Origin of the sequence: Comamonas sp. GCA5 (genome assembly GCF_036541385.1) — a bacterium.
In the GTDB taxonomy this organism is placed as follows: domain Bacteria; phylum Pseudomonadota; class Gammaproteobacteria; order Burkholderiales; family Burkholderiaceae_C; genus Comamonas; species Comamonas aquatica.
In genome coordinates this window covers 1-53,539 of sequence record NZ_JAZHFR010000018.1, presented here as the reverse complement: position 1 = coordinate 53,539, position 53,539 = coordinate 1, and the positions used below count along the sequence as shown (strand labels likewise).

The 53,539-nt window shown below is 63.3% G+C and carries 50 protein-coding genes, 3 pseudogenes and 1 other annotated feature; of the genes and pseudogenes, 22 read left to right on the top strand and 31 right to left on the bottom strand.

What is annotated here, in order from left to right; translation table 11 throughout:
* Positions 1-20 precede the first annotated feature (20 nt).
* The 11 genes and pseudogenes from SJH88_RS06750 to grpE all read right to left on the bottom strand — a co-directional run bounded on the left by SJH88_RS06750 (position 21) and on the right by grpE (position 13,440).
* Positions 21-467 (bottom strand): type IV pilus assembly protein FimV, encoded by a 447-nt coding sequence (locus SJH88_RS06750; protein ID WP_274753974.1) that lies wholly within the window; start codon positions 465-467, stop codon positions 21-23.
* 400 nt (positions 468-867) lie between these two features.
* Positions 868-1,980 (bottom strand): aspartate-semialdehyde dehydrogenase, encoded by a 1,113-nt coding sequence (gene asd / locus SJH88_RS06745; RefSeq protein WP_274753973.1) that lies wholly within the window; start codon positions 1,978-1,980, stop codon positions 868-870.
* Between the two features lie 380 nt (positions 1,981-2,360).
* Complete coding sequence (gene leuB, locus SJH88_RS06740) at positions 2,361-3,437, bottom strand: 3-isopropylmalate dehydrogenase (RefSeq protein ID WP_042411254.1); 1,077 nt, start codon at positions 3,435-3,437, stop codon at positions 2,361-2,363.
* Positions 3,438-3,561: 124 nt separating this feature from the next.
* Positions 3,562-4,218, bottom strand: coding sequence for a 3-isopropylmalate dehydratase small subunit (gene leuD / locus SJH88_RS06735; protein WP_274753972.1), 657 nt, complete (start codon positions 4,216-4,218; stop codon positions 3,562-3,564).
* 22 nt (positions 4,219-4,240) lie between these two features.
* Positions 4,241-4,366 carry an entericidin A/B family lipoprotein gene (locus SJH88_RS06730; RefSeq protein ID WP_066537020.1) on the bottom strand — a complete coding sequence of 42 codons (126 nt, stop codon included), beginning with the start codon at positions 4,364-4,366 and terminating at the stop codon, positions 4,241-4,243.
* Positions 4,367-4,391: 25 nt separating this feature from the next.
* A complete protein-coding gene (gene leuC, locus SJH88_RS06725) occupies positions 4,392-5,813 on the bottom strand; it encodes a 3-isopropylmalate dehydratase large subunit (RefSeq protein WP_183301082.1) in 1,422 nt (473 codons plus the stop codon).
* A gap of 42 nt (positions 5,814-5,855) precedes the next feature.
* Positions 5,856-6,797 (bottom strand): LysR family transcriptional regulator, encoded by a 942-nt coding sequence (locus SJH88_RS06720; protein ID WP_154163759.1) that lies wholly within the window; start codon positions 6,795-6,797, stop codon positions 5,856-5,858.
* A gap of 291 nt (positions 6,798-7,088) precedes the next feature.
* Positions 7,089-9,215: a TonB-dependent receptor gene (locus SJH88_RS06715; protein WP_274753971.1), complete on the bottom strand. Its 2,127-nt coding sequence runs from the start codon at positions 9,213-9,215 to the stop codon at positions 7,089-7,091.
* A 395-nt stretch (positions 9,216-9,610) separates the two neighbouring features.
* A pseudogene (gene dnaJ, locus SJH88_RS06710) lies at positions 9,611-10,749 on the bottom strand (molecular chaperone DnaJ).
* Positions 10,750-10,844: 95 nt separating this feature from the next.
* Positions 10,845-12,794, bottom strand: a complete 1,950-nt coding sequence (gene dnaK / locus SJH88_RS06705; protein ID WP_042411235.1) for a molecular chaperone DnaK — start codon at positions 12,792-12,794, stop codon at positions 10,845-10,847.
* Between the two features lie 91 nt (positions 12,795-12,885).
* A complete protein-coding gene (grpE, locus tag SJH88_RS06700) occupies positions 12,886-13,440 on the bottom strand; it encodes a nucleotide exchange factor GrpE (RefSeq protein WP_043379129.1) in 555 nt (184 codons plus the stop codon).
* Between the two features lie 194 nt (positions 13,441-13,634).
* Here grpE and rpsF point away from each other — a divergent pair, with 194 nt between their 5' ends.
* From rpsF to dnaB, 5 genes are all read left to right on the top strand, one after another.
* Positions 13,635-13,997: a 30S ribosomal protein S6 gene (rpsF, locus tag SJH88_RS06695; RefSeq protein WP_042411228.1), complete on the top strand. Its 363-nt coding sequence runs from the start codon at positions 13,635-13,637 to the stop codon at positions 13,995-13,997.
* Positions 13,998-14,018: 21 nt separating this feature from the next.
* Complete coding sequence (gene priB, locus SJH88_RS06690; RefSeq protein ID WP_274753970.1) at positions 14,019-14,309, top strand: primosomal replication protein N; 291 nt, start codon at positions 14,019-14,021, stop codon at positions 14,307-14,309.
* An 18-nt stretch (positions 14,310-14,327) separates the two neighbouring features.
* Positions 14,328-14,609, top strand: coding sequence for a 30S ribosomal protein S18 (rpsR, locus tag SJH88_RS06685; protein ID WP_042411225.1), 282 nt, complete (start codon positions 14,328-14,330; stop codon positions 14,607-14,609).
* Between the two features lie 12 nt (positions 14,610-14,621).
* A complete protein-coding gene (gene rplI / locus SJH88_RS06680) occupies positions 14,622-15,074 on the top strand; it encodes a 50S ribosomal protein L9 (RefSeq protein WP_042411223.1) in 453 nt (150 codons plus the stop codon).
* A gap of 236 nt (positions 15,075-15,310) precedes the next feature.
* Positions 15,311-16,738 (top strand): replicative DNA helicase, encoded by a 1,428-nt coding sequence (gene dnaB, locus SJH88_RS06675; protein ID WP_043379136.1) that lies wholly within the window; start codon positions 15,311-15,313, stop codon positions 16,736-16,738.
* Between the two features lie 165 nt (positions 16,739-16,903).
* Here the strand turns inward: dnaB and SJH88_RS06670 are convergent, their stop codons facing one another.
* The 4 genes from SJH88_RS06670 to SJH88_RS06655 all read right to left on the bottom strand — a co-directional run bounded on the left by SJH88_RS06670 (position 16,904) and on the right by SJH88_RS06655 (position 20,291).
* Entirely contained in the window at positions 16,904-17,311 is a 408-nt protein-coding gene (locus SJH88_RS06670) for a hypothetical protein (protein ID WP_274753969.1), read from the bottom strand.
* The gene (locus tag SJH88_RS06665) at positions 17,312-19,126 is read right to left on the bottom strand and encodes a PhoH family protein (RefSeq protein WP_274753968.1); all 1,815 of its coding nucleotides are present in this window, start codon (positions 19,124-19,126) and stop codon (positions 17,312-17,314) included. It abuts the gene before it with no gap.
* A gap of 169 nt (positions 19,127-19,295) precedes the next feature.
* Complete coding sequence (locus SJH88_RS06660; protein ID WP_042411211.1) at positions 19,296-19,784, bottom strand: peroxiredoxin; 489 nt, start codon at positions 19,782-19,784, stop codon at positions 19,296-19,298.
* A 138-nt stretch (positions 19,785-19,922) separates the two neighbouring features.
* Positions 19,923-20,291: an Mth938-like domain-containing protein gene (locus SJH88_RS06655; RefSeq protein WP_274753967.1), complete on the bottom strand. Its 369-nt coding sequence runs from the start codon at positions 20,289-20,291 to the stop codon at positions 19,923-19,925.
* Positions 20,292-20,462: 171 nt separating this feature from the next.
* On the opposite strand from SJH88_RS06655, the gene SJH88_RS06650 reads away from it, so the two are divergent.
* The 7 genes from SJH88_RS06650 to SJH88_RS06620 all read left to right on the top strand — a co-directional run bounded on the left by SJH88_RS06650 (position 20,463) and on the right by SJH88_RS06620 (position 27,236).
* Entirely contained in the window at positions 20,463-21,746 is a 1,284-nt protein-coding gene (locus SJH88_RS06650; RefSeq protein WP_274753966.1) for a pyridoxal phosphate-dependent aminotransferase, read from the top strand.
* Positions 21,747-21,819: 73 nt separating this feature from the next.
* A complete protein-coding gene (locus SJH88_RS06645) occupies positions 21,820-23,154 on the top strand; it encodes a homoserine dehydrogenase (RefSeq protein WP_043379155.1) in 1,335 nt (444 codons plus the stop codon).
* A gap of 162 nt (positions 23,155-23,316) precedes the next feature.
* The gene (gene thrC, locus SJH88_RS06640) at positions 23,317-24,741 is read left to right on the top strand and encodes a threonine synthase (RefSeq protein ID WP_270151793.1); all 1,425 of its coding nucleotides are present in this window, start codon (positions 23,317-23,319) and stop codon (positions 24,739-24,741) included.
* 79 nt (positions 24,742-24,820) lie between these two features.
* Positions 24,821-25,384, top strand: a complete 564-nt coding sequence (mobB, locus tag SJH88_RS06635) for a molybdopterin-guanine dinucleotide biosynthesis protein B (RefSeq protein WP_043379163.1) — start codon at positions 24,821-24,823, stop codon at positions 25,382-25,384.
* A complete protein-coding gene (locus SJH88_RS06630; protein ID WP_274753965.1) occupies positions 25,381-26,625 on the top strand; it encodes a molybdopterin molybdotransferase MoeA in 1,245 nt (414 codons plus the stop codon). Before mobB ends, SJH88_RS06630 begins: the two co-directional genes overlap by 4 nt.
* Before the next feature lie 20 nt (positions 26,626-26,645).
* Positions 26,646-26,897: a molybdopterin converting factor subunit 1 gene (gene moaD, locus SJH88_RS06625; protein ID WP_042411193.1), complete on the top strand. Its 252-nt coding sequence runs from the start codon at positions 26,646-26,648 to the stop codon at positions 26,895-26,897.
* 3 nt (positions 26,898-26,900) lie between these two features.
* Positions 26,901-27,236: a recombinase family protein gene (locus SJH88_RS06620; protein ID WP_154163749.1), complete on the top strand. Its 336-nt coding sequence runs from the start codon at positions 26,901-26,903 to the stop codon at positions 27,234-27,236.
* A gap of 138 nt (positions 27,237-27,374) precedes the next feature.
* On the opposite strand, the gene SJH88_RS06615 is transcribed toward SJH88_RS06620, so the two are convergent.
* A complete protein-coding gene (locus SJH88_RS06615; RefSeq protein ID WP_045267290.1) occupies positions 27,375-28,373 on the bottom strand; it encodes a Bug family tripartite tricarboxylate transporter substrate binding protein in 999 nt (332 codons plus the stop codon).
* A 31-nt stretch (positions 28,374-28,404) separates the two neighbouring features.
* A complete protein-coding gene (locus tag SJH88_RS06610) occupies positions 28,405-29,619 on the bottom strand; it encodes a CaiB/BaiF CoA transferase family protein (RefSeq protein WP_274753964.1) in 1,215 nt (404 codons plus the stop codon).
* A gap of 132 nt (positions 29,620-29,751) precedes the next feature.
* Between SJH88_RS06610 and SJH88_RS06605 the strand changes: the two genes are divergently transcribed.
* Positions 29,752-30,639, top strand: coding sequence for a LysR family transcriptional regulator (locus SJH88_RS06605; RefSeq protein ID WP_043379191.1), 888 nt, complete (start codon positions 29,752-29,754; stop codon positions 30,637-30,639).
* Positions 30,640-30,729: 90 nt separating this feature from the next.
* Here the strand turns inward: SJH88_RS06605 and SJH88_RS06600 are convergent, their stop codons facing one another.
* Entirely contained in the window at positions 30,730-31,056 is a 327-nt protein-coding gene (locus tag SJH88_RS06600; RefSeq protein ID WP_274753963.1) for a hypothetical protein, read from the bottom strand.
* Between the two features lie 9 nt (positions 31,057-31,065).
* The gene (locus SJH88_RS06595; protein ID WP_042411181.1) at positions 31,066-31,320 is read right to left on the bottom strand and encodes a hypothetical protein; all 255 of its coding nucleotides are present in this window, start codon (positions 31,318-31,320) and stop codon (positions 31,066-31,068) included.
* A gap of 116 nt (positions 31,321-31,436) precedes the next feature.
* Here SJH88_RS06595 and moaE point away from each other — a divergent pair, with 116 nt between their 5' ends.
* Together moaE and SJH88_RS06585 are read left to right on the top strand one after the other, a co-directional pair.
* Entirely contained in the window at positions 31,437-31,910 is a 474-nt protein-coding gene (gene moaE, locus SJH88_RS06590) for a molybdopterin synthase catalytic subunit MoaE (RefSeq protein ID WP_154163746.1), read from the top strand.
* A 200-nt stretch (positions 31,911-32,110) separates the two neighbouring features.
* The gene (locus tag SJH88_RS06585) at positions 32,111-32,644 is read left to right on the top strand and encodes a type 1 glutamine amidotransferase domain-containing protein (protein ID WP_274753962.1); all 534 of its coding nucleotides are present in this window, start codon (positions 32,111-32,113) and stop codon (positions 32,642-32,644) included.
* A gap of 112 nt (positions 32,645-32,756) precedes the next feature.
* Here SJH88_RS06585 and SJH88_RS06580 read toward each other — a convergent pair whose 3' ends face one another.
* The 3 genes from SJH88_RS06580 to SJH88_RS06570 all read right to left on the bottom strand — a co-directional run bounded on the left by SJH88_RS06580 (position 32,757) and on the right by SJH88_RS06570 (position 34,647).
* Positions 32,757-33,329 (bottom strand): YceI family protein, encoded by a 573-nt coding sequence (locus SJH88_RS06580; protein WP_042411173.1) that lies wholly within the window; start codon positions 33,327-33,329, stop codon positions 32,757-32,759.
* Positions 33,330-33,470: 141 nt separating this feature from the next.
* Positions 33,471-34,043, bottom strand: a complete 573-nt coding sequence (locus SJH88_RS06575; protein WP_274753961.1) for a YceI family protein — start codon at positions 34,041-34,043, stop codon at positions 33,471-33,473.
* 43 nt (positions 34,044-34,086) lie between these two features.
* A complete protein-coding gene (locus SJH88_RS06570; protein WP_274753960.1) occupies positions 34,087-34,647 on the bottom strand; it encodes a cytochrome b in 561 nt (186 codons plus the stop codon).
* Positions 34,648-34,885: 238 nt separating this feature from the next.
* On the opposite strand from SJH88_RS06570, the gene clpB reads away from it, so the two are divergent.
* From clpB to SJH88_RS06545, 5 genes are all read left to right on the top strand, one after another.
* Positions 34,886-37,495 (top strand): ATP-dependent chaperone ClpB, encoded by a 2,610-nt coding sequence (gene clpB / locus SJH88_RS06565; protein ID WP_043379218.1) that lies wholly within the window; start codon positions 34,886-34,888, stop codon positions 37,493-37,495.
* A 52-nt stretch (positions 37,496-37,547) separates the two neighbouring features.
* Complete coding sequence (locus tag SJH88_RS06560) at positions 37,548-37,919, top strand: hypothetical protein (protein ID WP_274753959.1); 372 nt, start codon at positions 37,548-37,550, stop codon at positions 37,917-37,919.
* 56 nt (positions 37,920-37,975) lie between these two features.
* Positions 37,976-39,421, top strand: coding sequence for a coniferyl aldehyde dehydrogenase (locus SJH88_RS06555; protein WP_210930367.1), 1,446 nt, complete (start codon positions 37,976-37,978; stop codon positions 39,419-39,421).
* A gap of 206 nt (positions 39,422-39,627) precedes the next feature.
* A complete protein-coding gene (locus tag SJH88_RS06550) occupies positions 39,628-40,149 on the top strand; it encodes a GNAT family N-acetyltransferase (protein WP_042411160.1) in 522 nt (173 codons plus the stop codon).
* A 60-nt stretch (positions 40,150-40,209) separates the two neighbouring features.
* Positions 40,210-41,382, top strand: coding sequence for a class I SAM-dependent methyltransferase (locus tag SJH88_RS06545; protein ID WP_274753958.1), 1,173 nt, complete (start codon positions 40,210-40,212; stop codon positions 41,380-41,382).
* A gap of 18 nt (positions 41,383-41,400) precedes the next feature.
* Here the strand turns inward: SJH88_RS06545 and SJH88_RS06540 are convergent, their stop codons facing one another.
* Positions 41,401-41,889: a hypothetical protein gene (locus SJH88_RS06540; RefSeq protein ID WP_274753957.1), complete on the bottom strand. Its 489-nt coding sequence runs from the start codon at positions 41,887-41,889 to the stop codon at positions 41,401-41,403.
* 185 nt (positions 41,890-42,074) lie between these two features.
* Here SJH88_RS06540 and SJH88_RS06535 point away from each other — a divergent pair.
* A pseudogene (locus SJH88_RS06535) lies at positions 42,075-43,138 on the top strand (tRNA dihydrouridine synthase).
* 30 nt (positions 43,139-43,168) lie between these two features.
* Here SJH88_RS06535 and SJH88_RS06530 read toward each other — a convergent pair.
* From SJH88_RS06530 to SJH88_RS06495, 8 genes are all read right to left on the bottom strand, one after another.
* On the bottom strand, positions 43,169-44,959 hold the full coding sequence (locus tag SJH88_RS06530; protein WP_274753956.1) for a phospholipase D family protein: 1,791 nt from the start codon (positions 44,957-44,959) through the stop codon (positions 43,169-43,171).
* A gap of 72 nt (positions 44,960-45,031) precedes the next feature.
* A complete protein-coding gene (ribD, locus tag SJH88_RS06525; RefSeq protein WP_274753955.1) occupies positions 45,032-46,144 on the bottom strand; it encodes a bifunctional diaminohydroxyphosphoribosylaminopyrimidine deaminase/5-amino-6-(5-phosphoribosylamino)uracil reductase RibD in 1,113 nt (370 codons plus the stop codon).
* Positions 46,145-46,177: 33 nt separating this feature from the next.
* Positions 46,178-46,621 carry a type IV pilin protein gene (locus tag SJH88_RS06520; protein WP_420921723.1) on the bottom strand — a complete coding sequence of 148 codons (444 nt, stop codon included), beginning with the start codon at positions 46,619-46,621 and terminating at the stop codon, positions 46,178-46,180.
* A gap of 11 nt (positions 46,622-46,632) precedes the next feature.
* Complete coding sequence (locus SJH88_RS06515) at positions 46,633-49,995, bottom strand: pilus assembly protein (RefSeq protein ID WP_274753975.1); 3,363 nt, start codon at positions 49,993-49,995, stop codon at positions 46,633-46,635.
* A gap of 1 nt (position 49,996) precedes the next feature.
* On the bottom strand, positions 49,997-50,740 hold the full coding sequence (locus SJH88_RS06510; protein ID WP_274753954.1) for a pilus assembly PilX family protein: 744 nt from the start codon (positions 50,738-50,740) through the stop codon (positions 49,997-49,999).
* 2 nt (positions 50,741-50,742) lie between these two features.
* Positions 50,743-51,597 (bottom strand): PilW family protein, encoded by an 855-nt coding sequence (locus tag SJH88_RS06505; RefSeq protein WP_274753953.1) that lies wholly within the window; start codon positions 51,595-51,597, stop codon positions 50,743-50,745.
* A gap of 14 nt (positions 51,598-51,611) precedes the next feature.
* Positions 51,612-52,220 (bottom strand): type IV pilus modification protein PilV, encoded by a 609-nt coding sequence (gene pilV, locus SJH88_RS06500; protein ID WP_274753952.1) that lies wholly within the window; start codon positions 52,218-52,220, stop codon positions 51,612-51,614.
* The gene (locus SJH88_RS06495) at positions 52,211-52,771 is read right to left on the bottom strand and encodes a GspH/FimT family pseudopilin (protein WP_274753951.1); all 561 of its coding nucleotides are present in this window, start codon (positions 52,769-52,771) and stop codon (positions 52,211-52,213) included. The genes pilV and SJH88_RS06495 overlap by 10 nt, the downstream gene beginning before the upstream one ends.
* Before the next feature lie 168 nt (positions 52,772-52,939).
* Here SJH88_RS06495 and SJH88_RS06490 point away from each other — a divergent pair.
* Positions 52,940-53,539 (top strand): annotated as a pseudogene (locus tag SJH88_RS06490) (IS3 family transposase); the annotation flags it as partial.
* Positions 53,218-53,334 (top strand) — a sequence feature (AL1L pseudoknot). Its footprint overlaps the pseudogene before it by 117 nt.

Here is a 53,539-nt window from a genome sequence, read left to right as displayed (position 1 = left end):
CAGCGGCCACGGGGGGGGCGTCACCTGGGCGGGCATGGGCGCAGGGGCGCGCGGCGCTGGCTGGCTGGGGGATCCAGCAGCAGGGTATAGGTGCGCACCAAATTGCCGGTGCTCCACTGCGAGTCGATCACCAAGTCGACAAACGGCTCATTGATCGGGGTGTTGCTGCTCAGGCGCAGGCTGGCCGTGCCGTCGGGGTTGCGCTGCAGGCTGACCTGCACACTGCGGGCGGCGCTGCTGTAGTCCATGCCCTGGGCACGGAAGACCTCGGGGGCGGCGATCTGCACGCTCAGGCTGTTCATTTCCGCTGCGGTGATCTGCGGGATCGCGATCTCCGCGCGCAGGTTTTCACCCAACGCCGATTGGATGCGGATGGGACCCAGGGCCAGGGCTGCGGCATCGGTGGGGGCAAGGGCCACAGAAACAAAGGCCGCGGCGGCCAGGGCTGAAAGTTTCCAACGATGCATGTTTGCAGTCACGTTCAAAAGGTGTTGTGCCGCTGCGGTGGCAGCAAGTATGGGGAGGGGCGCGCCCGGGCGTAGGCACTTGCGAACGACCTTAGCAGTATTGCCAGGGGCAGACAAGCGCGCACAAAGCACGGGAATCCAAGCCTTTTCCAGGGTTCACTGAGGCTGGACGCCATTATGGCAAGCCCTTGCCCCGGATGGCCGGCCCCCGCGCGCGATTGTCCGGCTGCCTGGGATTTTCGGCGGGCGCCCGCGCGCCCGTGGATTGGCGCAGTGAATTGTTAAGCAATGTTGTCGCGGCGACACAGCCACACCCGGGTCTGCCGTGGTCGGCACAGGCGCTGCGGCCACAAAAAAGGGAAGCCGTGCGGCTTCCCTGGGTGCTGGGCCGGCGCCGTGCTTAATGTGCCAGCAGGATGCGCAGCATGCGGCGCAGCGGTTCGGCCGCGCCCCACAGCAGCTGGTCACCGATCACGAAGGCCGACACGTACTCGGGGCCCATGTTCAGCTTGCGCACGCGGCCTACGGCCACTTCCAGGCCGCCGGTGGTGGCGGCGGGGGTCAGCTGCTGCACGGTCTCGGAGCGGTCGTTGGCCACGAACTTGACCCAGGGGTTGCCGCCCTTGATCAGCGCTTCGATCTCTGCCAGGGGCAGGTCCTTCTTCAGCTTCAGGGTCAAAGCCAGCGAGTGGCAGCGCATCGCGCCGATGCGCACGCACAGGCCATCCACGGGGATGGTGGCGGCGGTGCCCAGGATCTTGTTGACCTCGGCCTGGCCCTTCCATTCTTCCTTGGACTGGCCGTTGGGCAGCTGCACGTCGATCCAGGGGATCAGGCCACCTGCCAGGGGCGCACCGAAGAATTCGGTGGGCACGTCTTCGCGGATGGTGGTGGCCACCTTGCGGTCGATGTCCAGGATGGCGGACGCGGGCGTGGCCAGCTCGTCGGCCACGGCTGCGTGCACCACGCCCATGCCCTTGAGCAGCTCGCGCATGTGGTTGGCACCGCCGCCCGAAGCCGCCTGGTAGGTCATGGAGGAGACCCACTCCACCAGACCGGCCTTGAACAGACCGCCCAGGCCCATCAGCAGGATGGAGTTGGTGCAGTTGCCGCCGATCCAGTTCTTGCCGCCGGCGGCCAGCTTGGCCTGGATCAGGTCGTCGTTGACGGGGTCCAGCACGATGACGGCGTCGTCTTCCATGCGCAGCGAGGAGGCTGCGTCGATCCAGTGGCCGTTCCAGCCGGCCGCGCGGATCTTGGGGAAGACTTCCTTGGTGTAGTCACCGCCCTGGCAGGTGATGATGATGTCGCACTTGGCCAGCTCGGCGATGTCGTTGGCATCCTTGAGCTGGGTGTGCACCGTGGCCATGGCCGGGGCCTTGCCGCCGGCGTTGGAGGTGGAGAAGAACACGGGATCGATCAGATCGAAGTCACCTTCGGCCTGCATGCGGTCCATCAGCACCGAGCCGACCATGCCGCGCCAGCCCACCAAACCTACCAATTGCTTGCTCATTTGAAACGCCCTTCCGAGTTGCGAAAACAGATGTGAATGTGCTCAATCCTGCTTTCCGGGCCCGGCTCGTCTGGCCGGGAGAGGGCGCGCGACGAACCGGGCTGGGTCAGCCTTTGATCGTCGTAATGGTTGTCGCGCGCACGGCCACACCTGCCAGCAAGGCAGCGTTGTGAGAGGCAGTGGGGGAGTGGGCGGCAAACATAAGATGTGGATTGTAGCTGAACTAATGCGGGTTTAGAGAAACTAATCTCTACCCTCCGCAGGGTTTTGGGTTTCGCATTGTGGCGCTGAAACCCGGTGCACCGGCCATGAAATTTTCTGCAGGTGCATGAGTTTGCCTGAACCGCCGCACCCCGGGCGCGGCGGTTCAGGGCGTGGACTCAGACCGCGGCCAGGGCAGCGACCACGGCATCGCCCATTTCGCGGGTGGAGACCTTGGTGGTGCCTTCGCTGTAGATGTCGGCGGTGCGCAGGCCATCGGCCAGCACCTTTTGCACGGCGGCCTCGATCTTCTGCGCGGCGGCTTCCTGACCCAGGCTGAAGCGCAGCATCATGGCGGCCGACAGGATGGTGGCCAGGGGGTTGGCGATGCCCTTGCCGGCGATGTCGGGCGCCGAGCCGTGGCTGGGCTCGTACAGGCCTTGCTTCTTGTCGTTCAGACTGGCGCTGGGCAGCATGCCGATGGAGCCGGTCAGCATGGAGGCTTCGTCGGACAGGATGTCGCCGAACATGTTGCCGGTGACCACCACGTCAAAGCGCTTGGGTTCCTTGACCAGCTGCATGGCGGCGTTGTCCACGTACATGTGGTCAAGGGCCACGTCGGGGTACTGCTGGCCGACCTCGGTGACCACGTCCTTCCACAGCTGGAAGGTTTCCAGCACGTTGGCCTTGTCCACGCTGGTGACCTTCTTGCCGCGCTTTTGCGCGGCCTGGAAGGCGACGTGGGCGATGCGCTCGATCTCGGGGCGCGAGTAGCGCATGGTGTCGAAGGCTTCCTCGGTGCCGGGGAAGTGGCCGTCGGTGGCCACGCGGCGCCCGCGCGGCTGGCCGAAGTAAATGTCGCCGGTCAGCTCACGGATGATGAGGATGTCCAGGCCGGCCACCAGCTCGGGCTTGAGGCTGGAGGCGTGGGTCAGTTCCTTGTAGCAGATGGCGGGGCGGAAGTTGGCGAACAGGCCCAGGGCCTTGCGCAGGCCGAGGATGGCCTGCTCGGGGCGCAGGGGACGGTCCAGCGTGTCGTACTTCCAGTCGCCCACGGCGCCGAACAGGATGGCGTCGGCTTCCTGGGCCAGCTTCAGCGTGGCCGGGGGCAGGGGGTGGCCGGCGGCTTCGTAGGCGGCACCGCCCACGGGGGCGGATTCCATCTCGATGTCCAGGTCCAGGGCGTTGAGCACCTTCACGGCTTCAGCAACGATTTCGGGGCCGATGCCATCGCCGGGCAAGACTGCAATTTTCATGGTGTTCCTCGAAGTTTTGAGAGCTGCTTGCGCACGTATTGCAAGGGTTCCAATTAGAAAAGACTCTGAAACCCTTGTGTGATGCGCGCTGTCAGCTCATGGATTCATAGTTATGGAAAGCGGGTCAGCCCTGGACCAGGCTGCGCGACAGCCAGGGCTTTTGCGCCAGGCGTTCGGCTTCGAAGGCCTTGATCTTGTCGGCGTGGCGCATGGTCAGGCCGATATCGTCAAAGCCGTTGAGCAGGCAGTACTTGCGGAAGGGAATCACGTCGAACGGGATTTCCTCGCCCTGGGGGCGCACGATGACCTGGCGCTCCAGATCAATGGTCAGCTCGTAGCCGGGGAAGGCCGCCACTTCGTGGAACAGCAGGTCGATCGTGGCCTCGGGCAGCACGATGGGCAGCAGGCCGTTCTTGAAGCTGTTGTTGAAGAAGATGTCGGCAAAGCTGGGCGCCAGGATGGCGCGGAAGCCGTACTGGTCCAGCGCCCAGGGCGCGTGCTCGCGGCTGGAGCCGCAGCCGAAGTTCTTGCGCGTCAGCAGGATGCTGGCGCCCTTGTAGCGCGGCTGGTTGAGCACGAAGTCGGGGTTGGGCTTGCGCTGCGCTTCGGGCACGCCGGGCTGGCCGGGCTGGTCCAGGTAGCGCCATTCGTCAAAGGCGTTGGCGCCAAAGCCGGTCTTCTTGATCGACTTCAGGAACTGCTTGGGGATGATGGCGTCGGTGTCGACGTTCTCGCGGTCCATGGGGGCCACCAGGCCCTGGTGGATGGTGAATTTTTGCATGGCGGTATCGGTGTGTCGGGGGTCAGCGCGCCGCGCGTTCGATGGCGTTGCCGGCTTTCTGCACGTCCTGGCCAATGCCCTGGACGGTGTTGCAGGCGCCCAGGGTGAAGGCCAGGCCAATCAGGAGGATCGAGATAGAAGGCTTCATGGTGTGGCTCGCGGGGTCGGTGGTATCAGGCGAACTTGCGGATGTCGACGAAGTGGCCGTGGATGGCGGCTGCCGCCGCCATGGCCGGGCTGACCAGGTGGGTGCGGCCCCCGGCGCCCTGGCGGCCTTCGAAGTTGCGGTTCGAGGTGGAAGCGCAGCGCTCGCCGGGTTCCAGGCGGTCGGCGTTCATCGCCAGGCACATGGAGCAACCGGGTTCGCGCCATTCAAAGCCGGCGGCCTTGAAGATCACATCCAGGCCTTCGCGCTCGGCCTGTTCCTTGACCAGGCCGGAGCCGGGCACGACCATGGCCAGCTTGATGTTCTTGGCCACCTTCTGGCCCAGTTTCTTGACCACGGCGGCCGCTTCGCGCATGTCCTCAATGCGGCTGTTGGTGCACGAGCCGATGAACACCTTGTCGACGAAGATGTCATTCAGCGGCTTGCCGGGCTCCAGCGCCATGTAGGTCAGCGCGCGTTCGATGGCGCCGCGCTTGTTGGGGTCCTTTTCCTTGTCGGGATCGGGCACGGTGGCGTCCACGCCCAGCACCATCTCGGGGCTGGTGCCCCAGGTGACCTGGGGCACGATGTCGGCGGCGTTCAGCTCGACCACGTGGTCGAACTGGGCATCGGCATCAGAGTGCAGCGTCTTCCAGTAGGCCACGGCGGCCTCCCATTCGGCACCGGTGGGCGCCAGGGGGCGGCCCTTGACGTACTGGATGGTCTTGTCGTCCACGGCCACCAGGCCGGCGCGGGCGCCGCCCTCGATGGCCATGTTGCACACGGTCATGCGGCCTTCCATGGACAGGTCACGGATGGCCTGGCCAGCAAACTCGATGGTGTAGCCCGTGCCGCCGGCGGTGCCGATCTTGCCGATGATGGCCAGCACGATGTCCTTGGCGGTCACGCCGGGCGCGACCTTGCCGTTGACCTGCACCAGCATGTTCTTGGCCTTCTTGGCCAGCAGGGTCTGCGTGGCCATGACGTGCTCGACCTCGGAGGTGCCGATGCCGTGGGCCAGCGCGCCGAAGGCGCCGTGGGTGGAGGTGTGGCTGTCGCCGCAGACCACGGTCATGCCGGGCAGGGTGGCGCCTTGCTCGGGGCCCATCACGTGGACGATGCCCTGACCCTTGTCCATGAAGGGGAAGAAGGCGGCCGAGCCGAATTCGGCGATGTTGGTGTTCAGCGTGGTGATCTGTTCCTTGCTGATCGGGTCTTCGATGCCGTCGTAGCCGCGCTCCCAGCCGGTGGTGGGGGTGTTGTGGTCGGCCGTGGCCACCACGGAGTTGATGCGCCACAGCTTGCGACCGGCCAGGCGCAGGCCTTCGAAGGCCTGCGGGCTGGTGACTTCGTGCACCAGGTGGCGGTCGATGTAGAGGATGGAGGTGCCGTCTTCCTCGGTGTGGATGACGTGCTCGTCAAAAATCTTGTCGTAAAGGGTGCGTCCCATGGTGTTCTCTTCTCGTGGGTAGGGAGGTTGTCTCTCGAAATTTTAGGCAGCGGGTTTGGGGGCAGGCTCCCAGCCTTTGCCGAGGTGTTCCACCAGCAACCGCGATGTCACCGGCAGGGCCTCGAAGTCGCGGGCCACCAGGCTCAGGGTGCGCTGTGCCCAGGCGTCGGTCAGGGTCACGCTCTTCAGGTGCCCGACGCCGTGCATGAGCTCGAACGCCCGGTCGGGGATCAGGCCGATACCCAGGCCGTTGTCGATCATGCGGCACATGGCGTCCAGGCTTGTGACCTGGATGCGCTGGTGCAGGGGGTGGCCGGAGCGTGCGGCCGCGCCGCGCATGGCCAGGCTGATGGAGCTGCCGCCCTGCAGGCCGACGATGTCCCATTCCAGCACTTCCTCGAAGCTGATGGCTTCGCGCTGGGCCAGGGCGTGGGCCTCGGGCATGACCACCACCAGGCGGTCGGTGCGGTAGGGGCGGGTCTGCAGGCCGTTGGTGTTGGCCTGGCCCATGTTGCAGATGCCGAGGTCGGCCGTGCCTTCGTGCACCGCCTGCAGCACGTCGGCCGACAGGTGTTCCTGCAGGTCGATCTTGATCTGCGGGTGCTCCTTGCTGAAGGCGCCCAGGTCCTCGGGCAGGAACTGCACGATGGCCGAGATGGTGGCGTGCACGCGCACATGGCCGCGCACCCCGTCGGCGTATTCGGACAGCTCGCCCTGCATGCGCTCCAGCCCGTACAGCACGTTGCGGGCATGGTGCAGCAGGCTTTCGCCGGCGGGCGTCAGCGTCACGCCACGGCTGTGGCGGTACAGCAGCGCGGTGTCGACGGCGGCCTCCAGGTCGGACAGGCGCTTGCTGACGGCAGACGCGGCGATGTATTCACGTTCGGCGGCACGACCAATGCTGCCAAGCTCGCACACAGCCACAAACAGCTGCAACGAGGTCAGGTCGATACGGCGGGCAAAACTGCGCTCGGAATTCTTCATGGCGGGGCACACTTATCAAGTCTTCTCATTTTGAGAAGTTGAAGCGATTTTCTCACCATGTTCAGCGCTTTGGCATCGCGCAATGCGAAGACTTTGGCTATTGTTGTGCCAATCAAGCCATCGTGTTTCGCGATGGTCTGCGTGCCGGAACCCAGAATCAGGAGCTGCTGGCGCGCGATTTCAGGGCTTTTGCAGTGGATTGGGCATGGAGATGCCCGAAAACACAGCGGCACCAGCTCCTGATTCAGAAGCGGGTGCCGCGGTTGGGTGCCCCGATGGCCGGGGCGTGCTTTAGAAGTTGTAGCGCAAGCTGACCCCGGTGGCCCAGTTGCGGCCCGGTGCGCTTTCGTAATAGCGGCTGTTGCCGTCGTTGACGATGACCGATCCCACGTACTGGCGGTCGAACAGGTTGTCTACGCGCGCAAAGGCGTTGAGCGTCCAGTCGCCCAGCTGGCGGGTGTAGCCCACGCTGGCCGAGGTGATGGTGAAGGCCGGTGCGGCTTCGCTGTTGGCATCGTTCACGTACACCTTGCCGGCGTGCTGGGCCGATACGCCCAGGCGCCAGGCTGGGGCGGGGTGGTAGTTCAGGCCCACGAACAGGTGCTGCTTGGACAGGCCGGGCAGCATATTGCCTGCCGTGGCATTGCCGGATGCTTCACGGAACGTGGCATTCAGGTAGGTGTAGGCCGCCTGTACGTCCCACTGGCGTGACAACTTGATGTCGGCCTGCAACTCGGCGCCATAGCGGCGGGTTTGGCCTGCGTTGCGGTAGGTCGTGCGGCCACCACCGCTGGTGTCGCTGACGATTTCATCGTCGGTGCTGGCGTGGAACACCGCTGCGCTCCACATGCCCTTGATGCCACCGGTCAGGCGCTGGCGGAAACCCACTTCGTACTGGGTGCTGACGCTGGGTTGCAGCGCCAGGTTCAGGCCACCGGTGCCGTCGGGGCGGTAGGACAGCTCGGCAAAGGTGGGGGTTTCTAAACCGCGGCCGGCGCTGGCATAGATCGTGGCGTCGGGGGTGACCTGGTGGGACAGCGCCACCACCGGCAGGGCCTGGTGGTGCGTGACCGTGCCCGAGTCGTCGGGATTGCCGGGGCGCAGGTAATGGTCGTCCGACACGAACTTCACGCGGCTGTAGCGCAGGCCGGTGTCCAGGCTCCAGGCTGGTGCCAGTTGCCAGGTGGCCTGGATGTAGGGGTCGACGTTGGTGATGGTGTTCTTCTCGTCGCGGCGCAGTGCGCCCTGCACCCCCAGGGTGCTGCCGACAAAGTTTTCATAGCCCTGGCGATCTTCGTCCACCCGGTCCACGGCCAGGCCGGCCGTCACGGTGACGGGCACTGGCGCGTCGCTGAACCTGCCGGTCCAGCGGGCGTCCACGCCGGCGTAGTTGCGCGACATGTCGATCACGCCCCCGGCATGGCCGGCAGCGGCCTGGGTGGCAGCCGGAATCGACTGGTACTGCGCCATGCTGCGGTGGCCGGCATAGGCCGTCAGGGCCACGCTGTGCATGCCGTCCAGGCGGCGTTCATAGGTGGCGCCCACCTGGGTTTGCTGCAGCGATTTGCGGGTGTTGAAGCTTTCGGCCACGGCCGCGCCGTTGTCGGCCCGGTAGGAAGCGCGGCGCGGGGTCGCCTGGTACTGCGCCCAGGTCAGGCCCTGGGGGTCCTGCGCGTCGGAGGCCATGGTGTTGGCTACCAGGGTCAGCCGGGCACCGTCGCTCAGCGCGGTGCTCAGCTTGGTATTCGCCACGTTGCGGTCTGCCGCGCTGTGGTCGCGGTAGCCATCGGTCATATAGCGGTTGGCACTGACGACATAGCTCAGGCCTTGGGCGGTCTGGCCGCCGGCCTTGACCGACAGGCGCTGCTGGCCGTCGCTGCCAAAGCTCACGCCGCCTTCCACAAAGGGCCGGCCCTCGGGCGTTTCGGTGAACAGGCTGACCACGCCGCCGGCGGAGTTGCCGTACAGCGCTGAGTAGGGGCCGCGCAGCACTTCCACGCGCTCCAGGCTGGCGATGTCGATGTGCGACAGCGAACCCTGGCCATCGGGCATGGTGGCGGGAATGCCGTCCACATACAGGCGCACGCCACGCACGCCGAAGGTGGAGCGGGCGCCGTAGCCGCGCATGGACAGCTGCAGGTCCTGGGCGTAGTTCTGGCGGTTCTTGATCTGCAGGCCGGGCACGCCGGCCAGGCTTTCGGAGAGGTTGACCTGCAACTGGCGGTCGCGCAGCTGCTCGCCATCGAGCACTGTGGCCGAGGTGGGCAGGGCCTGCAGGCTGGGGGTGCCGGGGGCGGAACGCACCTCGACCGCCTCCAGCGCGGGGGCTTCGGTCTGGGCGTGGGCCGACGCGGCCAGGCCGGTGAGCAGGAGGGCGAGGGCGGGCGGCCGGCATGTGACGGTGACGGTGACTGGCATGCGGAAATTAGAAATTCGTATGGACAAAAAAGTACATAAACTTTTTCTAATGCTAAAGGCGGACGTGATGGCGGGCAGGGAAGGTGGCAAGAACCCCCATCTGCGCCGCAGCTTTTGGTGGCACCGCTGGCGAGGATGCGCCGGGTCGTATGGCGCTGTCTGTCGGTGGGGGGCGGATCTTTCCGGGCGTGCGGTGGCCGTTGTGTGGCTCGCAGGCGGCCGCAGTGGGGCTGCGGACATGGGTGCGCAGCGGTCGGCGTTCAGCATGAAGCGCGCTGGATGCCTCCAGGCCAAGCACCCTGAGCGCAGGCAGCTATGGATAGAGGAGCGACGGTCCGCAGCGGCCACAGCATGAAAAAGGCCCGCGACTGCGGGCCTGGGTGGGGTGTGCTGGATCAGCTGAAGAAGCGCTTGAGCTTGTCGGTCCAGCCTTCGCCGCTGGGCGAATGCTTGGCGCCGCCTTTCTTCAGCGACTCTTCCAGCTCGCGCAGCAGCTTGCGCTGGTACTCGGTCAGCTTGACCGGCGTTTCCACCACAATGTGGCAGTACAGGTCGCCGGGGTAGCTGGAGCGCACGCCCTTGATGCCCTTGCCGCGCAGGCGGAACTGCTTGCCCGCTTGCGTGCCTTCGGGGATGTCGATCGCCGCCTTGCCTTGCAGCGTGGGCACTTCGATCTCGCCCCCCAGGGCGGCGGTGATGAAGCTCACCGGCACCTGGCAGTGCAGGTCGTCCCCGTCCCGCTCGAAGATGTCGTGTTCGCGGATGCGGATCTCGATGTACAGGTCGCCCGGAGGGCCACCGTTCATGCCGGGCTCGCCGTTGCCGGTGGAGCGTATGCGCATGCCGTCGTCGATGCCGGCGGGGATCTTCACTTCCAGCGTCTTCTGGCGCTTGATCTTGCCCTGGCCGCTGCAGGTGGTGCAGGGCTCGGGAATGATTTTGCCCGTGCCGCGGCAGTGCGGGCAGGTCTGCTGCACGCTGAAGAAGCCCTGGCGCATCTGCACCGAGCCATTGCCACCGCAGGTGGTGCAGGTCTTGGGGCTGGTGCCGGGCTTGGCGCCGCTGCCGTGGCAGGTGTCGCAGTTGTCCCAGCTGGAATGCGGATCTGCGCATCCTTGCCCTTGGCCGCTTCCTCCAGGGAAATTTCCAGGGAATAGCTCAGGTCGTTGCCGCGGTACACCTGGCGGCCACCGCGTGGACCGCCCGCGCGGCCGCCGCTGAACATGTCGCCAAAGATGTCGCCAAAGGCTTCGGCAAAACCGCCGCCGCCAAAGCCTTCGCCGCCGCCCATGCCCCGGTTGGGATCGACACCGGCATGGCCGTACTGGTCGTAGGCCGCGCGCTTTTGGCTGTCCGAGAGCATTTCGTAGGCCTCCTTGACCTCCTTGAACTGCTCTTCGGCCTGCTTCGCCTTGTCACCCTGGTTGCGGTCCGGGTGGTACTTCATGGCCAGCTTGCGGTAGGCCTTTTTGATCTCATCGTCCGAGGCCGTCTTGGCGACGCCGAGGACTTCGTAATAGTCGCGTTTGGACATGGTTGCTACAGCCAATAAAAAACAGGAACGCCGCGCAAGACCCCATCAGCTGGGGCGGCGCGGCGGCAAGCGGTCAGGAATGCCGCTGCTTCGAATTACTTCTTCACTTCCTTGACTTCGGCGTCCACGATGTCGTCATCGTTGGACCCCGCAGGCTTTTGCTGCTGCTGAGCGGCACCCGCGTCGGCGGCGGCGGCGCCACCCGCTGCACCGGCAGCTGCCTGGGCTTCGGCGTAGACCTTCTCGCCCAGCTTCTGGCTGGCTGTCATCAGGGCCGTGGTCTTGGCTTCGATGGCGTCCTTGTCCTCGCCCTTCAGGGCTTCTTCCAGTTCCTTGGTGGCGGCTTCGATGGCGTCCTTCTCGGCGGCATCCAGCTTGTCGCCGTGCTCGCCCAGGCTCTTCTTGACGCTGTGGACGGCGGCTTCACCCTGGTTGCGGGCCTGCACCAGTTCCAGCTTTTTCTTGTCGTCGGCCGCGTTCAGTTCCGCGTCCTTGACCATCTGCTGGATTTCTTCTTCCGACAGACCCGAGTTGGCCTTGATGGTGATCTTGTTTTCCTTGCCGGTGCCCTTGTCCTTGGCGCCGACGTGCAGGATGCCGTTGGCGTCGATGTCGAAGCTCACCTCGATCTGGGGCACGCCACGGGGTGCGGCAGGGATGCCTTCCAGGTTGAACTCACCCAGCAGCTTGTTGCCCGAGGCCATCTCACGCTCACCCTGGAAGACCTTGATGGTCACCGCAGGCTGGTTGTCGTCCGCGGTCGAGAAGGTCTGTGCGAACTTGGTGGGGATGGTCGTGTTCTTGGTGATCATCTTTGTCATGACGCCGCCCAGGGTTTCGATACCCAGGGACAGGGGGGTCACGTCCAGCAGCAGCACGTCGGAACGGTCACCGGCCAGCACCTGGCCTTGCACGGCAGCGCCCACGGCCACGGCTTCGTCAGGGTTCACGTCCTTGCGGGGGTCGCGGCCGAAGAATTCCTTGACCTTTTCCTGCACCTTGGGCATGCGGCTCATACCGCCGACCAGGATCACGTCCTGGATGTCGGACACGGAGATGCCGGCGTCCTTGATCGCGGTGCGGCAAGGGGCGATGGTGCGCTCGATCAGGTCCTCGACCAGGGCTTCCAGCTTGGAGCGGGTCAGCTTGATGTTCAGGTGCTTGGGACCGGTGGCGTCGGCCGTGATGTAAGGCAGGTTGATGTCGGTCTGTGCGGAGTTCGACAGCTCGATCTTGGCCTTTTCAGCGGCTTCCTTCAGGCGTTGCAGGGCCAGCACGTCCTTGGACAGGTCCACGCCCTGTTCCTTCTTGAACTCGCTGATGATGTAGTCGATGATGCGCTGGTCGAAGTCTTCGCCGCCCAGGAAGGTGTCGCCGTTGGTCGACAGCACTTCGAACTGCTTTTCACCGTCCACGTCGGCGATTTCGATGATGGACACGTCGAACGTGCCGCCACCCAGGTCATACACGGCGATCTTGCGGTCACCGGCGCCCACCTTGTCCAGGCCGAAGGCCAGGGCGGCAGCGGTGGGTTCGTTGATGATGCGCTTGACTTCCAGGCCGGCGATGCGGCCGGCGTCCTTGGTGGCCTGGCGCTGGGCGTCGTTGAAGTACGCGGGCACGGTGATCACGGCCTCGGTCACGGTTTCGCCCAGGAAGTCCTCGGCGGTCTTCTTCATCTTGCGCAGCACTTCGGCGCTGATCTGGGGAGGTGCCAGCTTCTGGCCGCGCACTTCCACCCAGGCGTCGCCGTTGTCGGCCTTGGTGATGGTGAAGGGCATCAGGTCGATGTCCTTTTGCACTTCCTTCTCGTCGAACTTGCGGCCGATCAGGCGCTTGGCGGCGTAGATGGTGTTCTTGGGGTTGGTCACGGCCTGGCGCTTGGCGGAGGCGCCGACCAGGATTTCACCGTCTTCCTGGTACGCAATGATCGAAGGCGTGGTGCGCGCACCCTCGCTGTTTTCGATCACGCGGGTGGTGTTGCCTTCCATGATGGCCACGCAGCTGTTGGTGGTGCCCAAGTCAATACCGATGATTTTGCCCATTTGAAATGCTCCGAATGTTTGGTTGATTGGCTCTTAGCTAAGGGTTGTTCCCGGGGCTTCAAGCCATGGTGTCAAGATTTTTTACGTGGCCTTACTTGGGTGCCGCGACCGTCACCAGCGCGGGGCGCAGCACACGGTCGGCAATCAGGTAGCCCTTTTGCAGCACGCTGACCACGGTGTTGGCTTCCTGGTCGGCGGGGACCATGGAGATGGCCTGGTGGTGGTGGGGGTCGAACTTGGTGCCCGCCGCAGGGGCGATGGTGACCACTTTGTTGCGCTCCAGCGCGTGCTGCAGCTGGCGCAGGGTGGCGTCCGAGCCCTCGCGCAGTTGCTCGGCCGTGGCGTTCTGGATGGCCAGGGCGGCGTCCAGGCTGTCGCACACGGGCAGCAGGCTTTCGGCAAAGCTTTCGATGCCGAATTTGCGCGCTTTGCTGACTTCTTCCTCGGCGCGGCGGCGCATGTTTTCGGCGTCGGCCTTGGCGCGCAGGAATTGGTCGGCCATGTCGGCGTTCTTGGCTTTGAGTTCGGCCAGTTCGGCTTGCAGGCGAGAGATTTCGTCGGCCACATTGGCAGCCATCGCAGCCTCCAGTTCTTCGGTCGAGGCATCAACAGGGGCTGTGTGGGGCGTAGTGTGTTGTTCGGACATGTGGATAGCGTCTCAGAAGAATGAACCTTGCCAGTTCACATGGGGGTGCCTTGGCGGCTTTCAAGGGCCGGGTCACCCAAAGGGTATTGCAGGGACAAGTGTACAAGCCTGGAGAGGGGTGTCTATAATCTCGCGTTTTGCCTTGCTCCACCGCTACAGGCGCAGCGGGGGGCTTAACCCAAAAGGGAGTTTTCATGCGTCATTACGAAATCATTTTGTTGATCCATCCGGATCAAAGCGAGCAAGTTCCAGCCATGCTGGAGCGCTACAAGGGCATGATCACCGCCGGCGGCGGTGCAGTGCACCGTGAAGAAGACTGGGGCCGTCGTCAGCTGGCCTACATGATCAACAAGCTCGCCAAGGCCCACTACATCTGCCTGAACATCGAAGCCGACCAGGCTGTGATGGCTGAACTGGAACACGCGTTCAAGTTCAACGATGCCGTGCTGCGTCACCTGACAGTGCAAAAGAAGAAGGCCGACACCGGCGCTTCTTCCATGATGAAGACTGTCGAGCGCGAAGAAGCCCGCAAGGCCAACCAAGCCGCTGAAGCCTAATTTCAGGCCTTCGCTTGGAGAGTGGAAAACCACGTTGTCCTGACCGCCTGTATCGATGAGCTGCCCGCTCTGCGGTACACCCCCGCCGGATTGCCCGCCTTGGATTTGCGCCTGGTGCACGAATCCTCCCAGATGGAAGCAGGCAGCCCGCGCAAGGTCTCGGCAGCTGTGAAAGCGGTGGCATTTGGTGCGTTGGCCGAGCGACTCGCCCGCCAGGCACCCGGAAGTTCTTGGAAATTCCAAGGTTTTCTGGCCACACCGCGCAACAGCAAAACCGTGGTGCTGCACATCCAGGATATTCAACAAAATTAATTTTCAAGAGGTCCAGCAATGGCCACGTTCAAGAAATTCAACAAAGACAAGCGCCCCAAGCGCAACACCCAGTCGCTGCTGTTCAAGCGCAAGCGCTTCTGCCGCTTCACCGTGGCTGGTGTGGAAGAGATCGACTACAAGGATGTCGACACCCTGCGTGACTTCATCGCCGAAAACGGCAAGATCATCCCCGCTCGCCTGACTGGCACGCGCGCCATCTACCAGCGTCAGCTGAACACTGCCATCAAGCGCGCTCGCTTCCTGGCTCTGCTGCCCTACACCGACCAGCACAAGATCTAAGGAGTCACAACCATGCAAATCATCCTGCTCGAAAAGGTTGTGAACCTGGGTAACCTGGGCGATATCGTCAAGGTCAAGGACGGCTACGCTCGCAACTTCCTGATCCCTTCGGGCCAAGCCCGTCGCGCCACGGCTGCTGCCAAGGCCGAGTTCGAAGCCAAGCGCGCCGAACTGGAAAAGGCTGCTGCCGAGAAGCTGGCTGCTGCCCAAGCCGAAGGCGAGAAGCTGAACGGCTTCACCCTGAAGCTGTCGCAAAAGGCTGGCGTGGACGGCCGTCTGTTTGGTTCCGTGACCAACCACGACATCGCTGACGCCCTGAAGGCACAAAACTTTGGCGTGCACAAGGCACAAGTGCGCATGCCCAACGGTCCCATCAAGACCGTGTCGGTTTCGACCGTGGAAGTGGCCCTGCACACCGACGTGCTGGTCGAAGTGACCGTGGAAGTGGCTGGCGAAGCTGCCTAAGCTTTCGGCAACTTTCCGACACACCAAAAGCCGCCCTCGGGCGGCTTTTGTGTTTTTCGGAATGAAAACAGGCGTTGGTGCTTGGTGCGCCTGCGCTTGCTGCTCTCTTTATTTCAGCGGTTCAGGGACTATCCCTGGCCGTGAAGTCCATGCCGACGCTGGGCTGCCTGCATCGGTGGATGACGGCAGCCGACGGCGGCGCTACGATCATGGGCTTGTCTTTTTGTGGGTCGACCATGTCTTCTGTGATGCCTCCGTTGGATGATGATGTTTTTGGCGCGCCGGCTGCCGCCGAGGACCAGCAGGTGGCCAAGCTGCGCCTGCCGCAGTACTCCATGGAGTCCGAGTCCAGCGTGCTGGGCGGTCTGCTGCTGGACAACAACGCCTGGGACCGGGTGGGTGATCTGCTGACCGAGCGCGATTTCTACCGCCACGAGCACCAGCAGATCTATGCCGCCATCGGCAAGCTGATCAACGACAGCAAGCCGGCCGACGTGATCACGGTCTTCGAGCACCTGCAAAGCATGGGCAAGGCCGAAGAGGTGGGGGGCATCCTCTACCTCAACCAGCTGGCCCAGTACGTGCCCAGCGCGACCAACATCCGCCGCTATGCGGAGATCGTGCGCGAGAAGGGCATCCTGCGCAAACTGCTGACGGTGAGCGACGAGATCGCCACGAATGCGCTCAACCCCCAGGGCAAACCGGTGGAGCGCATCCTGGATGAGGCCGAGCAGAAGATCTTCGCCATCGGTGAGGAAGGCTCGCGCATGAAGCAGGGCTTCCAGAGCATGGACACCCTGGTGGGTGACCTGCTGGACCGGGTGCAGGAGATGGCGGACAACCCGGTGGATGTGACCGGCATTCCCACCGGCTTTGCCGATCTGGACCGCATGACCAGTGGCCTGCAGGCCGGCGACATGATCGTGCTGGCGGCGCGCCCGTCCATGGGCAAGACCTCGTTCGCGGTGAACATTGCCGAACACGTGGCGCTCAACGAAGGCCTGCCAGTCGCCATCTTCTCGATGGAAATGGGCGCCGCCCAGCTGGCGGTGCGTATCGTGGGTTCCATCGGCAAGGTCAACCAGGGCAATCTGCGCACCGGCAAGCTGGAGCACGATGAGTGGGCGCGCCTGACCGAGGCGGTGGAAAAGCTCAGCCAGATCTCGCTGCACATCGACGAGACGCCGGGGCTGACGCCGTCCGAGCTGCGCGCCAATGCGCGGCGCCTGGCGCGTCAGTGTGGCAAGCTGGGCCTGATCGTGGTCGACTACCTGCAGCTGATGAGTGGCTCCAGCGGCGGTGGAGGTGACAACCGTGCAACCGAGCTGGGGGAAATCTCCCGGGGCCTGAAGATGCTGGCCAAGGAGCTGCAATGCCCGGTGATTGCGCTGTCGCAGCTGAACCGCTCGGTGGAGCAGCGCACCGACAAGCGCCCCATGATGTCCGACCTGCGCGAATCGGGCGCCATCGAGCAGGACGCGGACATCATCATGTTCATCTACCGCGACGACTACTACAACAAGGATTCCAAGGAGCCGAACATCGCCGAGGTCATCATCGGCAAGCAGCGTAACGGCCCCACGGGTACGGTGAAGCTGTTCTTCCAGAAGAACCAGACACGCTTCGAGAACCTGGCCATGGGCTACGACAGCGACGCCTATTGAGGGCGTGCCCGGCGCGAAAGCATGAAAAAAAGGGCCTTGCCACCATGGCAAGGCCCTTTTTGTTGGAGGGTGCCTCAAAAAGAGGAGCTGTCAGCGCTGGTTATTCATAGAGTTTCTGTTCTTAAAGCATTGAAACTCTGTTTCATCCAGCGCAGGCTGCTTCTTTTATTGACGCAGCAGGGCGATCAGCAGCCCCAGCACGCACACGCCCAGCACGCCGCAGGCCCAGGCCAGGCGGGTGGCACCGGTGCGCAGCAGGCCCACGGTCTGCACGATCTGCGCCTGCTGCTCGGCCATCTGCTCCAGCACCTGGGCCGAGGCGCGCTGGGCGGCCTCCAGCTGCTGCACGCGGGCTTCCAGCTGGGCCACCTGCTGCAGCGCCAACTCACCCGCACTGCTGGGCAGGCTGGCCGCGTGGTGGGCGGTGGGGGCGGCAGACGCCATGGCGTCGGCGGCCTCTTGTTCGGGGCTTTTCTTGATCAGCCCCTTGGCGGCCTTGAGCACGTGCGGTGCCGCCTGGATCACATCGGTCCAGGGCACCATCTTCAAGGCAGCCACCCAGCTGATCGCCATTTACAGCACCTCGCTGGCAAAGTCCGCCAGGCGCGAGCGCTCGCCGCGCGCCAGCTGGATGTGGCCGCTGTGCGGCCAGCCCTTGAAGCGGTCCACGGCAAAGGTCAGGCCGGAGCTGCCTTCCGTCAGGTACGGGGTGTCGATCTGGCCCAGGTTGCCCATGCAGATGATCTTGGTGCCGGGGCCGGCGCGCGTGATCAGGGTCTTCATCTGCTTGGGCGTCAGGTTCTGGGCCTCGTCGATGATGACGTACTTGTTCAGGAAGGTGCGGCCACGCATGAAGTTCATGCTCTTGATCTTGATGCGGCTGCGGATCAGCTCGTTGGTCGCGGCACGGCCCCATTCGTTGGGGTTGCCGCCGTCGCCCTTGGCCAGGAATTCCAGGTTGTCGTCCAGTGCACCCATCCAGGGGCCCATCTTCTCTTCCTCGGTGCCGGGCAGGAAGCCGATGTCCTCGCCCACGCTGACGGTGGCGCGGGTCATGATGATCTCGGTGTAGCGGCGCTCGTCCAGCACCTGGCACAGGCCGGCGGCCAGGGCCATCAGCGTCTTGCCGGTGCCGGCCGTGCCGGTCAGGGTGACGAAGTCCACCTCGGGGTCCATCAGCAGGTTCAGGGCGAAGTTCTGCTCGCGGTTGCGCGCGTTCACACCCCAGACGTTGTGCTTGCTGCTGCTGTAGTCGCGCAGGGTTTCCAGCACCACGGTCTTGTCGCGGATCTCCGTCACGCGGGCATGCAGGCTGGGCTCGCCCGGCGCTTCAAAGTACACGTACTGGTTGATCAGCATCGGGGCCGTGACGGGGCCGCTCAGGCTGTAGAAGCTGCGTCCGCCCTGCTGCCAGCTTTCGACGTTCTTGGCCTTGCGCCAGAAGTCGGCGGGCAGGGCCAGGCTGCCGGTGTACAGCAGGTCGCCATCGTCCAGCGCCTTGTCGTTGCGGTAGTCCTCGGCCGGCAGGCCCAGGGCGCGCGCCTTGACGCGCATGTTGATGTCCTTGGACACCAGGATGACTTCCTGCTGGCCCTGCTTGGCCGCGCGCAGGGCCTGGACTACGCCCAGGATCTGGTTGTCGGCCTTGCCCTGGGGCAGGCTGGCGGGCAGGCGGTAGTCCAGTGGCACCGTCTGGAAGAACAGGTGGCCGGTGGACCCCTTGTTGCCGCTGGCGTCCAGGCGCAGGCCGATGGCCAGGTCGGCGCTCTGCTGCGCGTCCACCAGGGCATCCAGCATGCGGCTGACCTGGCGGCCGTTGCGGGCCACTTCGGTCATGCCCTTCTTGTGGGCGTCCAGCTCTTCCAGCACCACCATGGGCAGGAAGATGTCGTGCTCTTCGAAGCGGAAGATGCTGGTGGGGTCGTGCAGCAGCACATTGGTGTCCAGCACAAACAGGCAGGATTGGCCCGTGCGCTTCTTGGTCGGGCGTGCCGGGTTGCTGGCGACTGCTGCGGGTGCCGCCGTCGCGGGGGTGGTGCTGCGCTTGCGGTTGCTGGCCGCGGGCGTGGCCGGTGCGGGTGCAGGGGTTGCCTTTGGCGCAGGGGCGGCGGTCGCCGCCTTTTGCTGCACGGCGGCACGTTGCTGCGCTAGGCTTTGCGCGGCTGCCGTGGTTGCTGCACTGGCCGTGGCGGTGCTGGCTGCTTTCTTGCTGCTGCGTGCGGGCGGCGGTGTCAAAACTGGCGCAGGCGAGCTGGTCAGTGGCGTCGGCTGCGTGTCCTCGGTGTCCGGGGTGGCGGCTGTCGCGCGTTTGCTGGTGCGTGCGGTGACGTCAAAGGCTTCCTTGGCTACACGGGCGGCGCGTTTGGTCGGGGCGGGAGGCAATGGCATAAGCGAGTCAGTCCTTGTGAGGGCTGTAAAAACACAAAGCCGCCGGACACAGGCCCAGGCGGCTTTGGGGGAAGTTGGTTTGCAATGCAGGGTCAAAACGCGCAAAGGCATGAAACCCATTATGCATGCCTTGGCGCCGACTCCGATGTCAGCACCGTGGTGTGGTATTTCAGGCGGCTTGCTTGGCGGCAGTCTTCAGTGCCTTGACAGCCTTCAGGACTTCGTCCACGTGGCCGGGGACCTTCAGGCCGCGCCATTCCTGCACCAGGATGCCGTCGGCATTCACCAGGAAGGTGGAGCGCTCGATGCCCTTGACCTTCTTGCCGTACATGATCTTGTTCTTGACCACGCCGAACATGTGGCACATCTTTTCTTCGGTGTCGGCGATCAGCTCGAAGGGCAGTTCCAGCTTTTCCTTGAAGTCGTCGTGCGACTTCATGTTGTCGCGCGACACGCCGAACACCACGGCACCGGCCTTTTCAAAGTCCTTGAACTTGTCACGGAACTGCATGGCCTCGGTGGTGCAGCCAGGGGTGTTGTCCTTCGGGTAGAAGTACAGAATCACAATCTGGCCGGTGTGCGAGGTGTTGGATACCTTCACGCCACCTGTCGCGTTGGCTTCAAATTCGGGAAGGGGTTTGTTGACAACGATCGCCATGCGCTTTGATCTCTCGGGAGTAGTCGTTGGAATGCCGAGGGGTGTAGGGTGTGTATTGCTTTTATGGGTAGGTACGCCCCCGACCGCAACCTGCGATTTTACCCCGAAACGCGAATTTTGACGAGCCCCGTGCGGATATTACTCCAAGAGCAGTGCGGCTATCACATTGCGGCCTTCTGCGGCCAGCACGTTGTAGGTGCGGCAGGCGGCGTGGGTGTCCATGGTCTCCAGTCCGATGCGTTTGTGCATCAGTGGTTGCAGCCAGGAGGGGTGCACGAAACGCAGCTTGCTGCCGGAGCCGAAGATGATGAGTTCGGCGTTGAGTTCGGCCAGTGCGGCGAAGTGCTGGGGCATGAGCGAGGCGAAGTCCGTGCAGTCCCAGGGGCGCAGGAAGCCGCTGGCGCCCAGCAGCAGGTTGCCGCGGTGTTCCTGCTTGTTGACGGTCAGCCAGCCGGGGCCGTACCCCGTGACCATTTGCACGTCGGAGTGGTCAGCGTGGAGTTTCATGGAGGGTGTTCCTTGTGGTGGCGGCGTGGGCCAGGGCGCTGCCTGGTATACCGGGAGCATGGCCACCGCATTTTGCGGGGAGGGCGGCCGGCCGAAGTGTGGTCAAATTATAGGTTTCACCGGGGCGCGGGCGCGCCTTGGCGCTGTTGAAGCAATAGGTGGCATATTTCCATGAAGACTGTCCAAAAATCCGCAAAGCTGTCCAACGTCTGCTATGACATCCGAGGGCCGATCATGGATGCGGCCAAGCAGATGGAAGAGGACGGTCACAAGATCATCAAGCTGAACATCGGCAATCTGGCGGTGTTCGGCTTCGATGCCCCCGAGGAAGTGCAGCAGGACATGATCCGCAACCTGCCCAACTCGGCCGGCTATTCCGACAGCAAGGGCATCTTCGCGGCGCGCAAGGCCGTGATGCACGAAACCCAGCGCCAGGGCATCAAGGGTGTGACGCTGGACGACATCTACCTGGGCAATGGCGCCTCCGAGCTGATCGCCCTGGCCACCAATGCCTTGCTGGACAACGGCGACGAGATGCTGCTGCCGGCGCCCGACTACCCGCTGTGGACGGCAGTGACCAGCCTGTCCGGTGGCACACCCGTGCACTACATGTGCGACGAGGACAACGGCTGGATGCCGAATCTGCAGGACATCCGCGCCAAGATCACACCCCGCACCAAGGCCATCGTGGTCATCAACCCCAACAACCCCACGGGTGCGCTGTACTCCAAGGAATTGCTGCTGGAGATCCTGCAGCTGGCGCGCGAGCATGGGCTGGTGGTGTTTGCCGACGAGGTCTACGACAAGGTGCTGTACGACGACGTCAAGCACACGCCCCTGGGCAGCCTGTCCGCCGACGTGCTGACCATCACCTTCAACTCCCTGTCCAAGGCCTACCGCAGCTGCGGCTACCGCGCCGGCTGGATGGTGATCTCCGGCGACAAGAAGCCCGCCAAGGATTACATCGAGGGCCTGAACATGCTCTCCAACATGCGCCTGTGCGCCAATGTGCCCGGCCAGTGGGCCGTGCAGACGGCCCTGGGCGGTCACCAGAGCATTGACGAGCTGGTCAAAGAAGGCGGCCGCCTGCGCGTGCAGCGCGATGTGGCCTGGGAGCTGATCAACGCCATCCCCGGCGTGTCTTGCGTCAAGCCCAAGGCCGCGCTGTACATGTTCCCGCGCCTGGACCCCGAGATCTACCCCATCAAGGACGACCAGGAATTCTTCCTCGAAGTGCTGCAGGAAACCAAGGTCATGCTGGTGCAGGGCACGGGCTTCAATTGGCCCAATCCCGACCACTTCCGCATCGTCTTCCTGCCGCACGAGCCCGATCTGCGCGAGGCCATCAACCGCCTGGCCACCTTCCTGGCCAAGTACCGCCAGCGCCATGGCACGGACAAGCTGCTGAACAAGCCGGCCGCCAAATCCAAACCCAAGGCCGACGCTGCGGTCTAAGCATTTTTGATAGCTGTAAGCGCAGACCCCGTAAGCGCTGCAGCCCTTTTTGACGTGAAAGCGTAATGAGACTATGAAACCGATCCAAGTAGGCCTGTTGGGCATTGGCACCGTGGGCAGCGGCACTTTCAACGTGCTGCAGCGCAACCAGGAAGAGATCCGCCGCCGCGCGGGTCGTGGCATTGAGATTGCCATGGTGGCCGACTTGGATACCACGCGCGCCAAGCAAGTCGTCGGTGATGCCGTCCAGGTGGTGGGCGATGCCCGCGCCATCATCGCCAACCCTGACATCGACGTGGTGGTCGAGCTGATCGGTGGCTACGGCATCGCCAAGGCCCTGGTGCTGGAAGCGATTGCCGCGGGCAAGCACGTGGTGACCGCCAACAAGGCGCTGCTGGCCGTGCACGGCTCCGAAATCTTCAAGGCGGCGGCCGACAAGGGCGTGATCGTGGCCTACGAAGCCGCCGTGGCCGGTGGCATCCCCATCATCAAGGCGCTGCGCGAAGGCCTGACCGCCAACCAGATCCAGTGGGTGGCCGGCATCATCAACGGCACGACCAACTTCATCCTGTCCGAAATGCGCGACAAGGGCCTGGACTTCGACGTGGTGCTGAAAGAAGCACAACGCCTGGGCTACGCCGAAGCCGATCCCACCTTCGACATCGAAGGCGTGGACGCCGCGCACAAGGCCACGCTGATGAGCGCGATTGCCTTTGGCATCCCCGTGCAGTTCGACAAGGCCTATGTGGAAGGCATCACCAAGCTGGCGGGCGCCGACATCAAGTACGCCGAACAGCTGGGCTACCGCATCAAGCTGCTGGGCATCACCAAGCGCACGGACAAGGGCATCGAGCTGCGCGTGCACCCCTCGCTGGTGCCCTCCAAGCGCCTGATCGCCAACGTCGAAGGCGCGATGAACGCCGTGGTGGTGAACGGCGACGCCGTGGGCACCACGCTGTACTACGGCAAGGGCGCGGGCTCCGAGCCCACCGCGTCGGCCGTGATTGCCGATCTGGTGGACATCGCCCGCCTGCACGGCGCGGACCTTGCCCACAGCGTGCCGCCCCTGGCCTTCCAAAGCAGCACCCTGGGCGCTGCCGGCAAGGAACTGCCCGTGCTGCCCATGGCCGAGGTGGTCACCAGCTATTACCTGCGCATCCGCGTGGCCGATGAGGCCGGTGTGCTGGCCAAGATCACCACGCTGCTGGCCAATGCCGGCATCAGCATCGACGCCGTGCTGCAGCGCGAAGCCGATGAAGTGGGCGGCGAAGGCTCGACCCAGACCGACCTGATCATCCTGACCCACGACACGCGCGAAGGCGATATGGACAAGGCGCTGGCTGAAATCCAGGGGCTGCCCACCGTGCTGGCGCCGATCACGCGCATCCGCAAAGAAGAGCTGAACTAAGCGCTCCCCCTGAGGCGCTGTGCGCCTTCCCCCTCGCTGGCGCTGCGCGCTGGAGGGGGACGACACCAGCGCGGCGGAGCGCCCTTTGCGCGGTGTCCCCAGCGAAAGTTGGCGTGGACACTGTGTTGGGGCTTTTGATTCGAATATTGACGAGGAAGCACCATGCTTTATCTGTCCACCCGCGGTCATGCCGACCGCAAACGCTTTTGCGACATCCTGCTCGAAGGCCTGGCGCCCGATGGCGGCCTGTACCTGCCGGTCGAGTACCCCCAGATCGACGATGCCAAGCTGACCCAGCTGCGCACCACGCTGGCCACCCAGGGCTATGCCGCGCTGGCGTTCGAGATCCTGTCGCTGTACATCGACGACATCCCTGCCGACGACCTGCGCGCCCTGTGCGCCAAGACGTACACCCAGGAAGTCTTTGGCACCGAGGCCATCGTGCCCGTGCGCACGCTGGAAGGCAATTTGCGGATTGAAGCCCTGTCCAACGGCCCCACGCTGGCCTTCAAGGACATGGCCATGCAGCTGCTGGGCAACCTGTTCGAGTACGAGCTGACCCGCCGTGGCGAAACGCTGAACATCCTGGGCGCCACCTCTGGCGACACCGGCAGCGCGGCCGAGTACGCCATGCGCGGCAAGCAGGGTGTGCGCGTGTTCATGACCAGCCCCCACGGCCGCATGAGCCCCTTCCAGCAGGCGCAGATGTTCAGCCTGCAGGACGCCAACATCCACAACATCGCCATCGAAGGCGTGTTCGATGACTGCCAGGACATCGTCAAGGCCGTGTCCAACGACCACGCCTTCAAGGCCAAGTACAAGATCGGCACCGTCAACTCCATCAACTGGGCGCGCCTGCTGGCCCAGGTGGTGTACTACTTTGCCGGCTACCTGCAGGCGACGAGCCGCAACGAAGAGAAGGTCAGCTTCACCGTGCCTTCGGGCAACTTCGGCAACATCTGCGCCGGCCATGTCGCGCGCCAGATGGGCCTGCCGATTGCCCAGCTGGTGGTGGCCACCAACGAAAACGACGTGCTGGACGAGTTCTTCCGCACCGGCGTCTACCAGGTGCGCGGCGCGGTCAACACCTACGAGACCTCCAGCCCGTCCATGGACATCTCCAAGGCCAGCAATTTCGAGCGCTTTGTGTTCGACCTGGTCGGCCGGGATGGCGCGCGCACCCAGGCGCTGTTTGCCGAAGGCGTGGCCAAGCAGGGCAAGTTCGACCTGAGCCAGGACGCCTGCTTCCAGGATGCGGCCCTGAAGTACGGCTTTGTCAGCGGCAAGAGCACGCACGCCGACCGTTTGGCTACCATCAAGGACTGCTACCAGCGTCTGGGCCAGATGATCGACACCCACACCGCAGACGGCGTGAAGGTGGCCCGTGAGCACCTGCGCCACGAGCCCATGCTGGTGCTGGAAACCGCGCTGCCCATCAAGTTCGCGGCCACCATCGAGGAAGCCTTGGGCCGCCAGCCCGAGCGTCCCGCCAAGTTCGATGGCATCGAAGACCTGCCCAAGCGCGTGGTGGTCATGCCGGCGGATGTGGAAAAGGTCAAAGCCTATATTCAGCAGCACTGCGACTGAGCCTGGGCTTTAGGCATGAAACTGAGCACCGGCGCTTGTTCCACAAGCGCCGGTTGCTATTTGGAAGAGAGCACAACGCATGAAAGCCTTGGGCTTTGCCGCTTACTCCGGCGCCGGCAAGACCACCCTGCTGGAGCAGCTGATCGCCGCACTGCGCGCGCGTGGGCAGACCGTGTCCACCGTCAAGCACGCCCACCACGACGTGGACATCGACCTGCCGGGCAAGGACAGCTGGCGCCACCGCCAGGCCGGCGCCCAGGAGGTGCTGCTGGTTTGCGACCGGCGCCTGGCGCTGGTGCGCGAGTTCAGCACCGCGCAGGATCTGGACGTGCATGCCATGCTGGCCGAGCTGAGCCCCCAGGTCGACTGGGTGCTGATCGAAGGTTTCAAGCACGGCGACCTGCCCAAGGTGGAAATCTGGCGCCAGCCCGACCCCGCCAGTGGCAAGCCTGCCAAGCCCCTGCGCTTTCCCGAGGATCCGCAGGTGGTGGCGCTGGCCACCGACGATGCGGCGGCCCTGCCCCAGCAGCCGCCGGCCCATGTGCAGTTGCTCGACATGAACCAGCCCGCACAGATCGCGGACTGGATGCTGGCCAATGCCAGCCGTTTTGAATACCGTCGCCCACAAGGAGAGCACGCGTGAAGCCCCAAGCCCTGACCACCCTGGACGAAGCCCTGGCCGCCGTACTGGCCCAGGCCCTGCCGCTGGGCGTGGAGCATGTCGACCTGTTCAACGCCGATGGCCGCGTGCTGCGTGCCGATTGCACCTCGGCCCTGCAGGTGCCACCTCAGGACAACTCCGCCATGGATGGCTACGCCGTGCGCGTGGCCGACCTCCCCGCCGCCGGCGTGGCCCTGCCCGTGAGCCAGCGCATCCCCGCCGGCCATGTCGGCACCGAACTGCAGCCGGGCAGCGTGGCCCGCATCTTCACAGGCGCCCCCGTGCCCCCCGGTGCCGACGCGGTGCTGATGCAGGAAGACACCACCGTGCTGGCAGACGGCCGCGTGCAGTTCAACGCGATGCCCAAGCCGGGCCAGAACATCCGCCGTGCGGGCGAAGACATTGCCCTGGCCAGCACCGTGCTGGCCGCCGGCACGCGCTTGACGCCCGCCGCCATCGGCCTGGCCGCCAGCATCGGCATGGACACGCTGCCCGTGGGCCGCAAGCCCCGCGTGGCGCTCTTCTCCACGGGGGACGAGCTGGTGCTGCCCGGCACCGTGGCCCCGCAGGACATGCGCCCCGGCAGCATCTACAACAGCAACCGCTACTTCCTGCGCGCGCTGCTGCAGCGCCTGGGCTGCGAGGTGGTGGATGGCGGCATCCTGCCCGATCACCGCGCACAGACCGCCGAGGCCATTCACCGCGTGGCCCAGGACTGCGACCTGGTGCTGTCCAGCGCCGGCGTGTCCGTGGGCGAGGAAGACCACGTCAAGCCGGCCGTGGAGCAGCAGGGCGCGTTGAACCTGTGGATGATTTCCATGAAGCCCGGCAAGCCGTTTGCGTATGGCCAGGTGTTCCGCAATGGCCAGGATGCCCGCCAGGGCGTGGCGCATTTCATGGGCCTGCCCGGCAACCCGGTCTCCAGCTTCATCACCTTCCTGCTGCTGGTGCGGCCCTTTGTCCTGCGCCTGCAAGGCCTGCAGGACGTCGCCCCCAGGGCCACGACGGTCACCGCGCAGTTCGCCTGGCCCAAGCTGGAAAAGCGCCGCGAGTTCCTGCGCGCGCGCCACGATGGACAAGGGGGGCTGCAGCTGTTTGGCAACCAGGGCTCGGGCGTGCTGACCTCGACCGTGTGGGGCGATGGCCTGATCGACAACCCGCCGCTGACGCCCATCCAGCCCGGCGACAGCGTGCGCTTCATCCCCTTCACCGAGTTGATGTGAGCATCCCGGAGAGCAACTCTATGAATATCACCGTGCGTTACTTTGCCTCCATCCGCGAGGCCATGGGCACCGGCAGCGAAGCGCTGCAGACCAGTGCCACCACCGTGGGGGCGCTGCGCGAGGCGCTGATGGCCCGCAGCCCCGCGGCTGCGGCCGCCCTGGCCCCGGGCAAGGCCGTGCGCATGGCCCTGAACCAGGACCTGTGCCAGGGCGATGCGCCCCTGAAGGCCGGCGATGAAGTCGCGTTCTTTCCCCCTGTCACCGGGGGCTGAGCCATGAGCGATGCTCCCAAGCAGGTGGATGCCGCCATCAGCCGCCGCACACGCCAGGCGCTGAGCGAGGCCAAGGCCCGCGGCGTGCAGCTGGGCAAGGCCGGTGCGGACAACCTGCGCGCCACGGTGGAAAAGCGCAAGAGCGCCGCAGACGCTTTTGCCAAGCAGCACGAAGCGCTGTTTGCCGAATTCGTGGCGCAGGGCCTGACGCACCGCAAGATGGCCGAGCTGCTCAACGCGCGCGGCATTCCCGCCGCCAAGGGCGGGCCGTGGACCCACGGCCAGGTGCAGCGCATCCTGAACCGCTACGCCGACTGGGCCCAGGCCGCTTCGGCCTGACAGCAGACCGGCGCGCCCTTGCGGGTGCCTGGCTGCGGTTGCTCCAGGCCCTGCGCCCCGGCGTGGGGCCTGCCCTAAAAATAAAGCCATCCCCATGTGGCACGGGGATGGCTTGGGGGCTGCGTCCTGCGGTGGGGCTCAGGTGGCGCTGATGCCCTTGGCCTTGACGATGGCGCTCCAGCGCTCATAGTCCTTGTTCAGGCGCGCCTGCATCTGCTTGCCGTCCTGGAACGAGGCGATTGCGCCGGCCGTCAGCAGCTTTTGCTGCAGTTCCTTGTCCTTGGCCACGATGTCGCGCGTTTCGCTGGCGATGCGGTCAAGAATGGCCTGGGGCGTGCCCAGGGGGGCGATCAGGCCGCCCCAGGAGTCGAAGTCAAAGCCTGGGAAGCCTTGTTCGGACACGGTCCTGGTCTTGGGCAGCAAGGCCTTGGCGTTGGGCGAGCTGAGGGCGATGGCCTTGAGCTTGCCGGCATGGATGTGGGGCAGGGCCGCCACCACGTCGGCAAACATGATGCCGATCTGCCCGCCCAGCAGGTCCGCCACGGCCGGGGCGCTGCCACGGTAGGGCACGTGCATCAGGTCGAACTTGCCCAGTTCCTTGAGCTGCTCCATCGCCAGATGGCCGAAGCTGCCGGTGCCCGAGCTGGTGAAGTTGAGCGGCTCCTTGCTCTCCTTGATGAAACGGATCAGGCCGGCCAGGTCGTCCACGCCCGGAATCACCGCGGGGTTGACCACGATCGCCATGGGCAGGTCGTAGACGGTGGCGACGGCCGCGAAGTCCTTGGTCACGTCGTAGGCATTGTTCTTGTACATCAGCGGCGCCAGCAGGGCCGGCATGCCGAACATGGACAGGTTGTAGCCGTCGGCCGGGCTCTTGATGAAGCTGGCGGTGCCGATGGAGCCGGAGGCGCCGGGCTTGTTCTCGATGATGATCTGCTGGCCCAGGCGCTCGCTCAGCTTCTGCGCCACGATGCGCGCCGCCGTGTCGGTGGGGCCGCCCGCGGGGAAGGCCACGACCATCTTGATGATCTTGCTGGGCCAGGCGGCCTGGGCCTGGCTGTAGCCGGTCCAGCCCAGCAGCGGGGCGGCGGCACTCCAGGCCAGCAACTGGCGGCGGCGGATGGATGAGGGGTTCATGCGATGTCTCCTTGTTGTACAAACACGGGCGTCAGATGACGCCGTTTTCCTGCAATGCGGCCAGGGCCGCGGTGTCCAGCTGCAGCAGCTCCTGCAGCACGCTGTGGGTGTGCTCGCCCAAGTGGGGGGGCGGGCGGCGCACGGGCAGGCGTTGGCCGTCCATGGCATAGGGCGGGGCCAGCACGGCCTGGGTGCCGGCTTCGGCATCGTCGTAGCGGTGCAGCAGGCCGGCCTGGGCGGTGCGCTCGGACTGCAGCGCGTCCAGCATGCCCAGCACCTCGCCGCAGGGAATCTGCGCGCGCACCAGGCGCTCCAGCAGCTCGGCCCGCGCGAAGCCCTGCAGGGCCTGGCGGATCTGCGGCAGCAGCAGCTCGCGGTGGGCCGAGCGGCCAGTGTTGGTGGCAAAGCGCTCGTCGGCCGCCCAGTCGGGGCGCTGGATCACGTCCTGGCAAAAGCGTTGGAACTGGCCGTTGTTGCCCACGGTGATGACCAGCGGGCCGTCGGCGGCCTCGAACACGCCGTAGGGCACGATGGACGGGTGGGCATTGCCGAACTTGGGCGGGTCCCCGTTCTTGAGCAGGGCTTCCATGCCGTAGTAGGAGGTGATCATCACCCCGCAGTCGTACAGGGCCATCTGCACATGGCGGCCCTGGCCGCTGTGCTGGCGGGCGAACAAGGCCGCCAGGATGGCCTGGGCGGAGTACATACCCGTGAACATGTCCACGGCGGCCACGCCGAACTTCAGCGGGCCCTGACCGTATTCGCCATTGGTGGCCATGACGCCCGATTCGCCCTGCACCACCAGGTCGTAGCCGGGGCGCTGGGCCTCGGGCGTGAAGCGGGCATAGCCCGAGATCGAGCAGTACACCAGCCGCGGGTTCAGTGCCTGCAGCTGCTCGTAGCCCAGGCCCAGCTTTTCGGCGCCGCCGACCTTGAAGTTCTGGATCACCACGTCGCACTGCGCCGCCAGGTCCTTGGCGATCTGCGCGCCCTGCGGGCTTTGCAGGTCCAGGGTGATGGAGCGCTTGTTGCGGTTGGCGCTGTTGAAGTAGGAAGTGTTGCGCGTGCCGACGCGCACGCCCCAGTCGCGGGTGTCGTCACCGCGGGCCGGGTGCTCGACCTTGATGACGTCGGCGCCCAGGTCGGCCAGGGCCATGGCGCACATGGGGCCGGCCAGCACGCGGGACAGGTCAAGGACGCGGACCCCCGCCAGGGGGAGGGGGGCTGCGTGGGTGGATGCAGGCATGGGTATGGGTCTCCGTCAGGGTGGCCTGTCGCAACTGCGGCGGCCATCGCACAGTGCTTGCATTGTCGGATTGGTATTAATTTTTGACAATTGCAATTAATATTCAACAGATATGAAAACTGAAAGTTGACAATGGACCTGAACGCCCTGGCCCTGCTGGTGGACATCATCGACAGCGGCAACCTCAGCCGTGCGGCGCAGAAGCTGGGCATGAGCCGCGCCAACGTCAGCAAGCGGCTGAACCACTTCGAGAAAAGCCTGGGGGCCGAGCTGCTCAAGCGCAGCACGCGCCAGCTGGAGCCCACGGCGCTGGGGCGCCAGCTGTATGCGCACGGCAAGAAAATCCGCCATGAGCTGATGGCGGCCGAGGAGTCGCTGCAGCACCTGGGGCGCAGCCTGGGCGGCACGGTGCGCCTGAGCGTGCCCAGCGGCTACGGCCAGCACACCATGGCGGCATGGCTGATGGAGTTCATGCGCCGCTACCCGGAGGTGACGCTGGAGGTGATCTTCGACAACGCCATCGAGGACCTGGTCAAGGGCGCGGTGGACTTCGCCATCCGCGTCATGGGCGATGCGCCCAGCCACCTGGTGACACACAACCTGGGCACGGTGGAATACGCGGCCTGCGCTGCGCCGCAGCTGGTGGCGGACTACGGTCCGGTGCAGACGCTGGCCGCGCTCAAGCAGCTGCCGCTGATCACCTCGGAGCTGACGGGCGAAAAGCTCAAGCTGGCCGGCCAGAGCGCGGACATCCGCCCGCGGCTGATGTCGGCCAACTTCTTCTTCCTGCGCGACGCCATCCTGCAGGGCCTGGGCGCCGGCCTGGTGCCCGACTACATGGTGGCCGATGAGATCGCCTCCGGCCACCTGCTGCGGCTGTCCGTGCCGCAGCGCGACCTGGCCTTCCTGCGCTCCAACCTGTACCTGCTGCACATGCCGTCGCGCTACCAGACCAAGGCCCAGCAGACGCTGATGGCCTTCCTGCTGGACAAGGCGCAGGCCCCGGCCGTGGCCGCCTGAGCCGGTGCGGCACCGGTATGCAAAAGCCGCCCCTGGAGGCGGCTTTTTATGAGCAGTCAGCGCTCGTGGATGCTGGGCTGAAGGCGGTTTTCAGGCAGAGTCCGTGCCATCGGGCAGCCGCGGTGCCTTCCACTCCAGCAGCTCGGCCAGGCGCTGGATCACCCAGCCGGCCTCCACGGCCGTGACGACCGAGCCCTCGGCCGCCAGCGCGCTGTGAAAGCCCAGCAGCACGCCTTCCTCGCTGGAGTTGCCGCTGTGGTACAGGGTCTGGGCCTGCTCCACCAGGTGGCAGGCCAGGTCCTCGCACAGCTCGTAGCGCGCCACGACCTCGGCGATCGGCGTCTTGAGCACGCCGGCGCGGCTGCGGAACAGGTCGGCAAAGCTGGCCGGGGGCTGGATCTGGCTGGTGTCGTCCATCGGGGGCGCTCAGTCGGGGTCAAACAGGCGCTCGAAACGCACGATGTCGATTTCCAGCTCACAGGTCACCAGCTGGCCCATGCGGCCGTCCTGCTTGCGCTGGGCCGAGAACAGCGTGGCCCGGCCTTCGAAGTCGTAGTCCGGCAGGTGGATGATGGCGTAGGGGTGGGGCACGAAGCACTGGTGCTCGAACACCACACGGTGTTCGTTGCGGGGCGAGGGGTACAGCATGTACTCCGGCGTGTCGATGGTTGGGGTGGCCATGCGAAAGACAAAAAAGAGGGTGGCGAAAAGCCGCGGGGCCGCAATGCTACCGTGGCTGGGCAGGGTTTCGCTGGCATGTGGGCATGTGCTGCGCGACCTACGCCACAATCTGCGCCATGACTGCACCCCGTGTTTTGATCCAGCACCAAGATTTTGATGTTTCCGCCGAGCTGGCCGCGCTGCGCGCGGGCGATGCGCGCGTGGGGGCGGTGTGCAGCTTCGTCGGCACGGTGCGCGACCGCAACGAGGGCGCCAGTGTCTCGGCCATGGAGCTGGAGCACTACCCCGGCATGACGGAAAAGTGCATCGAGGCCATCATCGACCGCGCCGTGGCGCGCTTCGGCATCTTTGGCGCGCGCGTGATCCACCGCATCGGCCCGCTGCAGCCCCTGGACCAGATCGTGCTGGTGGCCGTCACCTCGGCCCACCGCGGCATGAGCTTTCAGGCCTGCGAGTTCATCATGGACTACCTGAAGTCCGAGGCCCCGTTCTGGAAAAAAGAGCAGACCCCCGAAGGCGCACGCTGGGTGGATGCACGCGTCAGCGACGAACAGGCCCTGGCCCGCTGGGCCGAGACCCCCGCCCACTGACGCCCTGCGCCGGCGCAGGCCCGGGTGCGACGGGCCTCTCCCCGCTGGTCGGCGGTGCTGCAATGCCCCCAACGCACACCGCACGACGCACGACGGCGTCAGGCCCGGGCGACAGCGGGGCGCCGCCCTGGCCGACAGACGCCGGCCGCGTGGCGGGCAACCATGGCCGGCAGGATCCACCTGGGCCAAGGAGGGCTGCCATGAGTCGGTCGATTGCGGTGCTGGTCACCGAGGGGTTTGAGGACAGCGAATACCTCTCGCCCGTGGACGCCCTGCGGGCCGCAGGCTATGCCATCTTCAACATCGATGTGGAGCCAGGGCGCATCGTCAAGAGCCGCGCGGAGCAACTGCCGCTGCGCATCGATCTGGGCATCGAGCAGGCGCGGGCTGCCGACTATGCGGGCCTGCTGATCCCCGGCGGACGTTCGCCCGGCGTGCTGCGCCGCGACCCGCGGGTGCTGCAGTTCGTGCGCGACTGCGATGCGCGCAGGCTGCCGATCTTCGCCATCTGCCACGGCCCGCTGCAGCTGGTCAGCGCCGGCGTGGTGCGCGGCCGCGCCATGACCGGCGTGGCGCAGATTGCGGATGACCTGCAGCATGCGGGTGCCAGCTATGAGGACAGCCCGGTGGTGGTGGCCGACCGCCAACTGGTCACCAGCCGCACGCTGGACGACCTGCCGTTGTTCAACGCCGCCATGCTGCAGCTGCTGGCCGAGCACCACCCGCCGCTGTGAAGCGCGCGCCCCTTTGCACCGCGTGGGCATGAAAAAACGGGCCCAGGGGCCCGTTTTTGGCTGTGCGAGGAAGCGTGGCCGCAAGGCCACCTTCCCGCATTCTGTGTCGCGCTTACTGCTTGACGGCTTCCATCTGCAGCACCAGGCGCACGTTCTTGGGGAAGCCCCAGTCCACGCCGTAGTTCACGCCCCACTGGGTGCGGTCGATGGTGGCCTCGAAGTCGCCGCCGCAGACTTCGCGCTTGAGCATGGGGCTGTCGTAGCAGGTGAACTTGTTGGACTTGATGGTGATGGGGTGGGTCTGGCCGTTCAGGGTCAGCTGGCCGGTCACTTCCTTGAGCTTGTCGCCGTCGAAAACGAACTTGTCGGAAACGAACTTGGCTTCGGGGAACTTCTCGGCGTTGAAGATTTCCGCGCTCTTGAGGTGCTTGTCGAAGGCGGCGGTGCCGGAGTTCACGGAGTTCATGTCCAGCGCCACTTCCACCTTGCCGCTCTTGCCGGCCTTGTCGAACTGCACGGTGCCGCTCTTCTTGTCAAAGCGCACGCGGTTGGTCGAGGCGCCGAAGTGGTCGATCTCGAAGGTCGCGAAGGTGTGGGTGGGGTCGATGGCGTAGGCCGCAGGGGCCGCGTGGGCGGCGGTGGCCAGCAGGCCGGTGGCAGCCAGGGCAATCAGGGTCGAGCGCATGGTGGAATCTCCTTGGTGAAAAGCGGGAACAAAGAACACAGATAAAAAAGAGAGCTGCCTGCGCGCGCATTCATTAGGTTTCAAGCCGTAAAGCATCGGAAACCCAAGTGCAGCGCGCGCCAGCTGCTTCCAAAACAGGGCTTAGAGCTTGCCCACGCCGGTCAGGGCCAGCTTGAACTGCACGTTCACCTCGTCGGCCACCATGGCGGTGTCGGCCCAGTCGCCATCGCCGATCTTGAAGCTCAGGCGCTTGAGCGGCAGGGTGCCGGACGCCGTGGTGGTGGTGCCCGATTGCGCCAGCTGCACGGGCACGGAGACCTTATGCGCCTGGCCCTTGATGGTCAGCGTGCCGTCGATCTGGTACTTGCCGCCACCCAGGGCCTTGACGGCGCTGGAGTCGAACGTGGCCTTGGGGAACTTGGCGATGTTGAACCAGTCGGCGCTGAACAGGTTGCTGTCGGTCTCCTTGGAGCCCATGGTGGCGCTGCCGGTGTCCACGGTGAAGTGGATCTTGCTGGTCTCGGGCTTGGCGGTGTCGAACTGCACCTGCGCGCTGAACTGCTTGAAGTGGCCGCTGACGGGCACGCCGAGCTGCTTGGCGCTGAACTGGATGCTGCTTTGCGCAGGCACCAGGGCCTGCTGCGCCATGGCGGCGGTGGCCAGCAGGGCGGCGCTGGCCAGCACGGTGGCACGCAGTGGGAAGGTGAAAGTCATGGTCAATCCTTGTGGCATTCGCAAACAATGGGATGGAAGGGGGTCAGCGCGCGCTGCCGGGCCACATGCGGCGCAGCAGCCCGTCGCGGTCGATCACCTGGTGCTTGAGCGCGGCGGCGATGTGCAGGGCCGCCAGGGCCAGCAGGGCGTACGCGCTCAGTTCGTGCCAGGGCTTGATGGCTTCGGCCAGGGCCGGGCTGGCGGGCACGAAGTCGGGCAGCTGCCACAGGCCGAACCAGACGATGGGAAAGCCCGCCGCCGAGCTGTAGGCCCAGCCGATCAGCGGCACGGCGAAGAACAGCGCGTACAGCAGGTGGTGCACGCCATGGTGGGCCAGGTGCTGCCAGCGCGGCATGGCGGCGGCCATGCGCGCGGGCAGGGCCGGTGGGCGGTGGGCCAGGCGCCAGACCAGGCGCAGCACGCTCAGCAGCAGGATGGTCACGCCGGCCCACTTGTGCCAGTTGTAGTACTTGAGCTTGGCGGGCGAGAACGGCAGCCCCACCATGTACCAGCCGAACACCAGCAGACCCAGCAGGGCGGCGGCCAGCACCCAGTGCAGGGCAATCGCGGTGGTGGTGTAGCGGTGGGTGGGGGAGGAGGGCATGGTGCGCAACAAAGGGGGCAAAAGCAGGCAGTCTAGAAGGCGCCCTCTGACACAGCATTCAATGCGCTTGATGACAAGATTCAAAAGATTGCAAGGAACTTTGCGGCACAAGCCGGCACCGCAGGCCGGCCCCTGGCCGGATGGATGGGGCCTTTTCAGGCCAGGCAGCCCCTTGAAAACCCTGGCCAAGCCCTTAGCTGTGAAGCAGTTATTGTTTTGCTGTTGAAGGAAGCCACCCATGCGCATCGACAAGCTCACCACCAAATTCCAGGAAGCCCTGGCCGACGCCCAGACCCTGGCCCTGGGCAACGACCACGCCTACATCGACCCCCTGCACCTGCTGGCCGCCATGCTGCGCCAGAACGACGGCCCCAAGGCCCTGCTGCAGCGCGCCGGCGCCAATGTGGCGGCCATGTCCACGGCCGTGGAAAACGCCGTCAAGCAGTTGCCCGAGGTCCAGGGCCACGACCAGGTCACCATCGGCTCCGAGCTGGGCAAGCTGATGCAGGCCACGGAAAAGGAAGCCATCAAGCGCGGTGACCAGTTCATCGCCAGCGAACTGTTTGTGCTGGCGCTGGCCGACAGCGACACCAAGGCCGCCAAGATCGCGAAGGAGCATGGTCTGACCCGCAAGGCCATGGAGGCCGCCATCAGCGCCGTGCGCGGCGGCCAGACCATGGACAGCGCCGAGGGCGAAAGCCAGCGCGAGGCGCTGAAGAAATACACCCTGGACCTGACCGAGCGTGCCCGCATGGGCAAGCTGGACCCGGTGATCGGCCGCGACGACGAAATCCGTCGCGCCATCCAGGTGCTGCAGCGCCGCAGCAAGAACAACCCCGTGCTGATCGGTGAGCCCGGCGTGGGCAAGACCGCCATCGTCGAAGGCCTGGCGCAGCGCATCGTCGAGGGCGAAGTGCCTGAAACCCTCAAGGACAAGCGCGTGCTGGTGCTGGACATGGCCGGCCTGCTGGCCGGTGCCAAGTACCGCGGCGAGTTTGAGGAGCGGCTGAAGGCCGTGCTCAATGACGTGGCCAAGGACGAGGGCCGCATCATCCTGTTCATCGACGAAATCCACACCATGGTCGGCGCCGGCAAGGCCGAAGGCGCCATGGACGCCGGCAACATGCTCAAGCCCGCGCTGGCGCGCGGCGAGCTGCACTGCATCGGCGCGACCACGCTGGACGAGTACCGCAAGTACATCGAGAAGGACGCGGCGCTGGAGCGGCGCTTCCAGAAGGTGCTGGTGGAAGAGCCCTCGGTGGAGGACACCATCGCCATCCTGCGCGGTCTGCAAGTGCGTTATGAGGCACACCACGGCGTGGACATTACGGACCCCGCTATCGTTGCTGCAGCGGAGCTGAGCCACCGCTACATCACCGACCGCTTCCTGCCCGACAAGGCCATCGACCTGATCGACGAGGCCGCGGCCAAGATCAAGATCGAGATCGACTCCAAGCCCGAGAGCATGGACAAGCTCGAGCGCCGCATGATCCAGCTGAAGATCGAGCGCGAGGCCATGAAGAAGGAAAAGGACGAGGCCTCGCAAAAGCGCCTGCAGCTGATCGAGGACGAGCTGATCGAGCTGGAGCGCGAGTACGCCGACCTGGAGGAAATCTGGAAGGCCGAAAAGGCCAGCGCCCAGGGCTCCGAGCAGATCCGCAAGGAAGTGGACGCCATCCGCACCCAGATCGAGGAGTGGAAGCGCAAGGGCGACTTCAACAAGGTGGCCGAGCTGCAGTACGGCAAGCTGCCCGCGCTGGAAAAGCAGCTCAAGGAAGCCCAGGCCAGCGAGGCCGATGGCGAGGCGCCCAAGCACAAGCTGCTGCGCACCCAGGTCGGGGCCGAAGAGATCGCCGAGGTGGTCAGCCGCGCCACGGGCATTCCCGTGTCCAAGATGATGCAGGGCGAAAAGGACAAGCTGCTGCACATGGAAGCCAAGCTGCACGAGCGCGTGGTGGGCCAGGACGAGGCGATCTCGGCCGTGGCCAACGCCATCCGCCGCTCGCGCTCGGGCCTGTCCGACCCCAACAAGCCGCTGGGCAGCTTCCTGTTCCTGGGCCCCACGGGCGTGGGCAAGACCGAGCTGTGCAAGGCGCTGGCCGGTTTCATGTTCGACAGCGAAGAGCACCTGGTGCGCATCGACATGAGCGAGTTCATGGAAAAGCATAGCGTGGCACGCTTGATTGGCGCGCCCCCCGGCTATGTGGGCTACGAAGAGGGCGGTTACCTGACCGAGGCCGTGCGCCGCAAGCCCTACAGCGTGCTGCTGCTGGACGAGGTCGAAAAGGCCCACCCCGACGTGTTCAACGTGCTGCTGCAGGTGCTGGACGATGGCCGCCTGACGGACGGCCAGGGCCGCACCGTGGACTTCAAGAACACGGTCATCGTGATGACCAGCAACATCGGCTCGCACCTGATCCAGGCCATGGTCGGCGAGGACAGCGAGGACATCAAGGACGCGGTGTGGGGGGAACTTAAATCCCATTTCCGACCCGAATTCCTCAACCGCATCGATGAGACCGTGGTCTTCCACGGCCTGGATGCGGCGCACATCGAGGCCATTGCCCAGATCCAGCTGCAGTTGCTGCAGCGCCGTCTGCAAAAGATGGACCTGGAAATGCACGTGACAGCGCCTGCTTTGGCAGAGTTGGCTAAAGTAGGGTTTGATCCGGTCTTTGGCGCACGTCCGCTGAAGCGGGCCATCCAGCAGCGCATCGAGAACCCGCTCTCGCGCCTGTTGCTGGAAGGCAAGTTCCCGCCCAAGAGCCGGATCGAGGTTTCGGTGGACCCTGTCCAGGCCCCCGGAGTCTTCAATTTCGGTCTGGTCGCCGCCGACGGCGGCGCCTGATACGGGACGGCCAGCACCGCAAGGGGCTGGCCGCATTGAGAAAGGGATTGCTTTGAACGATTTTTTGAACTGGGCCACCCGGTGGACCGTCCGCATCGTCCTGCTCATGGTCGGTGTCGTGTTCTTTCTGAGCCTGCTCACCGTGGGCTGTCTGCTGGCGGCCCTGTGGGGGCTGCGGGCCCTGTGGGCCAAGCTTACCGGTCAGCCTGTGACGCCCTGGGTCATGCCCATGCGCGCGGCCAGCAGCTGGACCAGCATGTACCAGCGCGCCGGCGGTTTTGGCGGCATGGCTGCGGAATCGGCGGCCGCCGCCGAAACAGCGCCCCCCTTCAGCACCACGCCCGGCAGCAAGCGCGGCGGCATCCTGTCCCAGGTCGCCGGTGATGTGAGCGACGTGCAACCCCGCGAAGTCCACGAGCGCTGAGCCGGCCTTCCCAGGAAGGTCCCAACGAGAGAGAACGCGACGGAGACAACGCCAGCATGCACCTTCCTTCCCCCTGGCAGCAAGCCTTTGAGCTGCAATACCAGGCCAGCCGCCAGCACGTGGACGTGCCCGAGCTGGTGCGCCGAGAACGCCTGTTGCGCCTGCAGAAACTGCTGCACGAACATGGCACCACCCTGGCGGCCGCGGTGCAGGCCGACTTTGGCGTGCGCTCCCCCCAGTTGACCGAGATGGCCGACCTCATGGTGCTGCGCACCATGCTGCAGCAGACGCTGCGCCAGCTCAAGCGCTGGATGCGCACGCAGCGCGTCTGGACCCCCTTGCACCTGTTGCCCGCCACGGCGCGCATCGAGCGCCAGCCGCTGGGGGTGGTGGGTATCATCTCGCCGTGGAACTATCCCTTGCAGCTGGCCCTGGGCCCAGCGATTGCGGCCCTGGCGGCCGGCAACCGCGTGATGCTCAAGCCCAGCGAACTGACACCGCACACCTCGGCCCAGTTGGCGCACGTGATCGGCCAGTTCTTCAGCCCCGAGGAGTTCTGCGTCATCCAGGGCGATGCCCAGGTGGCCAGCCAGTTTGCCGGCCTGCCCTTCGACCACCTGGTGTTCACCGGTTCGACCGCCGTTGGCCGCAAGGTGGCCATGGCCGCGGCCCAGCACCTGACGCCGACCACGCTGGAGCTGGGTGGCAAGTCCCCCTGCATCATCGGCAACGACTGCGATCTGGCACAGGCCGCCGTGCGCATTGCCCACGGCAAGTTGCTGAACGCCGGGCAGACCTGCATCGCCCCCGACTACCTGCTGCTGCCGCGCGGGCGCGAGCAGGCTTTCGAGCAGGCCTACCGCAAGGCCGTGGCCCAGCTGTTTCCCGCCCTGGCCGGCAACCCGGACTACGCCGCCATCATCAACCAGAAGCATTTCAACCGCTTGCGCAACTTGGCCCAGCAGGCGGAAAGCGAGGGCGCACATGTGCAGTGGCTGGAGGCCGGTCCTGCCAGTGCCAGCCCCGCGTCGGCCGCACCCGGGTGGGGCGATGCGGTGCAGCGCCAGATGACGCCGGCCCTGGTGTGGAACGTGCACTCCGAGATGGACATCATGCGCGAGGAGATCTTCGGGCCCTTGCTGCCGGTGATCAGCTACGACCACCTGGACGATGTGGTGAAGGCCATCAACGCCGGGGAGCGGCCGCTGGCCCTGTACTGGTTCGGGCAGGATGTGCAGCAGCGCGACAGCGTGCTGCGCCGCACGGTCAGCGGTGGCGTGACCGTCAATGACACCCTGATGCACGTGGCGCACGACAACCTGCCGTTTGGCGGCGTGGGCTCCAGTGGCTGGGGGGCGTACCACGGAGAGCATGGATTTTTACGCTTTTCTCACCAAAAGGGGGTCTTTTTGCAAGCAAAATGGAGCCCTGCTGCTTGGCTCTACCCCCCGTATGGAGCCAAGTTCGAGCGTGTCATGGCGCTCCTCAAGCGCTTGCACTGAGCGCTTGCCACTCTGAAAACGCCCCGAATGGCCTGGCGTGGCTTGCGCTGCGACAGGCCTAGCACATCCTTTTTGAAGGGGCAAGAAACCGGATACAGCCGTACTTGGGCAAATGGCTACAAACGAAAGGCCTGAGGTGAAAAACCGTTTTCACTGACAATTGCCGACTTTCGTTTTCAACACCTGTTCCCGTTTCCGGTTTTTCCATGTCCAATTACCAGGTTCGTCCTGCAACCCTTCGCGATGCGAAGGCGATTGCACAAATCCACACTGCTTCTGCGCTGGAAGCCTACCGTGGCATCGTGCCTGACGATCAACTGAAAGCCATGTCTTCCGTCGAGAAGCGCCAAGCTTACTGGCGTGAGGCCATTGAGTACTGCGAGCCGCAAGTGCAAGTGGCCATCGACGGCGACAAGATCGTAGGCTTTGTTGGCTTTGACCGTTCCCGTGACGAGAAGTCGCGCCAGACCACTGGCGAAATCTGGGCCATCTACGCGGCCCCTTCGCACTGGAACAAGGGCGTCGGCGTGACCCTGTGGGACGCTGCGCGCGAAGGCCTGCTCGAAGAAGGCTGTACCAACGTCACCGCCTGGGTCCCTTTGCGCAACGAGCGTGCCCTGCATTTCCATGAGATGGCAGGCTTCAAGCGCGAGATGTCGACCGCCAAGACGGCGGTGATTGCCGGCATCAAGATCGAGGAAGTCCGCCTCAAACGGCCCTTGAACTGATCGCTCTCCACGCCCGCTTCGGCGGGCCGATTTTTTTGTACCCTGACCAAGGAAATTTCCATGCTGCACTGGCACCACCAAGGCGTTGACCACCAAGCTGCTTGGCGCAGTGAAAGCGGCCTGCCCGCGCCACGCCGCGTGGTGGTGGCGGACGACACCCTGTCCGCCGATACCGCCTACCGCCTGGCGTGCGAGGGTACGGCCCTGCTGTGGCAGGGAGACTTCCAGAACGCGCGGCACCTGCTGGATGCGCTCAAGCGCCGCCTGGACAAGCCCGCGCGCAAGCCGGCCGGCAAGGCCTCAGGCCGGGGCAAGCCGCGCCCAGACGCGGAGCCGGTCAGCCCGGCCCAGGCCTTCCACCTGCACCGCCAGGCCCAGGGCCAGCGCGCCCGGGTGCTGAACAGCCTGCTGGTGCCGCTGCAGCCCGATTACGGCATGCAGCTGCGCCGTGCGCCCGACTGGCGCGAAGCCTGCACCCAGGCCTGGGGCGCACCCAGTGGCGATGCCGGCGTGCAGGCAGTGGCGCTGCGCGAGTTGCTGGGCGTGGTCGGCGCCTATGAGTGGCGCAAGAAGGGCGTGGCCATGCCGGTGCTGGGGGCGCAGGCGCGCATCCATCCGCACTATGGCGTGTTCTCGCCGGTGCGTGGGGAGTATGTGGACCTGGTCGCCCAGGCGCCTTTGCCGGCCGCGGGCCAGGCGCTGGCCTTCGACATCGGGGTGGGCACGGGCGTGCTCTCGGCGCTGCTGGTGCAGCGCGGCGTGCGCCAGGTGGTGGGCACCGACCTGTCGCCACGCGCCCTGGCCTGCGCCCAGGAGAATCTGCAGCGCCTGGGCCTGACGCAGCGCGTGCAGTTGCAGGCCTGCGACCTGTTCCCCGAAGGGCAGGCCGGCCTGATCGTCTGCAACCCGCCCTGGCTGCCGGCCCGCGCCGTGACCACGCTGGAGCAGGCCGTGTACGACGAGCACAGCGCCATGCTGCGGGGCTTTCTGACCGGTCTGCGCGCGCACCTGCTGCCGCAGGGCGAGGGCTGGCTGATCCTGTCGGATCTGGCCGAACACCTGGGCCTGCGCAGCCGTGCCGAGCTGCTGGACTGGATCGAGGCTGCCGGCCTGCAGGTGGTGGGCAAGCTGGACGTGCGCCCGCGCCATGGCAAGGCGCAGGATGCGAGCGACCCGCTGCACGCTGCGCGCGCCCAGGAAGTCACCTCGCTGTGGCGCCTGCAGGCGCGTTGATGGCGGGCTGAGACGGCTTCAGTTGGGCGTGTCCAGGCTGCGCTCGGGCAGCATGTCTGCCAACTGCTGGCGCAGGGCTTCGGCCCGCTCGGCACCGGCATGCAGGTGCACGGCGCGCAGCAGCTGATCGCGGGCGTGCAGCATGCTGTCCACATCCCGGGCTTCGCGCAGCATCTGGCGCAGGTGGTGGGCGGTGTCGTGCAGGCGGTTGGCAAACATGCGTTCGCACAGGTCGAACAGGTGCATGCGCACACCGGCCAGGCTGGTGGGGGCGGTGGTACTGGGGGACTCGGACGCTGCCGTGGTCCGTGCCGCGCTGGGTTGCTGCAGGTAACCGTCTTGCAGCAGGCGCTGCACCAGCGCCGCCCCCTGGCCGTGGTACATGGCCTGCAGCTGGGCCAGGGGCGTGCCCTCGGCCAGCAGCAGCAGGGAACGCTCGCGCAGGCTCAGGTGGCGCTGGCCAGGGGCCAGTTCCAGCAGGGCTTTGGGCGTGCGTTGCAGAGACATCGGTCGATTGCACACAAGCTGTGTGACAGCACGATGAAGCCGCGGCAGGAATGCCCCAGGCTTGCGACAATGGCAGGCTGGACGGCGACAAGCCCTCCACATATTGATAGCTGCCTGCGCTTGCTGGGCAAGCGCTGGAGCGTGATTTTGATCTGAATGCACCCGTGGGTGCCACTGAAAATTCCATGAGACTGTTGTTGGCCCCGATGGAGGGTTTGCTGGACTTTGTGCTGCGCGATGTGCTGACCCGGGTGGGCGGGGTGGACCGCTGCGTCTCGGAGTTCATCCGCGTCAGCGGCTCGTTGCTGCCGGACCGGGTGTTTCTGCGCTATATGCCGGAGCTGCGGCACGGCAGCCGCACCCTGGCTGGTGTGCCGGTGCGGGCCCAGTTGCTGGGATCGGACCCGGTCAGCATGGCCGAGAACGCGGCCGCGCTGGCGCGCCTGCATCCCGAGGGCATCGATCTGAACTTCGGCTGCCCGGCCAAGACCGTGAACCGCCACGGCGGCGGGGCGTCGATGCTGCAGGATCCCGAGGCGATCGCCACCTTGGTGGCCGCTGTGCGCCGCGCCGTGCCGGCGCACCTGCCGGTGTCGGCCAAGATGCGCCTGGGTTTCAACGACAAGAGCCTGATGCGCGAGTGCGCGCTGGCCATGGCCGAAAACGGCGCCTGCGAGCTGGTGGTGCACGCCCGGACCAAGGTGGAGGGCTACCGCCCGCCGGCCTACTGGGAGCTGATCCCCGAGATTGCGGCCGCCGTGCGCGTGCCCGTGGTGGCCAATGGCGAGATCTGGACCGTGCAGGACGCGCTGCGCTGCCGTGCACAGTCCGGCTGCAGCGACCTGATGCTGGGCCGCGGCAGCGTGGCGACCCGGGTCTGGCCCTGGCGGTGCGCCAGGCGCTGGCGCAGGGTGCACAGGAGGCCCCCGCGCTGCCGGCCGAGCTGCCGCCCGTGGTGGCCTGGGCGGATTTGCTGCCCCACATCCAGCGCTTTTGGTGGATGGTCTGCCGCGACCTGACGCCCAACCAGCGCGCCGGCCGGCTTAAGCAGTGGCTGAACCTGATGCGCCGCCGCTACCCCGAGGCCGAGGTGGCATTCCAGTGCGTGCGTGTGATCACCCAGCAAAGCCTGGTGACGGCGTGGATCGAGCAGGAGTGCGCACGCTGCGGCGTGCCCTTCGTGCTACACAAACAAGAGCTTGCTGCGTACGAAGACCGGATGCCTGACGGCGATTACGTGCTGGAATGAAGCACTGACCTGCGCAGGCAGCTGCGCTTTTCAGAGCAGATGGTCGGGCGCCAGCGGGCCGATCAGCTGGATCATCAGCCGCAGCGGCAGGCTGGCATCGGGTTCGCTGCGGCGGTCGCCCCAGTCGCTGCCCGCCGGGGCGCGCCACACCATGCCTTGCGGCGTGTCCTCGACCCGCCAGGCGGCTTCCTGCAGCGTGGCCTCGATGTTGGCCGTGGCTTCCTGGGCCAGCTGGCGCGAGGCGATGAGCAGTGCGATCTCGGTGTTCTGCAGCTGCGAGCGCATGTCCAGGTTCATGGAGCCGACCACGGTCAGCTTGTGGTCCAGCACCAGCATCTTGGAGTGCAGCATGGCGCGCGACTGGCCTTGCGAGCCGGTGATCGTGCCCGCCGTGCCGCGCAGCGTGCCGGTGCCGACGCGGCCGTCCTGCAGGCTGCGCAACTCATACAACTCTATCCCCTGCTGCAGCAAGGCCAGGCGGTGGCGCGCATAGCCGGCATGGGCCAGCGGCGCATCGTTGGAGGCCAGTGAGTTGGTCAGGATGCGCAGCCGGATGCCCCGCGCGCGGGCGCGGGCGAAGGCCTGCTTCATGTCGTCGCCCGGCACGAAGTAGGGCGAGACGATGAGGATGTCGCTGCTGGCCTGGTCGATCAGGGCCAGCAGGCCGCTGACCACATTGTCCTGGCCGACCACTGGGGCCAGCACCTGGCGCAGGGCCTGGCGGTTGGGTGAGGTCGGCTGGCCGCGCGGCGCGGCCTCCTGCGTGGGCGGCAGGCGGATCGGCAGCAACTGGGTGGCATGGTTGTCCTCGGCATCGGCCGGCGGTGTGGCCGTGTCGCCGGCGGCGGCGCTGCCGGTGTCTGGTGGCGCGTCCTCGGGCGGCGGCGGAATCTTCCCCGGGGCATCGGCCAGCACCAGGGCAGGTGCCCAGATCCACGGCACGGCCTGCAAATCCATGGGCTGCAGCTCGGCGGTTTTGCTGGTGGCGATGGCGGCCTGCACCAGCGCCTGTTCCTGGTCCTCGCTGGCGTGCTCGCGCAGGCGCAGCAGTTCGCGCTCGGACACCAGCGCGCTGACGGGGTAGGCGCGGGCGTCGTTCCAGTAACGGTCGAAGCTGGCGGACAGCTGGCGCACGGCGTCGCCGGCCGCCATCACATCCAGGTCGATGAAGTTGTCGCTGTCCAGGGCATCGAAGTAGGCGTCGCCCAGGTTGCGACCGCCGGTGATGCCGATGCTGTTGTCGGCAATGAACAGCTTGTTGTGCATGCGCTGCTGGGCGCGCTGGAAATCGGTCAGCGTCGACAGCGCCCGCAGCATGGTCGAGCCGCGTGGCCCCGTCAGCGGGTTGAACATGCGCATCTCGATGCCGGGCACAAACGCCAGGCGCATGACCTGCGCGTTCTTGCCGGCACCATGGAAGTCATCCAGCAGCACGCGCACGCGCACCCCGCGCTGTGCGGCCTGCACCAGGGCCTCTAGCAGGCGGGCGGTGCTGGCATCGGCGTGGATGGCGTAGTACTGCAGGTCCAGGGTCTGGGTGGCTGCCTGCACCAGGGCCAGGCGGCTGGTGAAAGCCGCCTGGGCGCCGCCCAGCAGGGTGAAGCCCGAGGTGTAGCGCGTGCCGGCGGTCTGGCGCTGGGTCTGCACCATCTGCCCTAGGGGGGTGGCCTGTGGGGCCGCCAACGCCGTGCTGGCCGTGCGTGGCGGCATGGGCGGCAGGCTGCCGCAGGCCGTCAAGCCCAGTGCGCTGGCGCAGAGCAGGCCGTACAGGGCCAGGCGCCGCCGGGCGCGGCCAAAGCGTGCAGGCAGAAGAAAAGGCATGCAGGAATTTATAAGACGGCGCGGTGGCGCGGGCCTGTCAGACGCCAGAGGTTTTGCACGGGGGGCGCAGACCTAAAACTGGTCGCGGCCGGTCACTCGGGCCACGATGCGCAGGTCGTTGCCGATGCGGCTGACGTCCTGCCACTGCAGCGGCACACCCTGTGCCAGCTCGTCCAGCGGGCCGAAGTTGGCCAGCCCCATGCCGCCGGTGCCCAGCAACTGGGGGGCCAGGTAGAGCAGCAGCTCATCGACCAGGCCTTCGCGCAGCAGGGAGCCGTTGAGCTTGAAGCCGGCTTCCACATGCAACTCGTTGGTGCCGCGGGCGCCCAGATCGCGCAGCATGGCGGCCAGATCGACCTTGCCGTGTGCGTTTGGCAGTGCAATCACAGTAGCGCCCAGCGCCTGCAAAGCCTCAGTTTTAGATGGGTTAGTGCTTGAAGTGTAGATGGTGCAACCACTAGCTGCTTTTAAAACATGAGCATCCAGTGGCATGTCCAGCTTGCTGTCTACCACCACCACTTTGGGCTGGCGGGGCGTGGCCACCTCGCGCACATTCAGGCGCGGGTTGTCTTGTAGCACGGTGCCGATGCCCGTCAGGATGGCGCAGGCCCGGGCCCGCCAGGCATGTCCGTCGGCACGCGCATCGGGGCCGGTGATCCACTGGCTGCGGCCGTTGTGCAAGGCCGTGCTGCCATCCAACGAGGTGGCCGCCTTCATGCGCACCCAGGGTGTGCCCCGCACCATGCGGCTGAAAAAGCCCAGGTTCAGCTCGCGCGAAGCCAGGCCGGCGGCCGCGTCCACCTCGACCTGCACCCCGGCGGCCCGCAACTTGGCAAAACCTTGGCCAGCCACCTGCGGGTTGGGGTCGGTGATGGCGCCGACCACCTGGGCGATGCCGGCATCAATCAACGCGTTGCAGCAGGGGCCTGTGCGTCCGGTGTGGGAGCAGGGCTCCAGCGTGACATAGGCCGTGGCCCCCTGGGTGCTGTGGCCTTGCGCCGCCGCGTCGCGCAGCGCCATGACCTCGGCATGCGGCCCGCCGGCTTGCTGGGTGAAGCCCTGGCCGATGACTTGGCCTTGGGTATTGACTAAAACGCAGCCAACACGCGGGTTGGGGTTGGATAGAAAAAGCGCCTGAGCGGCCTGCTCAAGCGCTTTGTGCATGAAGTGGGCAGAGTTTGTCATCTTGCCCAGGATGGTAATGCAGAGGGCTCCGTGTTACTTGCCCCAGCAGTCTGTGTTGTAGCCCGTGTCTCCCTGTACCTTGCTGTTGGCGCCTGTAACACCTGCCTGGTTCAAGGTAAGAGTCTTGCATTTGTCAACGGCTTGACCACCTTGAGGGGCTGCTTGGATGACATAGGCCGATGCGCTGGAGCTTGCGAAGCTGAAGGTATACCTGCTTGTACTGTACTGGGCCAGCATATTGTCCATGGCTGTCTTCTGTGTGCTGTCACCGGTGATCGGGTAGACGCCGTTGGCAGTTGCTGCGCGCTCCATCCATAAGGCCGCTTGCTGCAAGCCGGCTTTGGCTTCATTTCTAAATCCCCGTCGCGTGTACTCTGCGTAGCTGGGGTAAGCAATCGCAGCCAGAATTCCTATGACGGCAACCGTAATCATTAATTCGATGAGAGTGAAGCCCTTTTGTTTTTCCATCCGGTTCATTGAGCGATTCCTTATTGAAGCTGTCGCCAGTTCAGAGAGGTCACTGGGTTGATGAGCTTTCCGGTATTGGTGGTTTGCTGAGTGCCAATATTAATTTTCCCTGCCCGGGTGCTCAAAGATATTTCTCTTGGAGATGAAGTGGTTCTATTCGTTCCGCCATCAGCGCTATTATAAAGACCATCTCCATTTGTATCCAGAAGTTGCTGAGTCGGCTTAAGCCCGAATTCGATGCCTAAAAGACTGCGCCATGCTTTGGCTGGAGTGGAGGTTGGCTCGCATGTTTCCCCTTCTACATTCCCGCCGGAGGCTGGTACATCTGAAAGAATATCTATGATGTTGCTTGTTGCCGAATAAAATTTTGGATTCCTAAGAACTCGCTCACCAGTTTCTGGGAAATTAAAATACCAACCCTTGCTGTTCTGATAATTGAGCTCGGATTGAGCTCCCATACCCCAGAAATTCTGACCTTGGCTATTTCCAGTGCCTGCTGTTGCGGTATTTGAGAATGTTCGTGCAACCAGATTTGACTTTACTACTACAGTAGGGGTTGCTGCATTTGTATCGATAATTACCTTTCCGACCGTGCATGATGTTTGATCGGCCGCGCATAGCTTATACAGTGTATTGTCAACTACAGAATAGAAGCTTTGGACAGATGTGTCTGTTCTATCTCCTTCGGTCACATTTATTCCGGTGCCAAAGGCGACCATTAGCCCTGCCGTGCTTTCACTGACTCTAACCAGTGGTGCTGTAGTGATAGGTTGTAAGGTTGTCGCGTTATTGGCTGTATGGCTCGCCGTAAAAAGTGGCTGACCTGAAAATGCAATCCCCCAGTTCTGCGGATTTGAACTAGAAAGATCAAATTTCCAAAGATTTCCTCTAAGATCTCCTGCGTAAATGATGTCAGGCGTACCGTCGCCATTTAAGTCAACCAGACGAGGAGCGGATAGGCCATTGCTGCTGGCATTGGTTCCTGATGATGCTGCGGTGATTTTTACCAGTTCCTTTTGTCCGTCAAGATACTGAACCAGTAGAACAGGGCGTTCATTGGTGCTATTAATTCCATTGCCCATGACAACAGCCCATCGGTCATTGTTCATTTTGACAATTTGCGTCGAAATCTGAGCGTTGTAATCACTCACGACAGGGGTGCTGAAAATATATCCAATATCTGCATCCGTTGTCGCAGTTTTATCCAGGATAACGATACTTCCCGCATTTGCTGTTGAGAAGTTACTGGCATATCCATTGTTGACGGTGGAGCCGGGCTGGGTTACATCGAGAACAAAATAGCCTTTTCCGCCTGCGCCAAGGCTTCCAACAAGCATGGTGCGCCATCGATCAGCCAAATCCGAACTCGTGGAATTGACGACAATGTCACCGGTAAATGCGGAGCCATCTACATAATATTGGTGTGTATAAGAGCTGTTGGCGAGCTGCGGAAGTCTGGATATTATTCCTTCTGGGATATAAGAAATCTTCTCTTGACCATCTATTGCGGAAAATCCGTGCAGCATTCCGTCATTTCCACCGACATAAAGCATGGGTATCCGTGTTTTATAGCGAGCTGCAAATGCGGAGTATCCCGATTGATTGTAGCCTTGACTTGGAGAACCCGTATACCATATAGCCGAGTTGACGATGTCGCCTTGAATGGAGTTACGTGTCCTGAAATTGAAATTCTGAACAGTCCCACCATTGTTGGTGATATCTCCACGTATGAAATCCGCTATGGCTGTTCCCAGACTTGTTTTGTCTGCGGTTGTCGCATTGGTTCCCAGAGACGTGGTCAAGCTGGATTTCTGTGCATTCGACAGGTTTGCGTAGTTAAAGCTGATGCCGCTACTGCCATTGGTTGTCAATACCAATCTACTTGCTATCTGACCTGTGCGGGCATCAAGCTTGTCCGCCGTGGTAGGTAGGCGGTTGTTTATATTGTTTCCCCAAGCTGAGTTTGCGGAAAGGACTCCCGTATCCGTTGCCGCAATCTGGGAATAAATAGCTCCCTTCCATCCATTTGCGTCGTAGGTTGCTGTATAGAGCTTGGCATCCTGCGTGCTGATGGAGCTCGATGAGCTTGCATAGCCCGTTAGGGGTTGTGACGTGTCTTCAATAATGTTGCTAACAATATCTTTGAACGCATTTTTTAAATCATCACTGCTTGTGGCGGGAATGAACTTGCCGCGCCCATTAATGGCCATATGCCATAGTTCTTTTTTTCTATTATTCTCGTTTGCATTGTAGCCGGTAGTACCATCACAAGGAAATTTCCCGTTGTTGGAAGAAGTGTTATCGTCTTTGCAAAGTGGGCTTGGCCAAGATAAATCTCCCGTAATCAATTTGCTGTAGTCGCCAGAGTAGGTGTCTCCTCCCCAGGTCGGGGTGCCTGTCCAGGTTGCTGCATCAGCAAATCCAATAGTATATGTCGTTAAGCTTTGCCATGTTGCTGGATTATTCTTTGGATTCCAATACTCTTCAATTTCAATGTTCTGATTTCTGGAATTCTTGAATATTTCTGAGCCACTTTTTTTAATGATTGGTTTGACTTGATTAGGTATATCGTCTCTCAGATCGGTTGCCCAATAATAAAATGAAAGATCGGATAAAGTATTTATTCCATCTGTTGAGCAACTGGTACTACCGGAGCATGATCCCCACAAGTCTGAGTATATTTTTGTTTGAGTGGAGCTTGCTACGTACGATTTTTTATCTGCAAATGTTGCATTTGTTCCGTCAATATTGCCCGGGGATATTGTCTTGTAGCCCGTCAGGTCTCTGTCTCCATCAATATGTGTAGTCGTTCTGCTGGTGGAGCTATTCCAGCCACCATCCGTCATGAAAATATGGAAGGATTTCCGGCAAGAGAGGACATTGCCCAACCGGGTTCCGGGTACTTCTGCCCACGGAGAATCACGATTCAGCGGTGTATTTTTTAAATAATCTCCGGCATTTCTTACCATCTGATGAGATGGAGTTCCACCATTTGCAGTAAGCGTATCCACCCAAGTCAAGAAATTGCTGCGATGTGTTCCCTCCAAGATTTTCATGGAATTTCTGCTGCCACAAGATGTGCTGTTGCTAGGGATGCCATTGCATCGATTCATGGATTGCCATGCAATACGGAGTCTTTTATCTGGAATATTGCTTGCTGCAAATGTATCCTTTAATGCAGTTTTGAGTGCACTAATGCCAGAAGCGCCCATACTTCCAGAGTCGTCAACCGAAATAATGACATTGGGTGCCGGTTCTATGCTTGCGCTGCCTGCTGGGTAGGTTGCAAAATTGAGTGGCGCTGCATTTGTGTAAATATGTGTGGCAAGACCTGCAACTGCCAAAGAATAGGCGAGTTTCTTGATAATTATTTTTCTTTTCATATTATTCACCTGTAATCGTAGGCATGGAGATGACTGTCTGGATTACAGCCATGGTAGGGGAATGATCGCTGAAATCAGTGCTGCTGCTCGATCCCTTGATGCCAAAGGCTAGGGCTGTAATTCTGAAAATCATTTCTGCGTTTGTCGCTGGTGTTGCTGTGCCTTGCACTATTTTTCCGATATTCCCGCTGGGACTTAATCCAGGTGTCCCATATGGCATTGGCTCTATCCAATACCAAGCGCCCTTATTGGCGTCGGTCAATGCCAAAATTGGATTGGGAGGCGTAATCGTTTCTGAGCCGCTTTGGTTGGCTCCTGAAAATTGGCCATATCTCGCCCCTAGGCTAAGCATGGCTTGCAGGGTGCTGGGGTCATTCCAGAAATCCTCTGCGATGGTTCGCCTCAAGCAAATGGCATCCTTGCATTGATTGGTTCGAGCCGCAAGGCTGTCACTCCAAGGTCCAAAAAAAACATCTTGGCTTCCAGGTAACTGCTGGGTGCTACCCGTTCTTAATGAGGTTTTTGTGCTGTCGTAAAGATGCCGATATATATCATCCTGAGCATCCTGAACCATGGCTTGTGCGGATTCCATGGCTCTTTGGTAATCAGCATCATTGCCAGCTACCAATTCATTGAAAATTGCTGAACGAGAAGCCCATAGAGCAACGAGCATGGATAGTAGGATAAAAATTACAACAATATAGAGAGCGGCTCCCTGTTGCAATTTTTTATTTGGTGTCTTCATATTTAGCTGCTTGTTGGCCAGGCATGGCTACGAGAACGGAAAGTGTTTCTGAATACCATGCGTAAGCGATTTCCACGGGTTACCGTTTGATTGCTGCAGTTAATATAGTTGCTGCCAACAGTGTCAATGTTGGCAGATCCCTCCAATTCAATACATACCTCTACCGACTGAACTTTTGACCAGGCCGCGTTGTCAGTGAATGCAGATGCGTTGGAGTAAGAAAATGTCGGATTGGTATAGCCTTGCTGGCTCACATAACGAACAATGAAATCCTTGACCTTTATATCGCTCGCCTGAGAGCCTCCAATAATGGGTTGTTTGGAGCTTGTTCCGGCGCAATAAAGAATATTGCTGTCCAGTTTGAATGCGCTTTGAAGAGCCTCTGGAGGAGAGTTGGATGGATTTTCTCCCAAACAATTCCTCAGTAGCGAGCCTGTGCTTGCAGTTCCGTCTGCTGCAAGTGGATAAATTTTATCAATCGGAGCATTTTGATAAGTGACAGTCAATTTGTATTCATTGCTTCCGGGGTTGTCCTTCCCTGAGATAGGCGGATAGCTTGCTATAGCTAGGTTATTGCGAAAATATGCGGATTCCAGATAGCTGGTGGATGGCTCCAAGGAGAGACTGCCTGCTTGTCGAATCTGTTGTCCAATCACACGAAATGCATAAGCCGCTTGCTGCTGCATTGTTGTGCTGTCGCTGGTGGATATGCTTGCATTTTTTGAAGCCAGCAATGCGCCAATTGCAACTGCGACAGTTAGAAGTCCAATTGCAATACCTACCATCAACTCAATAAGAGTCACGCCTTGCTGTTGCAGGCGATTGGAGGTCCTAAAGAAATGAGGATCTTTATGCATATCAATATTGGTGACTATTGTGAGCAGTAGGCTGTAGAGCCAACGCTCTGGCAGCGTTCATCAAGGCTGATATATTGCAGATGGCAACTCATATAAGGGCTCTGCGAGTTATTGGCGTCGATCTTTGGGCATTGAACGGCTGTGCCGGTCGAGTCCGTGGCACTGGTTGATGAAGAAACCCCAGCAGCATCTTCATTGGAGCGCCAGGCAAGCATCACTCCGAGAGACTTCCCATCGGCGGTGGCGAAAATCCTTGCTTTCCCCAGCGGGAGTGCGTTCTTTGCGGAGTTTAGCCAAATATATTTGTCGTAAAGAGCGAGTTGTGTAGCTGTGCAAGAGGCCCCACTCGAGGAGCAGTCCACCGATGGCGCTGTAATTGATTGAGTAAGGTCTGTCCAGGTGGTTGTGTATTGGCTGGAATTGGCGATGCCGCTGGTTTGGTTCCTTATTCTTTCACTTAAATCATTGACCAAGCGAATGCTTTGGGTTCTTCGCATGGTGTCTTGAGTATTAGAGAGCGTGCGCATCTGAACACCTAATATGCCTAATATTCCAAGCGCCGTTAATAGGATTGCTATTAATGACTCAAGTAAGGTGAAGCCATTTTGTTTATTTAGGCGCATGGAGGGTCCCCGATTACTCGAATTCTTCCCCCGGAACTTGTGCATATGCCTTGAGCGGGTGGATTTAAGTTCCCACCTGCAGGAAGTATGTATATGCCTTTTGCGTTAATTCCGCTCATCTTGCCCCAGCGATCTAAGGAGATAGTTCCACTACTGCTTTTTACTGTTACTTCTATCCCCTTTGGCGCGGGGATATTTTTTATGCTAATTGATTTTCCCGACGAGTCGGCATAAAAAATGCTCCAGCCGCATCCCCAGTCTTCGTTGGTGCTGGCGGCTGTACAGCCATCGGTATTATTTGGGGTCTTCTTTATGGTGACACCACCGCCGCGTTTTATGGCTTCTGTGCGGGCTAAATACAATGTGCTCACCATGCTTTCAGTAGTCGATTTGACATTCCATCGCTGAATCATGGGTGTAAAACTGGGTGCTGCAACTGAGGTAAGCACGGCCAGTACGGCAATCACGGTCAACAGCTCGATCAAGGTGAAGCCATGGGCTTGCCTTCGTAGGAAGAGGGGCTGACCTGAAAAATACGAAGAAAGGTGCATGCTTGCATGGTAGATAAACTGCAGCACTTTGTACCATGCGTGGGACTGACGGTTGATTTTGCTAGACCTGCGGTGTCTATCAGTGCCTTCCGGGCGGTGGTCTCTCTGTAAACCCCGCTGAACCGCCCCGGGTTTTGAGGAGGCTCCAACACTTGAGAAGATGGAGCTATGACCAAGTCAAACAAGTTCTCACCCGAGGTCCGCGAGCGTGCCGTACGCATGGTGCAGGAGCACCGAGCCGACTACCCTTCGCTGTGGGCCGCCATTGAATCAATAGCCCCCAAGATTGGCTGCGTGCCGCAGACCTTGAACGATTGGGTCAAGAAGGCCGAGGTCGACAGCGGCCAGCGTGCCGGTACCACCACGTCAGAAGCCCAGCGCATCAAGGAGCTGGAACGTGAGGTCAAGGAGCTGCGCCGGGCCAACGACATCCTGAAGACGGCCAGCGCGTTTTTTGCGCAGGCGCAGCTCGACCGCCGATTGAAGTCTTGAAGAACTACATCGACCGCCACCGTGACGACTACGGGGTCGAGCCCATCTGCCGGGTGCTGCAGATGGCCCCATCGTGTTACTGGCGCCACGCAGCCCGGCAACGTAACCCGCAACTGCGCAGTCAACGCGCCCAGCGTGACGAGTGCTTGAAGGCGGACATCCAGCGCGTGTGGCATGCCAACTGGCAGGTCTACGGGGCCGATAAGGTCTGGCTGCAGATGAACCGCGAGGGCATCCCGGTGGCACGTTGTACTGTGGAGCGACTGATGCGTGCCA

Coding starts and splice junctions, on each gene's coding strand:
- SJH88_RS06750 (WP_274753974.1), bottom strand. CDS start 467: ATGCATCGTTGGAAACTTTCAGCCCTGGCCGCCGCGGCCTTTGTTTCT.
- asd (WP_274753973.1), bottom strand. CDS start 1,980: ATGAGCAAGCAATTGGTAGGTTTGGTGGGCTGGCGCGGCATGGTCGGC.
- leuB (WP_042411254.1), bottom strand. CDS start 3,437: ATGAAAATTGCAGTCTTGCCCGGCGATGGCATCGGCCCCGAAATCGTT.
- leuD (WP_274753972.1), bottom strand. CDS start 4,218: ATGCAAAAATTCACCATCCACCAGGGCCTGGTGGCCCCCATGGACCGC.
- SJH88_RS06730 (WP_066537020.1), bottom strand. CDS start 4,366: ATGAAGCCTTCTATCTCGATCCTCCTGATTGGCCTGGCCTTCACCCTG.
- leuC (WP_183301082.1), bottom strand. CDS start 5,813: ATGGGACGCACCCTTTACGACAAGATTTTTGACGAGCACGTCATCCAC.
- SJH88_RS06720 (WP_154163759.1), bottom strand. CDS start 6,797: ATGAAGAATTCCGAGCGCAGTTTTGCCCGCCGTATCGACCTGACCTCG.
- SJH88_RS06715 (WP_274753971.1), bottom strand. CDS start 9,215: ATGCCAGTCACCGTCACCGTCACATGCCGGCCGCCCGCCCTCGCCCTC.
- dnaK (WP_042411235.1), bottom strand. CDS start 12,794: ATGGGCAAAATCATCGGTATTGACTTGGGCACCACCAACAGCTGCGTG.
- grpE (WP_043379129.1), bottom strand. CDS start 13,440: ATGTCCGAACAACACACTACGCCCCACACAGCCCCTGTTGATGCCTCG.
- rpsF (WP_042411228.1), top strand. CDS start 13,635: ATGCGTCATTACGAAATCATTTTGTTGATCCATCCGGATCAAAGCGAG.
- rpsR (WP_042411225.1), top strand. CDS start 14,328: ATGGCCACGTTCAAGAAATTCAACAAAGACAAGCGCCCCAAGCGCAAC.
- rplI (WP_042411223.1), top strand. CDS start 14,622: ATGCAAATCATCCTGCTCGAAAAGGTTGTGAACCTGGGTAACCTGGGC.
- dnaB (WP_043379136.1), top strand. CDS start 15,311: ATGTCTTCTGTGATGCCTCCGTTGGATGATGATGTTTTTGGCGCGCCG.
- SJH88_RS06670 (WP_274753969.1), bottom strand. CDS start 17,311: ATGGCGATCAGCTGGGTGGCTGCCTTGAAGATGGTGCCCTGGACCGAT.
- SJH88_RS06665 (WP_274753968.1), bottom strand. CDS start 19,126: ATGCCATTGCCTCCCGCCCCGACCAAACGCGCCGCCCGTGTAGCCAAG.
- SJH88_RS06660 (WP_042411211.1), bottom strand. CDS start 19,784: ATGGCGATCGTTGTCAACAAACCCCTTCCCGAATTTGAAGCCAACGCG.
- SJH88_RS06655 (WP_274753967.1), bottom strand. CDS start 20,291: ATGAAACTCCACGCTGACCACTCCGACGTGCAAATGGTCACGGGGTAC.
- SJH88_RS06650 (WP_274753966.1), top strand. CDS start 20,463: ATGAAGACTGTCCAAAAATCCGCAAAGCTGTCCAACGTCTGCTATGAC.
- SJH88_RS06645 (WP_043379155.1), top strand. CDS start 21,820: ATGAAACCGATCCAAGTAGGCCTGTTGGGCATTGGCACCGTGGGCAGC.
- thrC (WP_270151793.1), top strand. CDS start 23,317: ATGCTTTATCTGTCCACCCGCGGTCATGCCGACCGCAAACGCTTTTGC.
- mobB (WP_043379163.1), top strand. CDS start 24,821: ATGAAAGCCTTGGGCTTTGCCGCTTACTCCGGCGCCGGCAAGACCACC.
- moaD (WP_042411193.1), top strand. CDS start 26,646: ATGAATATCACCGTGCGTTACTTTGCCTCCATCCGCGAGGCCATGGGC.
- SJH88_RS06620 (WP_154163749.1), top strand. CDS start 26,901: ATGAGCGATGCTCCCAAGCAGGTGGATGCCGCCATCAGCCGCCGCACA.
- SJH88_RS06615 (WP_045267290.1), bottom strand. CDS start 28,373: ATGAACCCCTCATCCATCCGCCGCCGCCAGTTGCTGGCCTGGAGTGCC.
- SJH88_RS06610 (WP_274753964.1), bottom strand. CDS start 29,619: ATGCCTGCATCCACCCACGCAGCCCCCCTCCCCCTGGCGGGGGTCCGC.
- SJH88_RS06605 (WP_043379191.1), top strand. CDS start 29,752: ATGGACCTGAACGCCCTGGCCCTGCTGGTGGACATCATCGACAGCGGC.
- SJH88_RS06600 (WP_274753963.1), bottom strand. CDS start 31,056: ATGGACGACACCAGCCAGATCCAGCCCCCGGCCAGCTTTGCCGACCTG.
- SJH88_RS06595 (WP_042411181.1), bottom strand. CDS start 31,320: ATGGCCACCCCAACCATCGACACGCCGGAGTACATGCTGTACCCCTCG.
- moaE (WP_154163746.1), top strand. CDS start 31,437: ATGACTGCACCCCGTGTTTTGATCCAGCACCAAGATTTTGATGTTTCC.
- SJH88_RS06585 (WP_274753962.1), top strand. CDS start 32,111: ATGAGTCGGTCGATTGCGGTGCTGGTCACCGAGGGGTTTGAGGACAGC.
- SJH88_RS06580 (WP_042411173.1), bottom strand. CDS start 33,329: ATGCGCTCGACCCTGATTGCCCTGGCTGCCACCGGCCTGCTGGCCACC.
- SJH88_RS06575 (WP_274753961.1), bottom strand. CDS start 34,043: ATGACTTTCACCTTCCCACTGCGTGCCACCGTGCTGGCCAGCGCCGCC.
- SJH88_RS06570 (WP_274753960.1), bottom strand. CDS start 34,647: ATGCCCTCCTCCCCCACCCACCGCTACACCACCACCGCGATTGCCCTG.
- clpB (WP_043379218.1), top strand. CDS start 34,886: ATGCGCATCGACAAGCTCACCACCAAATTCCAGGAAGCCCTGGCCGAC.
- SJH88_RS06555 (WP_210930367.1), top strand. CDS start 37,976: ATGCACCTTCCTTCCCCCTGGCAGCAAGCCTTTGAGCTGCAATACCAG.
- SJH88_RS06550 (WP_042411160.1), top strand. CDS start 39,628: ATGTCCAATTACCAGGTTCGTCCTGCAACCCTTCGCGATGCGAAGGCG.
- SJH88_RS06545 (WP_274753958.1), top strand. CDS start 40,210: ATGCTGCACTGGCACCACCAAGGCGTTGACCACCAAGCTGCTTGGCGC.
- SJH88_RS06540 (WP_274753957.1), bottom strand. CDS start 41,889: ATGTCTCTGCAACGCACGCCCAAAGCCCTGCTGGAACTGGCCCCTGGC.
- SJH88_RS06530 (WP_274753956.1), bottom strand. CDS start 44,959: ATGCCTTTTCTTCTGCCTGCACGCTTTGGCCGCGCCCGGCGGCGCCTG.
- ribD (WP_274753955.1), bottom strand. CDS start 46,144: ATGACAAACTCTGCCCACTTCATGCACAAAGCGCTTGAGCAGGCCGCT.
- SJH88_RS06520 (WP_420921723.1), bottom strand. CDS start 46,621: ATGAACCGGATGGAAAAACAAAAGGGCTTCACTCTCATCGAATTAATG.
- SJH88_RS06515 (WP_274753975.1), bottom strand. CDS start 49,995: ATGAAAAGAAAAATAATTATCAAGAAACTCGCCTATTCTTTGGCAGTT.
- SJH88_RS06510 (WP_274753954.1), bottom strand. CDS start 50,740: ATGAAGACACCAAATAAAAAATTGCAACAGGGAGCCGCTCTCTATATT.
- SJH88_RS06505 (WP_274753953.1), bottom strand. CDS start 51,597: ATGCATAAAGATCCTCATTTCTTTAGGACCTCCAATCGCCTGCAACAG.
- pilV (WP_274753952.1), bottom strand. CDS start 52,220: ATGCGCCTAAATAAACAAAATGGCTTCACCTTACTTGAGTCATTAATA.
- SJH88_RS06495 (WP_274753951.1), bottom strand. CDS start 52,771: ATGCACCTTTCTTCGTATTTTTCAGGTCAGCCCCTCTTCCTACGAAGG.